61 protein-coding genes and 1 other RNA gene (1 of these 62 running past the window's edge) are annotated in these 54263 nt (G+C 62.2%); 33 read left to right on the top strand and 29 right to left on the bottom strand.

The window, feature by feature from the left end:
* The 3 genes in view from deoA to upp are tightly spaced (at most 23 nt apart) and all read left to right on the top strand, a layout consistent with a single transcriptional unit that may run on beyond the window.
* Positions 1–806, top strand: the 3' portion of a protein-coding gene (deoA, locus tag QZ564_RS06930; protein WP_297106834.1) for a thymidine phosphorylase. Its footprint begins 517 nt before the window's first position; the window shows 806 of its 1323 coding nt (coding positions 518–1323); its start codon lies beyond the left edge, outside the window; its stop codon occupies positions 804–806.
* A 4-nt stretch (positions 807–810) separates the two neighbouring features.
* Entirely contained in the window at positions 811–2028 is a 1218-nt protein-coding gene (locus tag QZ564_RS06925) for a phosphopentomutase (protein ID WP_297106831.1), read from the top strand.
* Between the two features lie 23 nt (positions 2029–2051).
* Positions 2052–2693: a uracil phosphoribosyltransferase gene (gene upp, locus QZ564_RS06920; protein ID WP_297106828.1), complete on the top strand. Its 642-nt coding sequence runs from the start codon at positions 2052–2054 to the stop codon at positions 2691–2693.
* A 62-nt stretch (positions 2694–2755) separates the two neighbouring features.
* On the opposite strand, the gene QZ564_RS06915 is transcribed toward upp, so the two are convergent.
* The 4 genes from QZ564_RS06915 to QZ564_RS06900 all read right to left on the bottom strand — a co-directional run bounded on the left by QZ564_RS06915 (position 2756) and on the right by QZ564_RS06900 (position 5155).
* Positions 2756–3376: an HAD family phosphatase gene (locus tag QZ564_RS06915; protein WP_297106826.1), complete on the bottom strand. Its 621-nt coding sequence runs from the start codon at positions 3374–3376 to the stop codon at positions 2756–2758.
* Positions 3377–3446: 70 nt separating this feature from the next.
* Positions 3447–4022, bottom strand: coding sequence for a TadE/TadG family type IV pilus assembly protein (locus tag QZ564_RS06910; protein ID WP_297106821.1), 576 nt, complete (start codon positions 4020–4022; stop codon positions 3447–3449).
* Positions 4019–4549 carry a TadE/TadG family type IV pilus assembly protein gene (locus QZ564_RS06905; RefSeq protein WP_297106818.1) on the bottom strand — a complete coding sequence of 177 codons (531 nt, stop codon included), beginning with the start codon at positions 4547–4549 and terminating at the stop codon, positions 4019–4021. Before QZ564_RS06905 ends, QZ564_RS06910 begins: the two co-directional genes overlap by 4 nt.
* Before the next feature lie 159 nt (positions 4550–4708).
* Complete coding sequence (locus QZ564_RS06900; protein WP_297106815.1) at positions 4709–5155, bottom strand: pilus assembly protein N-terminal domain-containing protein; 447 nt, start codon at positions 5153–5155, stop codon at positions 4709–4711.
* 381 nt (positions 5156–5536) lie between these two features.
* Between QZ564_RS06900 and QZ564_RS06895 the strand changes: the two genes are divergently transcribed.
* The 9 genes from QZ564_RS06895 to QZ564_RS06855 all read left to right on the top strand — a co-directional run bounded on the left by QZ564_RS06895 (position 5537) and on the right by QZ564_RS06855 (position 13885).
* The gene (locus QZ564_RS06895; protein ID WP_297106811.1) at positions 5537–5710 is read left to right on the top strand and encodes a Flp family type IVb pilin; all 174 of its coding nucleotides are present in this window, start codon (positions 5537–5539) and stop codon (positions 5708–5710) included.
* A 135-nt stretch (positions 5711–5845) separates the two neighbouring features.
* Complete coding sequence (locus QZ564_RS06890) at positions 5846–6346, top strand: prepilin peptidase (protein WP_297106808.1); 501 nt, start codon at positions 5846–5848, stop codon at positions 6344–6346.
* A 210-nt stretch (positions 6347–6556) separates the two neighbouring features.
* The gene (gene cpaB / locus QZ564_RS06885; RefSeq protein ID WP_297106805.1) at positions 6557–7459 is read left to right on the top strand and encodes a Flp pilus assembly protein CpaB; all 903 of its coding nucleotides are present in this window, start codon (positions 6557–6559) and stop codon (positions 7457–7459) included.
* 13 nt (positions 7460–7472) lie between these two features.
* The gene (locus tag QZ564_RS06880; protein WP_297106802.1) at positions 7473–8888 is read left to right on the top strand and encodes a type II and III secretion system protein family protein; all 1416 of its coding nucleotides are present in this window, start codon (positions 7473–7475) and stop codon (positions 8886–8888) included.
* Between the two features lie 22 nt (positions 8889–8910).
* On the top strand, positions 8911–10185 hold the full coding sequence (locus QZ564_RS06875; RefSeq protein ID WP_297106799.1) for an AAA family ATPase: 1275 nt from the start codon (positions 8911–8913) through the stop codon (positions 10183–10185).
* Between the two features lie 38 nt (positions 10186–10223).
* Complete coding sequence (locus QZ564_RS06870; RefSeq protein WP_297106796.1) at positions 10224–11720, top strand: CpaF family protein; 1497 nt, start codon at positions 10224–10226, stop codon at positions 11718–11720.
* Between the two features lie 2 nt (positions 11721–11722).
* Positions 11723–12697: a type II secretion system F family protein gene (locus tag QZ564_RS06865; RefSeq protein ID WP_297106794.1), complete on the top strand. Its 975-nt coding sequence runs from the start codon at positions 11723–11725 to the stop codon at positions 12695–12697.
* A gap of 12 nt (positions 12698–12709) precedes the next feature.
* Positions 12710–13720, top strand: coding sequence for a type II secretion system F family protein (locus QZ564_RS06860; RefSeq protein ID WP_297106791.1), 1011 nt, complete (start codon positions 12710–12712; stop codon positions 13718–13720).
* Between the two features lie 6 nt (positions 13721–13726).
* Positions 13727–13885 carry a hypothetical protein gene (locus QZ564_RS06855; protein WP_297106785.1) on the top strand — a complete coding sequence of 53 codons (159 nt, stop codon included), beginning with the start codon at positions 13727–13729 and terminating at the stop codon, positions 13883–13885.
* A 69-nt stretch (positions 13886–13954) separates the two neighbouring features.
* On the opposite strand, the gene QZ564_RS06850 is transcribed toward QZ564_RS06855, so the two are convergent.
* On the bottom strand, positions 13955–14725 hold the full coding sequence (locus QZ564_RS06850) for a tetratricopeptide repeat protein (RefSeq protein ID WP_297106783.1): 771 nt from the start codon (positions 14723–14725) through the stop codon (positions 13955–13957).
* 147 nt (positions 14726–14872) lie between these two features.
* On the opposite strand from QZ564_RS06850, the gene QZ564_RS06845 reads away from it, so the two are divergent.
* Positions 14873–16222, top strand: a complete 1350-nt coding sequence (locus QZ564_RS06845) for a leucyl aminopeptidase family protein (RefSeq protein WP_297106780.1) — start codon at positions 14873–14875, stop codon at positions 16220–16222.
* On the opposite strand, the gene QZ564_RS06840 is transcribed toward QZ564_RS06845, so the two are convergent.
* From QZ564_RS06840 to QZ564_RS06830, 3 genes are all read right to left on the bottom strand, one after another.
* The gene (locus QZ564_RS06840) at positions 16210–16905 is read right to left on the bottom strand and encodes a YqaA family protein (protein WP_297106777.1); all 696 of its coding nucleotides are present in this window, start codon (positions 16903–16905) and stop codon (positions 16210–16212) included. The genes QZ564_RS06845 and QZ564_RS06840 overlap by 13 nt on opposite strands.
* Before the next feature lie 107 nt (positions 16906–17012).
* Positions 17013–17951: a glyoxylate/hydroxypyruvate reductase A gene (locus QZ564_RS06835; RefSeq protein ID WP_297106774.1), complete on the bottom strand. Its 939-nt coding sequence runs from the start codon at positions 17949–17951 to the stop codon at positions 17013–17015.
* Positions 17952–18017: 66 nt separating this feature from the next.
* The gene (locus QZ564_RS06830; protein ID WP_297106770.1) at positions 18018–18806 is read right to left on the bottom strand and encodes a cytochrome c family protein; all 789 of its coding nucleotides are present in this window, start codon (positions 18804–18806) and stop codon (positions 18018–18020) included.
* Positions 18807–19122: 316 nt separating this feature from the next.
* On the opposite strand from QZ564_RS06830, the gene QZ564_RS06825 reads away from it, so the two are divergent.
* Positions 19123–19944 carry a prephenate dehydratase gene (locus QZ564_RS06825; protein ID WP_297106768.1) on the top strand — a complete coding sequence of 274 codons (822 nt, stop codon included), beginning with the start codon at positions 19123–19125 and terminating at the stop codon, positions 19942–19944.
* 25 nt (positions 19945–19969) lie between these two features.
* On the opposite strand, the gene QZ564_RS06820 is transcribed toward QZ564_RS06825, so the two are convergent.
* Both QZ564_RS06820 and QZ564_RS06815 read right to left on the bottom strand, forming a co-directional pair.
* Positions 19970–21949, bottom strand: a complete 1980-nt coding sequence (locus QZ564_RS06820) for an EAL domain-containing protein (RefSeq protein WP_297106765.1) — start codon at positions 21947–21949, stop codon at positions 19970–19972.
* Between the two features lie 20 nt (positions 21950–21969).
* Positions 21970–22458 carry a molybdopterin-dependent oxidoreductase gene (locus QZ564_RS06815; RefSeq protein WP_297106762.1) on the bottom strand — a complete coding sequence of 163 codons (489 nt, stop codon included), beginning with the start codon at positions 22456–22458 and terminating at the stop codon, positions 21970–21972.
* Between the two features lie 197 nt (positions 22459–22655).
* Between QZ564_RS06815 and dapD the strand changes: the two genes are divergently transcribed.
* The 5 genes from dapD to QZ564_RS06790 all read left to right on the top strand — a co-directional run bounded on the left by dapD (position 22656) and on the right by QZ564_RS06790 (position 26378).
* Positions 22656–23498 carry a 2,3,4,5-tetrahydropyridine-2,6-dicarboxylate N-succinyltransferase gene (gene dapD, locus QZ564_RS06810; RefSeq protein ID WP_297106759.1) on the top strand — a complete coding sequence of 281 codons (843 nt, stop codon included), beginning with the start codon at positions 22656–22658 and terminating at the stop codon, positions 23496–23498.
* A gap of 87 nt (positions 23499–23585) precedes the next feature.
* On the top strand, positions 23586–24062 hold the full coding sequence (locus QZ564_RS06805) for a DUF805 domain-containing protein (RefSeq protein ID WP_297106756.1): 477 nt from the start codon (positions 23586–23588) through the stop codon (positions 24060–24062).
* Positions 24063–24079: 17 nt separating this feature from the next.
* Complete coding sequence (dapE, locus tag QZ564_RS06800) at positions 24080–25237, top strand: succinyl-diaminopimelate desuccinylase (protein WP_297106753.1); 1158 nt, start codon at positions 24080–24082, stop codon at positions 25235–25237.
* Complete coding sequence (locus QZ564_RS06795; protein WP_297106749.1) at positions 25234–25773, top strand: hypothetical protein; 540 nt, start codon at positions 25234–25236, stop codon at positions 25771–25773. Before dapE ends, QZ564_RS06795 begins: the two co-directional genes overlap by 4 nt.
* A gap of 14 nt (positions 25774–25787) precedes the next feature.
* Positions 25788–26378, top strand: a complete 591-nt coding sequence (locus tag QZ564_RS06790) for a hypothetical protein (RefSeq protein ID WP_297106746.1) — start codon at positions 25788–25790, stop codon at positions 26376–26378.
* A 48-nt stretch (positions 26379–26426) separates the two neighbouring features.
* On the opposite strand, the gene truA is transcribed toward QZ564_RS06790, so the two are convergent.
* The 3 genes from truA to def form a co-directional block, all read right to left on the bottom strand.
* A complete protein-coding gene (truA, locus tag QZ564_RS06785; RefSeq protein ID WP_297106743.1) occupies positions 26427–27164 on the bottom strand; it encodes a tRNA pseudouridine(38-40) synthase TruA in 738 nt (245 codons plus the stop codon).
* Entirely contained in the window at positions 27164–28087 is a 924-nt protein-coding gene (fmt, locus tag QZ564_RS06780) for a methionyl-tRNA formyltransferase (RefSeq protein WP_297106879.1), read from the bottom strand. The genes truA and fmt overlap by 1 nt, the downstream gene beginning before the upstream one ends.
* A 133-nt stretch (positions 28088–28220) precedes the next feature.
* A complete protein-coding gene (gene def / locus QZ564_RS06775; RefSeq protein ID WP_297106740.1) occupies positions 28221–28736 on the bottom strand; it encodes a peptide deformylase in 516 nt (171 codons plus the stop codon).
* A gap of 131 nt (positions 28737–28867) precedes the next feature.
* Here def and rmuC point away from each other — a divergent pair, with 131 nt between their 5' ends.
* Positions 28868–30292 (top strand): DNA recombination protein RmuC, encoded by a 1425-nt coding sequence (rmuC, locus tag QZ564_RS06770; protein WP_297106737.1) that lies wholly within the window; start codon positions 28868–28870, stop codon positions 30290–30292.
* On the opposite strand, the gene QZ564_RS06765 is transcribed toward rmuC, so the two are convergent.
* Complete coding sequence (locus tag QZ564_RS06765) at positions 30289–30507, bottom strand: DUF2945 domain-containing protein (RefSeq protein ID WP_297106734.1); 219 nt, start codon at positions 30505–30507, stop codon at positions 30289–30291. The two genes, rmuC and QZ564_RS06765, sit on opposite strands and share 4 nt — an antisense overlap.
* Before the next feature lie 102 nt (positions 30508–30609).
* Between QZ564_RS06765 and QZ564_RS06760 the strand changes: the two genes are divergently transcribed.
* Complete coding sequence (locus tag QZ564_RS06760; protein ID WP_297106731.1) at positions 30610–31086, top strand: hypothetical protein; 477 nt, start codon at positions 30610–30612, stop codon at positions 31084–31086.
* Between the two features lie 149 nt (positions 31087–31235).
* Here QZ564_RS06760 and recR read toward each other — a convergent pair whose 3' ends face one another.
* From recR to QZ564_RS06730, 6 genes are all read right to left on the bottom strand, one after another.
* Complete coding sequence (gene recR, locus QZ564_RS06755; protein ID WP_297106728.1) at positions 31236–31832, bottom strand: recombination mediator RecR; 597 nt, start codon at positions 31830–31832, stop codon at positions 31236–31238.
* Positions 31833–31844: 12 nt separating this feature from the next.
* Positions 31845–32168 carry a YbaB/EbfC family nucleoid-associated protein gene (locus QZ564_RS06750; protein ID WP_220305861.1) on the bottom strand — a complete coding sequence of 108 codons (324 nt, stop codon included), beginning with the start codon at positions 32166–32168 and terminating at the stop codon, positions 31845–31847.
* Positions 32165–33919 carry a DNA polymerase III subunit gamma/tau gene (locus tag QZ564_RS06745; RefSeq protein ID WP_297106721.1) on the bottom strand — a complete coding sequence of 585 codons (1755 nt, stop codon included), beginning with the start codon at positions 33917–33919 and terminating at the stop codon, positions 32165–32167. The genes QZ564_RS06750 and QZ564_RS06745 overlap by 4 nt, the downstream gene beginning before the upstream one ends.
* 131 nt (positions 33920–34050) lie before the next feature.
* Positions 34051–34147: signal recognition particle sRNA small type (gene ffs, locus QZ564_RS06740), an RNA gene on the bottom strand.
* Positions 34148–34215: 68 nt separating this feature from the next.
* A complete protein-coding gene (locus QZ564_RS06735) occupies positions 34216–35247 on the bottom strand; it encodes an HD domain-containing phosphohydrolase (protein WP_297106718.1) in 1032 nt (343 codons plus the stop codon).
* A 94-nt stretch (positions 35248–35341) separates the two neighbouring features.
* Entirely contained in the window at positions 35342–36280 is a 939-nt protein-coding gene (locus QZ564_RS06730; protein WP_297106715.1) for a DUF817 domain-containing protein, read from the bottom strand.
* An 85-nt stretch (positions 36281–36365) separates the two neighbouring features.
* On the opposite strand from QZ564_RS06730, the gene QZ564_RS06725 reads away from it, so the two are divergent.
* Positions 36366–37232 carry an LOG family protein gene (locus QZ564_RS06725; protein WP_297106713.1) on the top strand — a complete coding sequence of 289 codons (867 nt, stop codon included), beginning with the start codon at positions 36366–36368 and terminating at the stop codon, positions 37230–37232.
* Positions 37233–37245: 13 nt separating this feature from the next.
* On the opposite strand, the gene QZ564_RS06720 is transcribed toward QZ564_RS06725, so the two are convergent.
* A complete protein-coding gene (locus QZ564_RS06720; protein WP_297106710.1) occupies positions 37246–38859 on the bottom strand; it encodes a PAS-domain containing protein in 1614 nt (537 codons plus the stop codon).
* A gap of 174 nt (positions 38860–39033) precedes the next feature.
* Here QZ564_RS06720 and mscL point away from each other — a divergent pair, with 174 nt between their 5' ends.
* Together mscL and QZ564_RS06710 are read left to right on the top strand one after the other, a co-directional pair.
* On the top strand, positions 39034–39477 hold the full coding sequence (mscL, locus tag QZ564_RS06715) for a large conductance mechanosensitive channel protein MscL (protein WP_297106705.1): 444 nt from the start codon (positions 39034–39036) through the stop codon (positions 39475–39477).
* 282 nt (positions 39478–39759) lie between these two features.
* Complete coding sequence (locus tag QZ564_RS06710) at positions 39760–40395, top strand: LuxR C-terminal-related transcriptional regulator (RefSeq protein ID WP_297106702.1); 636 nt, start codon at positions 39760–39762, stop codon at positions 40393–40395.
* A 10-nt stretch (positions 40396–40405) separates the two neighbouring features.
* Here the strand turns inward: QZ564_RS06710 and QZ564_RS06705 are convergent, their stop codons facing one another.
* From QZ564_RS06705 to hemA, 3 genes are all read right to left on the bottom strand, one after another.
* A complete protein-coding gene (locus QZ564_RS06705; protein ID WP_297106699.1) occupies positions 40406–40882 on the bottom strand; it encodes a flavodoxin domain-containing protein in 477 nt (158 codons plus the stop codon).
* Positions 40883–40976: 94 nt separating this feature from the next.
* Complete coding sequence (locus QZ564_RS06700) at positions 40977–41561, bottom strand: cytochrome b (RefSeq protein WP_297106696.1); 585 nt, start codon at positions 41559–41561, stop codon at positions 40977–40979.
* A gap of 197 nt (positions 41562–41758) precedes the next feature.
* Entirely contained in the window at positions 41759–43039 is a 1281-nt protein-coding gene (gene hemA, locus QZ564_RS06695) for a 5-aminolevulinate synthase (protein WP_297106693.1), read from the bottom strand.
* Between the two features lie 335 nt (positions 43040–43374).
* On the opposite strand from hemA, the gene QZ564_RS06690 reads away from it, so the two are divergent.
* Together QZ564_RS06690 and QZ564_RS06685 are read left to right on the top strand one after the other, a co-directional pair.
* Positions 43375–44700, top strand: a complete 1326-nt coding sequence (locus QZ564_RS06690; RefSeq protein ID WP_297106690.1) for a hypothetical protein — start codon at positions 43375–43377, stop codon at positions 44698–44700.
* Positions 44701–44833: 133 nt separating this feature from the next.
* Entirely contained in the window at positions 44834–45604 is a 771-nt protein-coding gene (locus QZ564_RS06685) for an SDR family oxidoreductase (protein WP_297106686.1), read from the top strand.
* On the opposite strand, the gene QZ564_RS06680 is transcribed toward QZ564_RS06685, so the two are convergent.
* The gene (locus QZ564_RS06680; RefSeq protein ID WP_297106683.1) at positions 45605–46294 is read right to left on the bottom strand and encodes a methyl-accepting chemotaxis protein; all 690 of its coding nucleotides are present in this window, start codon (positions 46292–46294) and stop codon (positions 45605–45607) included. It lies immediately after the preceding gene.
* Positions 46295–46512: 218 nt separating this feature from the next.
* On the opposite strand from QZ564_RS06680, the gene QZ564_RS06675 reads away from it, so the two are divergent.
* Entirely contained in the window at positions 46513–47178 is a 666-nt protein-coding gene (locus tag QZ564_RS06675) for an OmpA family protein (protein ID WP_297106681.1), read from the top strand.
* 44 nt (positions 47179–47222) lie between these two features.
* Here the strand turns inward: QZ564_RS06675 and QZ564_RS06670 are convergent, their stop codons facing one another.
* Both QZ564_RS06670 and QZ564_RS06665 read right to left on the bottom strand, forming a co-directional pair.
* The gene (locus QZ564_RS06670) at positions 47223–47516 is read right to left on the bottom strand and encodes a hypothetical protein (protein WP_297106676.1); all 294 of its coding nucleotides are present in this window, start codon (positions 47514–47516) and stop codon (positions 47223–47225) included.
* Positions 47516–47773, bottom strand: a complete 258-nt coding sequence (locus QZ564_RS06665; RefSeq protein ID WP_297106674.1) for a hypothetical protein — start codon at positions 47771–47773, stop codon at positions 47516–47518. The genes QZ564_RS06670 and QZ564_RS06665 overlap by 1 nt, the downstream gene beginning before the upstream one ends.
* A 150-nt stretch (positions 47774–47923) precedes the next feature.
* Between QZ564_RS06665 and QZ564_RS06660 the strand changes: the two genes are divergently transcribed.
* The 6 genes from QZ564_RS06660 to QZ564_RS06635 all read left to right on the top strand — a co-directional run bounded on the left by QZ564_RS06660 (position 47924) and on the right by QZ564_RS06635 (position 52647).
* Positions 47924–49537 carry an EAL domain-containing protein gene (locus QZ564_RS06660; RefSeq protein ID WP_297106671.1) on the top strand — a complete coding sequence of 538 codons (1614 nt, stop codon included), beginning with the start codon at positions 47924–47926 and terminating at the stop codon, positions 49535–49537.
* 75 nt (positions 49538–49612) lie between these two features.
* On the top strand, positions 49613–50002 hold the full coding sequence (locus QZ564_RS06655) for a PRC-barrel domain-containing protein (RefSeq protein WP_297106668.1): 390 nt from the start codon (positions 49613–49615) through the stop codon (positions 50000–50002).
* 161 nt (positions 50003–50163) lie between these two features.
* A complete protein-coding gene (locus tag QZ564_RS06650) occupies positions 50164–50472 on the top strand; it encodes a DUF2282 domain-containing protein (RefSeq protein WP_297106665.1) in 309 nt (102 codons plus the stop codon).
* Positions 50473–50531: 59 nt separating this feature from the next.
* On the top strand, positions 50532–51389 hold the full coding sequence (locus tag QZ564_RS06645; protein WP_297106662.1) for a DUF692 domain-containing protein: 858 nt from the start codon (positions 50532–50534) through the stop codon (positions 51387–51389).
* Positions 51386–52147, top strand: coding sequence for a DNA-binding domain-containing protein (locus QZ564_RS06640; RefSeq protein ID WP_297106657.1), 762 nt, complete (start codon positions 51386–51388; stop codon positions 52145–52147). The genes QZ564_RS06645 and QZ564_RS06640 overlap by 4 nt, the downstream gene beginning before the upstream one ends.
* Positions 52144–52647 (top strand): DoxX family protein, encoded by a 504-nt coding sequence (locus QZ564_RS06635; protein ID WP_297106654.1) that lies wholly within the window; start codon positions 52144–52146, stop codon positions 52645–52647. The genes QZ564_RS06640 and QZ564_RS06635 overlap by 4 nt, the downstream gene beginning before the upstream one ends.
* On the opposite strand, the gene QZ564_RS06630 is transcribed toward QZ564_RS06635, so the two are convergent.
* Positions 52619–53539: an SMP-30/gluconolactonase/LRE family protein gene (locus tag QZ564_RS06630; RefSeq protein WP_297106651.1), complete on the bottom strand. Its 921-nt coding sequence runs from the start codon at positions 53537–53539 to the stop codon at positions 52619–52621. The genes QZ564_RS06635 and QZ564_RS06630 overlap by 29 nt on opposite strands.
* Before the next feature lie 115 nt (positions 53540–53654).
* Positions 53655–54263 (bottom strand): acetyl-CoA C-acyltransferase (locus QZ564_RS06625; protein WP_297106647.1); only part of this gene is annotated, 609 nt, incomplete at its 5' end.

Raw genomic sequence — 54263 nt, 5'->3', positions numbered from 1 at the left:
CCGGTACGGTCGAATCCATCGCCCTGATCACCGCCTCCATCCTCTCCAAGAAGCTGGCGGCCGGCCTCGATGCGCTGATCCTCGACGTCAAGACCGGCTCGGGCGCCTTCATGCCGACACTGGAGAAGTCGCGCGACCTTGCCCAGAGCCTGGTCAGCGTTGCCAATGGTGCGGGCCTCAAGACCGGGGCGCTGATCACCGACATGAACGAGCCGCTTGCCAGTGCCGCCGGCAATGGGCTCGAGGTGCGCAACGCTGTTGATTTCCTCACCGGTGACCACCAGGATGCACGCCTGCGTGAGGTGACACTGGCCCTCTGCGCCGAGATTGCCCTGATGACTGGAAAGGCCAATTCACTGGCCGATGCGCAGGTGCAGGTCGAAACCGCCCTCGACAGCGGTGCGGCTGCCGACCATTTCGGCCGCATGGTTGCCGCCCTTGGCGGACCTGCCGACTTTGTCGAGCATATGGACCGGCACCTGGCACCCGCACCGATCACCCGCGATGTCTTCGCCGTGGGCCAGGGCACAGTCGCCACCATCGACACCCGTGGCGTCGGCATGGCCGTGGTGGCGTTGGGGGGTGGTCGTGCCACGCCGACCGATATCATCGACCATCGCGTCGGTTTCGATCGTCTGGCCGGGCTCGGCGCACAGGTGGGCCCCGGCGTTCCCATAGCCCGTATCCATGCCGCCGACGAGGCCAGTGCTGCCGATGCCGAAGCGCGTTTGATGCGGGCCTATCACTTGGGCGAGCCAGCTTCGGACAATCCGCTGATCGCCGGCCGCATCGAACCAACGGAGTAACGCCATGCCCCGCGCCATTGTGTGCCTCCTCGACAGCGTTGGTATTGGCGGCGCGCCCGACGCAGCCGCCTATGGAGACGAAGGATCGAACACGGTCGGTCACATTGCCGAATGGGCGGCCCAGGGCAGGGCGGATCGCGAAGGTCTGCGTTCCGGACCGCTTCATGTGCCGAACATGGACGCCATGGGTCTTGGGGCCGCGGCCAAGCTCTCCACCGGCACTCTGCCGCCCAATCTCTCGGACGCACCGAAAGGCGGCCGTTTTGGTGTCGGTCGCGAGGTCAGCAAGGGCAAGGATACCCCCTCTGGTCACTGGGAGATCGCCGGCGTGCCGGTGCCGTTCGAATGGGGCTATTTTCCGCAGACCGAACCGGCTTTCCCACCCGAGCTGATCGCCGAATTCTTGAAGCGCACTGGCCTGCCCGGCATCCTGGGCGACAAGCATGCCTCGGGCACGACCATCATCGCCGAGCTTGGTGAGGAGCATATCCGAACCGGCAAGCCGATCTGCTACACCTCGATCGACAGCGTCTTCCAGATCGCCGCGCACGAGACCCATTTCGGCCTCGACCGGCTCTACGAGATCTGCAGGGTGGCCTTCGAATTGACCGAGCCGCTCAAAATCGGCCGGGTTATCGCCAGGCCCTTTGTCGGGGAAACGCCTGAAACCTTCAAGCGCACCGGCAATCGCCGCGATTTCGCCATTGCCCCGCCCGAGCCGACATTGCTCGATCGCAATGCTGCGGCGGGCAATCCGGTCTTTGCCATTGGCAAGATTTCCGACATCTATGCCGGCTCGGGCGTTACCCACAAGATCAAGGGCACCGGCATTCCGCAACTGTTCGACCGCACCCTCGAAGCCATGGAAATGGCGGCGGACCGGGCCTTCATCATGACCAATTTCGTCGATTTCGACAGCGAATACGGCCATCGCCGGGACGTACCCGGCTATGCCGCTGCGCTCGAACTCTTCGATGCTCGCCTGCCCGAGATCATCGCGGCGATGCGCCATGACGATCTGCTGATCCTCACCGCCGACCATGGCAATGACCCGACCTGGCCGGGTACCGATCATACGCGCGAGCAGGTGCCGATCCTGGTCTTTTCCCCAGCCCTGCTTCCAGCGGAGATTGGCATTCGGCCCACCTTCGCTGATATAGGAGAAAGCATTGCCGCCTGGCTGGGCCTGCCCCCCGGGCGCCACGGCAAGTCGTTCCTGTGACGCAATCAACAAGAGGTGTTTCGATGAGCAAGGTCGTAGGCAATGTGACGGTCATCGATCACCCGTTGATCCAGCACAAGCTGACCATCATGCGCAACAAGGAGACCTCCATTGCCGGGTTCCGGCGGCTCCTGCGCGAGATCGCGCATCTGATGTGCTATGAAGTCACGCGCGACCTTGAACTGGAAATGATCGACATCGAAACGCCCATGGCGCCGATGAAATCCCCAGCCATCAAGGGCAAGAAGCTGGTCTTTGCCTCCATCCTGCGCGCCGGCAATGGCCTGCTCGATGGCATGCTTGATCTGGTGCCCGCCGCCCGCGTCGCCCATATCGGCATGTATCGCGACCACGAGACACTCGAGCCGGTCGAGTATTATTTCAAGGCGCCCTCGAGCCTGGAGGACCGGCTGATCATCGTGGTCGATCCCATGCTCGCCACGGCAAATTCGGCTACCGCCGCCATCGAAAAGCTCAAGGAACGCGGCGCCAACAACATCCGCTTCCTCTGCCTTCTGGCCGCGCCCGAGGGCGTCAAGCACTTCACCGAGGCCCATCCCGATGTGCCGGTCTATACGGCCGCCATCGATGATCACCTCAACGACAAGGGCTATATCGTTCCTGGCCTGGGTGACGCCGGCGACCGCATGTATGGGACGAAGTGAGAGAAGAACGCGAATAGTGAGTAGCCAATAGGGGTTGAAGGCCAGTCACTACTCGCTACTCGCTACCTTGCCTTGAGCGGCAGGCCCAGCGCGATCAGGTCGGCCCGCAAATGATCGGGATCCTTGAACCAGATGCCGTGCATGCCGAATTTGCGTGCCGCCACGATATTGGGCTCGCTGTCGTCGATGAAAACGCAGGACTCGGGCGCCAGCGCGTAGCGCTCACAGAAGACCCGGTAGAGCCGCGGATCGGGCTTGACCAGACCTTCCAGCCCCGAGACGACGACGCCGTCGAACTTTTCCAGGAATGGCCATTCGCCCAGGCAACTGACCCATTTCTCCCAGGAGAAATTGGTGATGGCGAAGGTGGGGATATCCTGCTCGATCAGCTCGTTGTGGATATCCAGCGTGCCCTGGATGAAGCCGCCAACGGTCTCCTTCCAGCGCGTGTCGAAGGCCTGGATTTCGCGCCAGTATTTGGGGAACCGGGTGATCAGCTTGGCCACGCCCTCGGCATAGATTTCGCCGGCATCAAACTCCAGGTTCCAGTCGCCGGTGCAGATATGCTGGTGGAACCAGAGCGCATCCTCCTCACTCTCGAACAGCTTGCGGAACAGATACATCGGGTCCCAGTCGACGAAGACGCCGCCCAGGTCGAATACGGGGATGATATGGTCGCTCATGGTCATGTCGCTTGCGTTCGGAGAAGGCTGGGCGGCTTGTGGCATGCCCAGGCAGCCCGGACAAGCTGGCTTACTGAATCCCCACCGGGGCCCCGAAGCGCGGCATGAAGAAGCTGGACCGGTAAAGGTGAACGGGCCTGTCGAAGATCACGCCCAGAAGCGGGGTGTAGGAGTAATGGGCTTCCGCCGCTATCACTGTCTGACCCAGGGCGATATTGATCATCTCCTCGGGCAGCGGCGCGAAAGCTGCCCCGACCGCATGCGGGGTGCTGCTTGAATAAACCCCGCCCTCATATTTGCGCGACCACAAGACGGTGGTGGAGCGGTCATTATTGACGCGCACCGCGGTCACCACCTGCTGCACAGCGCTGGACGAATAGGGGGTCATGATGCCGCTGGAGGCGCGAAAGAAATCCTGCATCTGGCTCGCCGTGACCGAACCATCGACGCGTGCCACGAGATCGCCCATGGCCCCGGCCACCGACTGAACCTTGCGGTCCATGGTGATCAGCGTGCTTGCCTCCAAGGTGCCCACATAGGTCAGCACCATGATCGGCAGGATCAGCGCGAACTCCACTGCCGCGACGCCCCTTTCGGTGCGGATCAGCCGTTGCAGCCAGCGCTTGAGTGTCCCGGCCGCGCTCATGTGAAGGGCTCGTTCTGGAATACGGTTGCGGAGCCCAGTAGCCGGCGACCATCGCCCAGGTTTGACATGCCAAGCGGCCCCAATTGGAGCAGCACCGGATACCGATAGTAGATCTGCACCAGCACCACCGCATTGCCGCCGCCGGGGGTCCAGGTCTGGGCCTGGGTCCAGTCGCAGGGGGCGCTGCAGTCCGAGTTGACGGGCGGCACCACGGTCGCCGACTGAAAATTGGTGACGGTGTTGACGCGGATATGCAGACCCGCACAATCGTCAAAGAGCCCGTAAAGTCGCCCGCAGACATCGGTGCGGAATTGATCCAGCGTCATGCTTGCCCCCTGCACCTGACCGGTGCGGATGGCGCGCGAGGCGTCATGGACGGCACTTTCCAGCACCTGCGAGGCGAGGAAGATCAACGAGGTCTGCAGGATGGCGCCGATAATGCCGAAGAAGGGGAAAGCCAGCAGTGCGAACTCAATGGCCGTCACCCCGCGCTCGTCGCGCGACAGCGAACGACCTTGCTGTTTCATTGTTCGCCAGCTCTTGCCGAACACGATCCTCTGGCTCCCGCGGATATGCATCGCGGTCACCCTATGGGGATACCCTCACCCAATGGTTAGGAATGCGCGTCGCACGCCACCGATCGTCGGCAGCGGTTAACAGTGTGTGAACGCTGTGAGGAACGCCGGCTAGTTTGCGGCCGACTGCACCAGCTGGGATGAGGCCATGGCCTGGCCGGAGAAGCCGGTATCGTCGCCCAGCATGATCACCGGCTGGCACACCGGGGCACAGGCCAGGCTTGTGCGGTTGAGCCCCTGATAGACCGTCATGACCCCGGCCGTCATCTGCACCACCTCGATCAGCGTATCGGCAACCGGCTCGCCGCGGCTGTCCAGCACGATCAGGTTGGTCTGGCCATAGCTCTTGCCCGTCAGGATGAGCGTCTGCGGATCCTGGATGGTCACATCGGCGATGCCGGGATTGCCGACGATCACCGTTGCGGCGGGGGCGCTGATGCGCAGGACCCGGGCCATGTTCACATTCACATCAATCGGCGCACCGTCCTGCGCGACGGCTGAAACGGGCGCCCCCAGGGTTGCGGCAAGCAACAAGGCAATGGCGGCAGAACGAAACATGGCGCAAATCCGGGTACTGATACTCTGGCCCCTACGATCCACCCGAATGGTAAATACTTGGCAAACAGGATTGGCGTAGCTGTCGAAACAACAATCCGCAGGGTCAAAGTGAACGTATGGGATTTATGCCAATTGCCTGCGGCAGCACGAAGTGTCCCTATATATACGTATGCGCGCAGAGGTCGTCCCTACAGTAATTAGAATTGAATCTATTTCGTTAAGTGGTTGTCTACCAAGAGAAATTTGTCGCCGCATTGTCGAGTGGGGCTCTCCGACATTAACGCTATTTCAACCTGTGGCCGGTAGCGTCGCGCCATGTTCGATGTGTGACGTTGGCCCGACGCTATCGTCACTCGAGGACGTGTAAAAAGGAGCCTGGGAATGAACATTTTCGCACGTTTCGCGCAGGACGAGTCGGGCGCGACCGCAATCGAGTACGGCCTGATCGCCGCGCTTATCTCCGTTGGTATTATTCTGGCGGCCACGACGCTGGGTGGTAACCTCGGCGACCTGTTCAACGATATCGCCAACACGCTGGACGTCACCGTCCCGTGATTTGGTGTCCGCTCCTCGGGGCGGGCCATGTTGAATATCGCGAAGGGAAGGCAATCTGCCTTCCCTTTGCTATTTGGCGTTTCTTAACGCGTTGGGCGCAGTCTGAAACGCATCAAATCTGACTTGGGTGCCGTGATGTCGATACTCGCCCTCCTGCTGTTTCCTGCGGTCATGGCCTTTGCGGCTTCGTCTGATCTTTTGACCATGCGCATCTCCAACAAGCTGGTGCTGCTCCTGGCCGCCGGTTTTGTCGTCATGGCACTCATCGTCGAACTGCCGCTGCAGCAATTTGCCATGCATGTGCTCTGTGCCTTCATCGTTCTGGTCGTGGCCTTTGCCATGTTCGCCATGCGCTGGATCGGAGGTGGCGACGCCAAGCTGGCCGCCGCGACCACGCTCTGGCTAGGCTTTGGCCTGACCTTGCCCTATCTGGCCTATACCGCCCTGCTGGGTGGTGTGCTTACGCTGCTCATTCTGGTGCTGCGGCGCGTGCCGCTCCCCGATGCCGTGCAGTCCGCCCAGTGGCTCAGCCGCCTGCGGGACCCCAAGCAGGGGGTGCCCTATGGTGTCGCCATGGCGGTCGCTGGCCTCATGACCTATTCCAACACGGCCATTTTCGAGCGCCTTACCGCCTGACACCCGACCCTCGTCAATTTTTCAAGGGCGCCTGCGCAATATCCGCGGGCGCTTTTTGCTGTCTTTTGTCCAGTAGAATTGCAAAACGCTAGTGTTCATAACTCGTTAACGACTTTTGCAAAGCCCTGATTAACTAAACCTTGACCCTTTGCTTCCATAGTTCAGCCGGTGGAAATGGGCACTCGTGCCCGCGTATTACCGGAGTAGGTCATGAGGCCGGCGCGTATTATCCTGTTGGTGGTAGCTTTGGTGGCGGGGTCGCTCGCGGCCTTTCTGGTGATGCGGAGCGGCAGGGCTCCCGCGCCAAACGCAGAGGTCGTTACCCAGGTCGTCGAGGAAGCCAAGACGCAGATACTGGTGGCCAGGGCACCGATCGGCGTCGGCGAGCGGCTCAGCATCGATCGGGTCGAATGGCAGGACTGGCCCGAAGGCGCCTTGCGGCCCGAATACGTCACCGTCTCGGCCATGCCCGACGCCCCCGAACAGCTGACCGGCGCGGTTGCCCGCTTCGAATTCTTCCCCGGTGAACCTATCCGTGAGGCCAAGCTAGTCCGCGCCGACCAGGGCTATCTCTCGGCCGTGCTGGCCCCGGGCAAGCGGGGTGTCTCAGTCACCGTGACCGCCGCCTCCAGTGCCGGCGGCTTCGTGGTGCCAAATGACCATGTCGACGTGCTGCTCACAACGTCCACCGAGATGGGTCAGCGCTCCGAGGTCATCCTTTCCGATGTGCGGGTACTGGCCATTGGCAAGCAGCTGGGCGAGATGGGTGTCAGCGGCGGCGACGAATCCGGCGCCGAGGCCAGCCCCACCCCGACCACTTTCGATGCCACGACAATCGCTACGCTGGAGCTCGATCCGCCCCAGGCTGAGACCCTGGTCAATGCTTCCACACGCGGTCAGTTGAGCCTGACCCTGCGTTCGGTCGCCGACTTCAATCGGGCTGAAACCCAAACGACGGCCACCAACCAGGCCGTTCGCCTGATCCGCTACGGCAAGGAACAGAGCATCCTGGCCGGCAGTTCCATGACCGCCGATGCGGCCGAGAACGCCAATATGTCACACCACACCCCGACCCAGACGGCGCCAGAAGCGCCCGTGGTCGTGCCGCAATAGGGGCGAGACGACAATGGAAACGCCAATTCACGCCACATTCCGCCGCCGTACGGCAACCGCCATTGCAGCGGCTCTGATGGCGGTCGTTGCGACGGCACTGCCGGTGCAGCCGGTCTACGCCCAGGCGCAGGCCCATGTCACCATCGCCAGCAATGCCTATGGCTCCGTGCGCAAGCTTGAGGTCGAACTCAACAAATCCATGATTGTGGACCTGCCGGCAGGCGTGGCCGAGGTGGTGGTGTCCCAGCCCAGCATTGCAGCTGCCATCATGCGCACCCGCACCCGAGCCATCGTGCAGGGCATGGCCGAGGGCGAAACCAACATCCTGTTCATGGACGATCATGGGCGCACCATGAGCGTCCTTGATCTGCGTATCGTCCAGCCGCCGCTCGCTGTGGGCCAGGCGCTCGAGGACACGCTGCGCCGCGTCATCCCCAATTCCAACATTCGCGTCGAGACGCTTTCCAATTCCACGCTCAACGACAAGCTCTACTTCCTGCTGACCGGTACAGTGCAGACCGCGGAAGACAAGGCTGTCGCCGAGTCGCTGGCGAGCCAGTTGTCCGAGTCGGACGAGCCTACCGGCAGCCTGATCCAGGTCATTGGCGGCCAGCAGGTCATGCTGCAGGTCACCGTTTCAGAAATCCGGCGCGATGTGGCCAAGCAGCTGGGCATCAATCTCTCGGGTACTGCCACTATCGGCAACACCACGCTGGGCTTCAACAACAGCCCCGCGTCTGCGGGTACCTTCAGCGGTACCGCGGGCTTCCCACTGGGCAATTTCCAGATCAACGCCTCCCTGCAGGCGCTGGAAAACCGTGGCGCAGCGCGGATGCTGGCGCAGCCCACGCTGACGGCCATGTCGGGTAGCCAGGCCGATTTCCTGGTCGGGGGCGAGGTCCAATATGTCACCGGCGTCGATCCGACCACCGGTCTGCCCATCTTTACCTTCCGCGAATACGGCATTGGGCTCAATTTCACCCCGACTGTCAAAAGCAATGGCTCGATCGGCCTGACGCTGGAAACCGAAGTATCCGAACCGATCACCAACGCCACCCTGGCGACCCGCAGGGCATCGACAACTGTCGAGCTGCCGCCGGGAACCACATTGGCCATCGGCGGCCTGCTCAGCGAGAGCGCCAACCGCGCCATCGACCAGTTGCCGGGCTTGGGCAGCATCCCGATCCTGGGTGCCCTGTTCCGCTCCAATGAGTACCGGAGCCAGCAGACCGAACTGGTGATCCTGGTGACGCCCTATATCGTCGCCCCGAGCCCCGCCAATGCCATTGCCGTGCCGACTGACAGCGTCGCCATAGCCAATGATGCCGAGGCCTTCTTCCTTGGCGCCATCGAAAAGCAATACGGCGTCGGTGCCACGGGCGAGTTCCGGGGCGGGTTCTCCGGCTCGGTCGGGTTTGTCCTGGATTGATATTGGATCAGGAGCAGCGTTCATGAGTTTTCTTACCCCTGACCAGCCGGCACAGAACGAAGAACCAGCCGCCGAGATCGCCTCGGGCGCCCGCCTGGTGCCACGCATCACCATCCAGGCCTTCTGCGAGCATTCCCAGACCGCCCAATTGGTCGAGAGCGCTCTGCACGACCGGCGCATGTCCAAGGTGGCGCTGACCACCCATAATGGCGGCATTGACGGCGCGGTGGAGACCTACAAGGCCAACCCCACGCCCAACCTGATTGTCGTCGAAACCACCTTGCCACCAGACGACATTCCCGAAGCGCTGGGACGACTGGCCGAGGTTTGCGACGCTTCGACTCGCGTCATCGTGCTGGGGCATGTCAACGACGTCCTGCTCTATCGCGAGCTGATCCGCTCGGGCATTTCCGAATATATCGTCCTGCCGGCGACCTCTGCCGAGATCGTTACCGCGATCACCGATCTCTACGCGGCCGAAGGCGCCGCACCCATCGGTCGTACTGTCGGCTTCATCTCCGCCAAGGGCGGCGCAGGCAGTTCCACCATCGCCCACAATGTCGCCTGGGCCATCGCGACCAATCTGCGCCAGGATTGCCTGATCGTGGACATGGACCTGCCCTTCGGTACGGCTGGCCTCAACTTCAACCAGGACCCGCCGCATGGCCTGGCCGATGCCGTTCTGGCCAACCAGAAGGTCGACCAGACCATGCTCGATCGCCTGATGAGCAAGGCGGCCAATCACATCAACCTGCTCACCGCTCCGGCCACGCTCGACCAGACCTGGGACTTCGAGGAGCGCCAGTTCGAGCAGGTCATCGAAATCTGCCAGAAAAGCGTGCCGGTCATCGTGCTCGACATCCCGCATGGCTGGACAGCCTGGACGCGCCAGACCCTGGCTTCCATCGACGATGTCGTCATCATCGCCGAGCCGGACCTGGCCAATCTGCGCAATGCCAAGAACATGGCCGACGCCATCAAGTCGATGCGGCCCACCGACAGCGCCCCCAAGCTGGTGCTGAACAAGCTTGGTATCCCGCGCCGCCCCGAGATCGGCGCCGGCGAATTCGCCTCCTCGGTGGAATGCGAGCTGATCGGGCAGATCGGGTTTGACGCAGCCGTCTTCGGCACGGCGGCCAATAATGGGCAGATGATCGCCGAGGTGGCCGCCAACAACAAGATCAACGAGGTTTATCGCGCTATCGGCATGCAGGTCACCGGCCGGCAGGTCAGCCATGGTGCGGCTAAGCCGGGAAGCCTGTTGAAACTCCCCGCCCTGTTCAAGAAACGCGCGTGACAGGACAGGACTAGGGGTCAGGAACTGTAGGGACTTTCATGTTTGGCAAGCGTACGACATTTGGTGGCAATACGCCCGGACTGAGCGAGGCACCGCGGCCGGTCGCGAGCCCGCCGCCGGCGCCATCCGCAGCCCCGCCGCAACAGCGCCGCGCCAGCGATGGTGACGGGATAGGCGCGCGCATGCGCACCACGGACGAAGTGCTCGATGTCCGCGCCCCCGCCGATGCGCAGCGCGCCAAGGAATATTTCCAGACCAAGTCCGCCATTTTCAACGCGCTGATCGACTCGATCGATCTGAGCCAGCTCGCCACGATGGAATCGGTGGCCGCTCGCGAGGAAATTCGCGACATTGTCGCCGAAATCATCGCGCTCAAATCCATCGTCATGTCCATCTCCGAGCAGGAAGACCTGCTCGAGGACATCTGTAACGACGTTCTGGGCTATGGTCCGCTCGAGCCGCTGCTGGCCCGTGACGACATCGCCGATATCATGGTGAACGGCTCGCAGAAATGCTACATCGAAGTGGGCGGCAAGGTACGTCTCACCAATGTGCGCTTCCGCGACGACGCGCATCTGATGAATGTCTGCCAGCGTATCGTGAGCCAGGTCGGCCGCCGCGTCGATGAAGGCTCGCCGATCTGCGACGCCCGCCTTCCCGACGGCTCGCGCGTCAACGTCATCGCTCCGCCGCTGGCCATTGATGGTGCCGCGCTCACCATTCGTAAGTTCAAGAAGGACAAGCTGACCCTTCAGCAGCTGGTCAAGTACAACTCGATCTCGCCGGAAGGCGCCGAGGTGCTGCGCATCCTGGGCCGTGTCCGTGCCAATGTGCTGATCTCGGGCGGTACCGGTTCGGGCAAGACCACGCTGCTCAACTGTTTGACCGCCTTCATCGAGAAGGACGAGCGCGTTATCACTTGCGAGGACTCGGCCGAACTTCAGCTCCAGCAGCCCCATGTGGTGCGTCTGGAAACCCGCCCGCCCAATCTCGAGGGCGAGGGCGAGATCACCATGCGCGATCTCATCAAGAACTGCCTGCGTATGCGTCCCGAACGGATCATCGTGGGCGAAGTGCGCGGCCCGGAGGCCTTCGACCTGCTCCAGGCCATGAACACCGGCCATGACGGATCCATGGGCACGCTGCACGCCAATAGCCCCCGCGAGGCCCTCAGCCGTCTTGAATCCATGATCACCATGGGCGGCTATGCCCTGCCCAGCCGCACCATTCGCGAGATGATCGTCTCGTCCATCGACGTGATCGTCCAGGCCGCGCGTCTCCGCGACGGTTCGCGCCGCATCACCCACATTTCCGAGGTGCTGGGCATGGAAGGCGACGTCATCGTCACCCAGGATGTCTTCCTCTACGACATCATGGGCGAGGATGCGAACGGCATGCTGATCGGCAAGCACCGCTCGACCGGCATCACCAAGCCGCAATTCACCGAACGCGCGCGCTATTTCAACGAAGAGGCCAATCTCGTCGAGGCACTCGAGAAGGCCAATGTCGAGCAGCACGAGATTTTGGGCCGCTGACCATGACCATGCTGTTGCTCGTTGCGCTGTTCGTCATCACCATCGGGGCCGCAGGCTTCGCTCTGGTGCCCTCGGCACTCGGGAACAAGCGTGCCCAGCAGCGCATGAAGGCCTTTCAGGGTGACATCCGGGCCAATCGCCGCGAGGCCGATGCCAGCCGCACCCGGGAAGACCGGCGCAAAACCGTCCAGCAGGCGCTGAAGTCGCAGACCGATGCGCTCAACGCCAAAAAACGCCTGAGCCTGCCCGACCTGATTTTCCAGGCAGGCATGACCATCAAGCCGGCTACGTTCATCCGCAACAGCGTCATTTTCGGCGCTGCGCTCTTCGTTATCCTGGTGCTGGCACAGGTACCGATCTACTTCGCCGTCGTGTTCGCAGTGGCGGGCGGCTATCTGCTGCCGCGCATGTATGTCTCGCGCCGCCGCAAGAAATACCAGGATCGGTTTCTCGACGAACTGCCCAACGCCATCGAAGCCATCGTGCGCGGCGTCAAGACCGGCTTGCCGCTCAACGATTCCATGCGCGTGGTGGCCAAGGACACCAAGGAACCGGTCAAATCCGAATTCGGCCGGGTCCTCGACCAGCAGAGCTTCGGCATGTCCATGACCGAGGCCGTTCAGGTGTTGCTTGACCGCGTCCCGCTGCCCGAGGTCAATTTCTTCGTGGTGGTGATTTCCGTGCAGCAACAGGCTGGCGGCAATCTCAGCGAGGCGCTGGGTAATCTGGCGCGCGTGCTCCGCAACCGCAAGAAGATGAAGCAGAAGGTCAAGGCCATGTCCTCGGAGGCCAAGGCCTCGGCGGGCATCATCGGCTCCTTGCCGGTCGTGGTTTCCATTCTGGTTTCCATCGTCTCGCCGACTTACCTGATGCCCCTGTTTGTCACCCCGGTCGGCAATCTGTGCCTGGGGATCGGCGTGTTGATGCTGGCCACCGGTATCTTCGTGATGAACCGCATGGTCCAGTTCGAGGTCTAGGGGAGCTGTTGCATGAACATCGTTGAGCTGCTTACCCAGCGGGACTTCCTCATAGCCGTCCTCGCCGCCGTTTCAGCGGCGGCGGTCGTGTTCACCTTCGGCTCGTCGCTCCTGGTTCGCCAGGACATGAAGAAGCGCATCAAGCGCGTGGCGGTGGAACGCGACAAGATGCGGGCCGAGGAAATGGCGCGTCTGCGTGGCGGCGCCAATGCCGATGGGCGTGGCTCCATCCGGCGCGGCAAGGAAGCCAAGACCTATATGAAGCGGGCGGTCGAGCGCTTCGACCTCAAAAAGGCCTTCCAGGACGACACCACCGTGGACAAGCTGGCCATGGCCGGCCTGCGCGGGCAGGCGGAATTGACCAAGTTCCTGTTCCAGCGTTTCAGCTATCCCATCGCCATCTTTGCGGTCGCTGCTGTCTATCTGCTCGTCCTGTCCCCGGGCGACCGGCCGGTCTATCTCAACCTGCTTTACGCTATCGCCGCGGGCCTGGTCGGCGCCTATCTGCCGCTTTTGATGCTCAAGAACCGTACCCAGAAGCGTCAGGCCTCCATCCGCCGCTCCTGGCCCGACTGTCTTGATCTGCTGCTGCTTTGCGTCGAGGCCGGCATGTCCATGGAGCACGCATTCAAGCGCGTGGCCAAGGAGATCGGTGCGCAGTCCGCGGAACTGGCCGAAGAGCTCACCCTGACGACCGCCGAGCTTTCCTTTCTCGAAGACCGCACCCGCGCCTATGACAATCTTGGCCGGCGCACCGGGCTTGATGGCGTCAAGTCGGTCATGACCGCCCTCATCCAGGCGGACCGCTACGGCACCTCGGTGGGCCAGGCGCTGCGCGTCATGGCCGAGGAAGGCCGCGAATCGCGCATGATGGACGCCGAGAAAAAGGCTGCGGCCCTGCCGCCCAAGCTCACCGTGCCGCTTATCCTGTTCTTCCTGCCGGTGCTCTTTATCGTCATTCTCTCCCCGGCCATGATCAAGGTCTTCTCCGGCTCGGTCGCCTCGACGGTGGGCGGCGGCTAGACCTGAATGAAGCCATGGCTAGTCAAGGCAGCATTGGTCGTGCTGGCCCTGCTGTGTTTCTGGGCTGCGGCGATCATTATCTGGTTCATGCTGCTGCCCGGTGTGGGGTTCCTGATTTGGGCGCTGCTAGCGACGGCATTCCTCATCATCCTGCATCCAGGCTGAACACGCCTGAGCCGCCTGTCGGGCTTGCAGGAGGCAGGTCTTCAGGACGGGAATGGGCCGGGGGCCAGATCAACCCTTGTCGATCAGATCCCAGCGGTTCTGCTGAGTCAGCAGGGCGCGCACATAGGCCATATTGGCCTCGACCTGTTCGGGGGGCAGTTCGGCAGCGTAAATGGCGCGGCATTCATCAAACCGACCCTGCAGGCCCACGACCAAGGCCAGGTTCTGCCGCGTCTGGGTATTGGCACCGCGCATCTGCACGGCGCGCCGCAAGTGCTTTTCGGCCGCGACCAGATCGTTGGTCATGGCATAGGACAGGCCCAGATTGGTTTCGATCGAAGCCTCGCCCGGTGCGATGATTGCCGCCTGCCCATAGACTTGCCGCGCCTCGTCATGGCGTCCGGTCTGGTCCAGCGTGGCGCCCAGCACCAGAAGCGCATTCCAATCCGGTGCATCGGGGCGGATGACATTGCGCAAGACCTGAATGGATTGGTCGAACCGGCCTGCGGCCGTCAACGCCTTGGCATAGGCGACCGACAGGGTCACATCGCCAGGGTAGTGGATGATGGCCTGTTCCAGCGCCGCTGCCGATTGCTGCGGCTGTCCGGCGGCCCGGAGCGCCGCTGCATATTGAATGACCGTGGCGCGGTCCTTGGGATTGGCGCGATAGCGTGCCGTCAGCGCACCCAGATTGGCGTGGCTCTCTGCCGCGCTCATGCCCGCATAATCCGTCGCCGCCATTTGCCCGCGGTTGGATGCGCAGGCCGAAAGCGCCAACGCCGCCACTCCGGCCAGAAGCAGGGGACGGATTGTTCCGATGATCCGCGCTCGATCGAACACTTCTTACTCCCGGCCGTGTCCGGCCGCATGAACCTGTCTCCGAGCAATAGATCATTAACCCTAACGCTGCGTTAAACGGCCCTGGGTGCCGTTGCCGGTGCTGCCTGGCTTCTCTAGAAGTGAGCGGAGAGCCCAGGAGTCCCCGCTATGTCCAAATCGTCGATCACCCCGGTTCACTTCATTTCGGAGGGGGGCGTGGCGGCCAGCGGGATATCGGAGGGGCATCAGGCCTGGGCGACTGCCAATGGCTTCACCGGCCAGCGCGGAACGCTTCTGGCCCTTCCGGACGCTGATGGCGGCATTGCCGCCTATATGCTGGGCATCGGCCCTGCCGAGAACCGGCCTGTTTTCGTCGCCGGTCACGCCGGTGCCAGCCTGCCTGAAGGCCGCTATCGCCTGGAGGGCGACTATGGTGACCCCACCATGGGGGCCATTGCCTTCCGGCTGGGTGCCTACCGCTTCACCCAGTATCGCGGCTCCAACAAGAGCCCCGAGCTGGTCATACCTGGCCGTGCCGACGCCGATGAAGTGGAACGTCAGGTCGAGGCAGCGTCTCTTGCTCGTGACCTGATCAACACCCCGGCCAATGATCTGGGGCCCGACGCGCTGGAAAAGAAAGCGCGCGAACTGGCGCACCGGCACAAGATGAAGGTCAAGGTCATTGCCGGCGACGAGCTGCTGGCGGCCAATTTCCCGATGATCCATGCCGTGGGGCGCGCCAGCGCGCAGGCGCCGCGGCTGATTGATCTACACTGGGGCAAGACCACTCACCCCAAGGTAACTCTGGTGGGCAAGGGCGTCACATTCGACACCGGCGGGCTCGACATCAAGTCCGCCGCCGGCATGCTGATCATGAAAAAGGATATGGGCGGCGCCGCCAATGTCCTGGGCCTGGCGCACGCCATCATGGATGCGCGGCTGCCGGTGCGGCTGCGCGTCCTGTTGCCCGTCGTGGAGAACGCTATTGCCGGCAATGCCTTCCGCCCTGGCGACGTGCTGCGGTCACGCGCCGGGCTCAGCGTCGAAATCGGCAACACCGATGCGGAGGGCAGGCTGATCCTGGCCGATGCCTTGGCCCTGGCCGACGAGGAGGCGCCCGATCTGATTGTGGATATGGCTACCCTGACGGGAGCCGCGCGCGTCGCGCTGGGTCCTGAGCTGCCGGCGCTCTACGCGACCGACGATACCGTCGCGGCAGGTCTGGTCGCCGCCGGATTGTCGGCCGAAGACCCGCTCTGGCCCATGCCCCTCTGGTCGGCTTATGACAGCCTTTTGGCTTCGCGCATCGCCGATGTGAACAACGCTGCCAGCGGCGGCCATTCCGGATCGATCATCGCCGCGCTGTTCCTCCGGCGCTTCGTGCGCAATGCAAAGGCCTGGGCGCATCTGGACATCTTCGGCTGGGCACCCGAAGCCCGGCCCGGCCGCCCGGCCGGCGGCACCGATCAGGGCATAAGGGCGATCTATGGCCTTTTGCGCCAGCGTTACTCGGCCTGATCGGCAGGCGGCGTTCCCGGGATCACGTCGGTCCCGGTGGTCCGCTCGATCACCCGGTCCGTCACCTCGGCCCCATGCTTGGGAAACAGCAGCGGTGCGGCCGCGAAGCCGCCGATAATGGCGGCCAGCATGACCCAGCCGGCCCATTTCTTGTGCTTTTCGATGAACTCGCTGGCGACCGGTCCGAAGAAATAGAACAGGCCGCAAGGGAAGAAGAACCGCAGGCCCCGGCCGATCAGCCCGTACAGGATGAAGGTCCAGATATCGATTCCGGCGACGCCACTGGTGATGGTGATGATCTTGTAGGGAATGGGCGTGACCGCGCCCACCATGATCATGAAGGGGCCATTGGCCACGAAGCTCTCGCGCAATTGTTCGAAGCCGGCACCGGCACCGTAGAACTCGACGATTCCCTTGCCGATGGTGTCGAACAGATAATAGCCGATAGCATAGCCGAAGATGCCGCCGACCACGGAAAACACGGTGCAGATCGTTGCCAGGCGCCAGGCGCGGCGCCGATCGGCCAGGATCATGGGCGCCAGCATCACCTCGGGAAACACCGGCACAATCATGGCTTCGAGAAAGCAGATCAGGGCCAGGATCGGTTCGGCCAGCGGATGGCCTGTCGCGGCCTTGAGCCGTTCGTAGAGCCCCGGCTTTGCCGTCTGTGTGGTGTCAGTCATGCCCCCAACCTGGCTCCCTTTTTCCAGTGCACCCTGCTTGAACGACAGCTTGCCGCCTGACCAGTGAATTTTGCGTGTCAGACACGACCGATTTCGCCGGAATTACCTCAGTAGCCCCGCTGCCGGTCCACCACATTGGGCAATGGTTTGCCCGCCTCATGATCGATCAGGATGCGGCTGAAATAGCGCACCCCGCTCTGCTCATCGGAAATGGCTGCGATATGGGGCGTGATGTAGCAGTTCTCGATATCCCACAAGGGGCTGTCGGAGGGCAGGGGCTCGACTTCGAAGACGTCCAGGCTTGCCGCGCCCAACGTCCCGTCGGCGAGGGCCGCAACAATATCGGCTTCCTTCTGATGGCCACCCCGTGCAGCGTTGATGATCACCGGTCCACCCGCCAGCCGGTCGCGCCTGAGCCGCGCAAAAGTGTCGCGATTGAGAATGCCCGTGGTTTCCGGGGTCAATGGCAGGAGGTTCACCAGAATATCGGTGCCCGCCAGAAATGCCTCGAACTGGGCGTCGCCGGCAAAGCCCTCGACCCCGTCCATCTGCTTGGGTGTTCGGCTCCAGCTCCTGAGGTCAAAGCCCAAAGGCCTCAATCGGCTCACCGCATCCTGTCCGAGCACGCCCATGCCCATGATCCCCACCGTCGTTTCGCCTGCGGCGGGTGGGTAATACTGGCTCCAGCGATGCGCCTTCTGGTCGGCCTGAAAGCGGGTGAACTGGCGATGGTGCATGGTGACTTGGGCCACCACATAATCGCTCATGCGCTGGCTGAGATCGGCGTCCACGAAGCGGACGATGGGTGCGTCCGGCAGCCGGGGATGCTTGAGCAGGGCATCAACCCCGGCACCCAAAGACAGCACGGCCTTGAGGTTGTCGAGCCCATCAAAGGCGTCGGCCTTGGGCTTCCAGACAAAGATATAGCGGATATCGCCCGGGTCGAACGTATCGGTCTGCCGCACCACCGGGTAGGGGGCCAGGGCCTCGGCAAAGGCCTTTGCCCAGCTGGCCTCATCGACATCGGAAAGGTGCAGCAGCAGCATGGGTCATCCTCAAGAAAAGAGCCGCGCAGGGGGCGCGGCTCGATCATATGTCGGCGGTGATCCGGTTTACTGGCCGGCCGCCGGTTCCGGAGCGGCGGCACCGCCCGATTCGGGCGCTGCCGGCGTGGTTTCCTGAACGGGGGTGCCGACAACCGGCGACGCATCGCGGGTTTCCGTGGCTGTTTCCGCGGCAGCCTCGGGGGCAGTTACCACGGTCTCCTCGCTGCCACCCTCGGCCGGGGTCAACAGCTCTTCGGGGATGGTGTCATCCGACCCGGCGGCATCCTCACCTTCAGCCGGCACGGCTTCAGGCGCGGGGAAGGGCACGGGATTGGCAGACAGCGTCTGGAGATAGGCCAGGATGTCGGCACGTTCTTCCGGCGAGCGCACACCGGCAAAGCTCATCTTGGTGCCCGGCGCGTAACCCTTGGGATTGGTCAGGAAGGCGTCGAGGTTCTCGTAAGACCAGACCAGCCCTTCATTGTGGTGCTGCATCAGGATGTCCGAATAGGCGAAGTCTTCGACATGAGCCTGCACGGCGCCCACAACGTCATAAAGCAGCGGCCCCTGCTTGTTGGCTTCGCCTTCACCGAAATTGTGGCAGCTCTGGCACTTGCGCACAGCCGCCGCGCCACGCTCGGCGCTGGCACTGGCCAACAGCACGCTCAGCGGAACCGCCGGCTCTTCTTCCACGGGAGCGCCACCTTCGGCCACTTCCGGCTCGGGCAGGGCATAGCCGGGGCCGCGGTTCTCGATCGGGTGGTAGATGGCTTCGGCCAGAAAGCCCACACCCATGACGAACAACAGGGTGCCGAGCACGGCGCCGATGATCTTGTTTAGCTCAAACGAATCCATTTGGTCTCTCTGCCGGTCCATCCCCGTGGACATTTATCCGAACCGGCCCAACTTTGGATCCCCCATAGGGCAATCCGCCTCAACCGGCCGGTGCGACGCGCGCGGAAGATAGTATCAAGCCCTTTGTGGCGCAACCGTCCAAAGCCGGCCACGCACCGTCAAATCGTCGCGGTTTGCCGGCCGGTTAGGGTTGCGCCGCGCCGGCACCCTGTCGACCCGGACAATTTCGGGCGTTTTTGCCAGCCCTCTTCATCCACATTGACTCCCATCCCGGCCCGCGCCACAACCCGCCTGCCTTAATGTCCAGGAATGACCCATGACCAAGAAAATTGCCTTCCAGGGTGAACCCGGCGCGTTCAGCCATGCTGCATCGGCCAATTTCTTCCCCGGCGAGGATTTTCTGGGCTGTGTTACTTTTGAAGAAACCCTGAACGCGGTTCAAACCGGCAAGGCCGATTATGCCGTGGTTCCGGTCGAAAATTCGCTCTACGGCCGCATTACCGATATTCATCACCTGCTGCCCGAAAGTGGCCTGCACATCATTGGCGAAACCTATCTGCGGGTGGAGATGACGCTGCTGGGCGTTCCCGGTGCAGTGCTGGACGACATAAAGGCCGTGCAGTCGCTCTCGGTGGCCCTGGGCCAGTGCCGCAAGTTCATTTCCGGTCGTGGCCTGCGCACCATCAATGCTGTCGACACTGCTGGCTCTGCCCGCGAGGTTGCCGAAAAGGCGGACAAGTCAGTCGCCGCCATTGCCTCGCGCCTTGCAGGGGAAATCTATGGCCTCAACGTCCTGGCCGAAAACATCGAGGATGCCGACCATAACACCACCCGGTTCCTGGTGTTGTCGCCCACCGAAAAGCGCGCGCCCAATCAGGGCAAGGTAAAGACCACCTTCGTGTTCCGCGTCCGCAACGTACCGGCCGCCCTCTACAAGGCCATGGGTGGCTTTGCCACCAATGGCATCAACATGACCAAGCTGGAAAGCTACATGGTCGGTGGCGCCTTCACCGCCACCCAGTTCTACGCCGATATTGAAGGGCATCCTGACGACATCGGCGTTCAGCACGCGTTCGAGGAACTGGGGTTCTTCACCGATTACTTCCGCATCCTGGGGGTCTATCCGGCCGCGGACTAGAAGAGAAATGCGCTGCGACGTTCTCTCATCTTGATGATCTGTCGTGCCGGTTCTTCTGGGCCATGTGATGCAATCGGGCGGGCCGGGACGGATTGATCTCCCTGATCTGGGCGCACACCAGGTCAATCGGAGCTGGCTTGCCCAGGAAGTATCCCTGGCCGATGTCGCAGCCTGTGCCGCGCAGCAGTTCCATCTGTTCCTGCGTTTCCACGCCCTCTACGACGACCTTTGCGCCCGTCTTCCTGGCCAGCACCAGCACGGCCTCGATGACCGAGAGGCCAACCGAGTCTGTGTCGAGATTTTGCAGGAAAGCGCGGTCGATCTTGATTTCGTCCCAGTGGAACTTTGTCAGATATGACAGGGACGAGTACCCGGTGCCAAAGTCATCGAGCGCGAGTGACACGCCCAGATACCGGAGTTCGGAAAGCACGGCGATCGGCTGCTTGGCATCAGCCATCATCACCGACTCCGTGACCTCGAGCTTCAGCCGTTCGGGTGGCAATCCCGCCGCCATGAGCGCGTCCGCCGTCGCTTCCATGACTTCCCCCTGCATGATCTGGATGACAGACAGGTTCACCGCCACCTGAACGTCAGGGGGCAGCCGCAAGGCATCTCTACAGGCGCAGGCGATCATGTATTTGCCGATGTCGACAATCTGCCCGGATGCCTCTGCAATGGGAATGAATTCGGCGGGGGAGATCGGGCCCAATTGCGGATGGTGCCAGCGGGCCAGGGCTTCAACGCCCACCACCGCTCCCGTTCCGATATCGACCTGAATTTGGTAATGCGGCGTGATTTCGTCCCTGCCGACAGCACAGCGCAGATCGTTTTCAAGCTTCAGGCGGCGTTCCACCGTCTCGCGGAGCGCCTCATCATAAATGGCAACAGACCCTTTCCGGTGGGCCTTTGCTTCGCTTTGTGCCAAGTCGGCGTCTGCCAGCAGCTCACGTGCGTTTTGAATCGCATTTGCGGTCGTGGCGATGCCGGCAGTCGCGCTGATGGTCACAGAACTGCCCTCGATATCGAATGGCCGCTTTAGGGCTTCGAGCATCCTTTGCGCCATGGTTTCGGCCTTGGATTGGTCGCGCACATGCAGGAGCGCCGCGAATTCGTCTCCGCCCAATCGGGCGACAACGTGCCCCGATCCGGTCGAGACTACGTCTTCGAGCCTGCGAGCGGCGGCGATGAGCAGCTTGTCGCCAAACATGTGCCCCCAGGTGTCATTGATCAGCTTGAAGCCGTCCAGATCGATCACCACCACGGCCGTCAGTCGCTCATCCCTGGTCGCCGGCTGATCAGCGTCGGGAAAAGCCGTCCGGTTTGGCAGCCCGGTCAATGGATCATGATGCGCCAGATAGGCAAACGTGTCGGCGGCACGTCTGACCTCGGCATGCGCCCGTCGCAGATTCCGGTTCTGGAACGCCGACACGATAAGCATGATACCCGCAGACAAAAGCGCGGCCACCACCAGGTAGTGCTGTATCGCCTGCTTTTCGGTGAGCGTCTGCCTTATCGCTGCCGCCTTGGTGACGGCCGAGATCGTCGCCTCCGCACCGATCTTCTCAATCATTGCCCCAACCGGTTCCAATGTGTCGAGTACCGTTGAAATCGAGGAGGCCTGTTGCAGGTCCGTCATTGCCGGTTCGATTGACACCAGGAGACGCTGCAGCTCTTCATAGGCCTGCTGGCTCTCCGGGCTGGATTCCAGGAATTCCTTGTATCCGCCAACATTCCAGCTATCGAGCCGGCCAAGCAGGATCTGGTAGAACAGTTCGGCGCGGTCGGCGTCGGCCTGCCGGCCCATCGCGGCGTAGCGGGCGAGATAGGCTTCCAGCTGGGCCGCTTCGATGCGGCCATGCGCCCCGATCCAGGAAACATCGAAGCGCATGGAATCGCGCACGGCATCAGCCGTGTCCTGCACCACCCGAGCATGCAACACGGTGGCTATACCCAAGACCACGATGACGACGATCGCGAACTGCGGAAACCAGGCATGCCGCTTCATGGCCCACCATGCCTTCTGGGCTATTTGATTGTGATGCTGCGGACCTGCCATGCCGATCGGGCATGGTAGAGATCGGTCTGCAGCTCATCGAAATCATCGAATGGATAGATGATGAAGAGCGGCCCCTTGTTGCGCACCGACATGTATTCACCGTCCTGTTTCAGTGCCAGCAGCACCGGATAGGCCGAAAAGTCCTCAAGCGGGATTGTGGTGCGATAATTGTTGAGGGCCAGGACATCGGCCTCTTCTCCGTCGGCGCCAACATGGGCGAGCAGCATTGCCATTGGGACACCCTCAAATACGGGCGTTCCGTCATGCCAGGGCGTGGCAGTGGCGATCTGGGCCGAACCGATTGCTTCGAGCTGAGATGCCGTGAAGTCGAGCGGGACGCCGCCATCGATCTTCCCGTCAATTGTCAGGATGACAGCATCTGATTGCGCCAGCGCCACGGATGGGATAGAAGCGGTGGTAAGCAGAACAATCGAGAGCTGAAGGACAAGGTTCTTCATTTTAGTGCTCCGGGTTACCAAACTTCCATTCTGCACCAGTCCAAAAAATTTCAAGTAAACGTATCCGAGCGCTTTCTCTCGAATTTATTTATGCCGCGTTTTGCATAATTTGTGCGGTGTGGCGCATCGTGAGGCCCGTTGACACGCGGGCCGCCCCCGCTATGGTCCGCGCGAATGTCAAACCGCCAGGACACGCCATGTCGCACGAGCAACTTGCCCAGACCATCGACACCGCCTTCGAGAACCGCGCCGAGGTCAATTTCAACACCACGGGCGAGATCCGCGATGCCGTCAACGAGGCGCTGAACCTGCTCGACACCGGAAAGGCCCGCGTGGCGGAAAAGGTGAACGGCGCCTGGCAGGTCAATCAGTGGCTCAAGCGCGCCGTGCTGCTCTCCTTCCGCCTCAATGACAACGAGCCCATGACTGGCGCGCCACAGGGCTCCACCTGGTGGGACAAGGTCCCGACCAAGTTCGAGGGCTGGAGCGACAATACCTGGCGTGAGGCCGGCTTCCGTGCCGTGCCCGGCGCCATCGTCCGCCGCTCGGCCTATATCGGCAAGGGCGCGATCCTCATGCCCAGCTTCGTCAACTTGGGCGCCTATGTCGATGACGGCACCATGGTCGACACCTGGGTCACGGTCGGCTCCTGCGCCCAGATCGGCAAAAATGTGCACCTGTCCGGTGGCGTCGGTATTGGCGGCGTGCTCGAACCACTGCAGGCCGGTCCGACCATCATCGAGGACAATTGCTTCATCGGTGCCCGCTCGGAAATCGTCGAGGGCGTGGTCGTGGGCGAGGGCTCGGTCATTTCCATGGGCGTCTTCATCGGCGCCTCCACCAAGGTGGTGAACCGCGCGACCGGCGAAATCCACATGGGCTATGTGCCGCCCTATTCGGTGGTCGTTTCCGGCTCGCTCCCCGGCAAGCCTTTCCCCGACGGCACCCCCGGCCCGAACCTTTATTGCGCCGTCATCGTCAAGACTGTCGACGCCCAGACCCGCTCAAAGACCGGCATCAACGACCTGCTGCGCGATTGATCGAGAGTGCCGGTGCTGGCCCCGGCCAGACCGGCGTCCTACTCTGGGCCTGACCGGAGCTGATTCCGGTCTATTGAGGGGACAAGAATGGACAATATCAAAGCGCTTTTGACCACCACCGAGGGCCGTATCGGCCGTCAGCAATGGTGGATCGGCATCGTTGTACTCATCATCGTCTCGATCGTCGCCAGCATCATTGTCAGCATCATCAGCCTGGGCAATGCGACCGTGATTGCCTGGCTCGGCGTGCTGATCAATCTGGTGCTGATCTGGCCAAGCTACTGCATCGGCATCAAGCGCCGGCACGATCGCGACAATGATGGCACTGACCTCAAGATACTGATTGCCGGCTCGGTCATACTCAACCTGCTGCAGGCCTCGGGCATCGGCGCCTCCATGGTCGATGTCGGTGGCGTCAGCTATCCCATGCCACCGATCTGGCTCACTATCCTGAGCGTCATCTACGGCATTTTCGCCATCTACATGCTCGTCCAGCTTGGCTTCCTCAAGGGCACGACCGGATCCAACAGCTATGGTCCCGACCCACTGGACGCCGCCGCCTGAACCCGACTGGAGCCGTCGTGACCATCGACCCTGCTGACCTGCTTGCCCGCCTCATTGCCTGTCCCTCGGTCACCCCTGAGGAAGCGGGCGCGCTCGACCTCTTGCAGGCCGAACTAGAGGCTATCGGTTTTGCGGTCACGCGGCTGCGCTTCGATGGCGACGGCTCCTATCCGGTTGATAATCTCTTCGCCACGCGGGGGCAGGGTGGCCGCCGCCTGCTCTTTGCCGGCCACACCGATGTGGTGCCGCCCGGAGATGCTGCGCACTGGACCTCAGAACCTTTTACGCCCCGCGTTGAAGGTGGAAAAATCTACGGCCGAGGCGCGGCCGACATGAAATCCGGCATCGCGGCATTCGTTGCGGCCTGTGGTGCGATCCCGCCCGATGCCGGCATCATTCAGCTCGCCATTACCAATGACGAGGAGGCCGATGCCATCAACGGTACGGAGAAGCTGATCAAATGGATGGGGGACAATGGCCACAATTTCGATTTCGCCATTGTCGGTGAGCCGAGCTCCACAGAGACGCTGGGCGACAGCATCAAGATCGGGCGGCGCGGTTCCTTCTCGGGCAAGGTGACGGTCACCGGCACGCAAGGGCACGTTGCCTATCCGCACAAGGCCAACAATCCCCTGCCGGTGCTGGCTGCCATCGCCACGGCGCTCTCAAACGAAAAGCTCGATGCCGGCACCGAACATTTCCCGGCCAGCAATCTGGAGCTGACCACCATCGATGTTGGAAACCCGGTCAGCAATGTTATCCCGATGAGCGGGACCCTGCGTTTTAACATCCGATACAATGACGTTTGGACACCCGAAACACTGGCCGACTGGGTCCGCACCCGTATCGGATCGGTCGATGCCAGGGGCACCCGGGTCGATTTCGAGTTGGCCGGCGCGCCCTCGCGGGCCTTCCTCTCGCCTTTGGGCGCCGATATCGAGACCCTGTCGGCAGTGATCGCTGGCCGCAGCGGCAAGCCCCCTGAATATTCCACAGGCGGGGGCACCTCGGACGCCCGCTTCATCGCCCAATACGGCCCGGTGGTCGAATGCGGGCTGGTGGGCCCCTCCATGCACAAGGCTGACGAGCATATTGCCCTGTCCGATCTCGCCGGGCTGACGGACATCTACGCCGCCTTCATGCGCCGGTTTTTTGCGGAGGCGACGACGGCATGAAGATCATCAGCGCCCTGCGCCAGTCGGTCTACGGCTGGATCATGATCCTCAGGAACGAGGCAGGCTGGCAGGAACGCTTTCGTTTGACCATGCCTGGCCTGACGACTGGTCTGGTGCTGTTCTACCTGTTCGCCTTTCTGGCGGTCGTATTGGGGTCGTTCAATTTTGGTGTCCCGACCCTGGGCGAGTTTGTCGCGACCCTGGTGTTTCAGTCTCTCTTTCTGATTGCCCCGCTGATTGGCATTTACGGTACCCGCTACGCATTGCGGGATCGCGGAGCGGTATTGCCGCTGCTAGTGCCGGCCATTTATGCGCTGACCTACTATATTGGTCTGGGCGCCCTGCTGTCCTTGACCATCCCTTTCCTGCTGCCTTTGGTCTGGTTGGGCCTGCTCTACATGTTCTTTCGCCTGGGGCGTTTGGCGAGCGGTTGGAGCATAGGCGTTTCGGCCGCCTTTGCAGTATTGACGGTGGTGCTTCTTGCCGGAACGCCCATCGCGCTCTACATCATGCCAGCGCCTGTTCCTCCCGCGTGATACGAGTTTATTCCTTGCCACAGTCTTCCCCGACCTTTGTTGAAGAAGCCATGGACGCTGCCCGCGGCGTCTGGGCGCTTGTGCTTGGTCGGCGGGATGCGGCGCAATATTTCGATTTCTCGCCGCGCGGACTGATCGGAAGCTTCATCGCGCTGGTGCTGGGTATCGCCATTCAGGCTTTTGGGCCGCACCCCATAGATGCGGCGGCCCCACCCGTTTCGGCCCTGAGCGTCGTCATCGTCAGCGCCCTGGTCCTAGCGGGGCAATACGGCATCATCCTGTTGGTGCTGCGCCAACTGGGCCGTACCGATAGCTATGTGCCGTTTCTCGTCGCGCAGAACTGGGCAACGCTGTTTCAGTCCGTCATCACCATCGCAATTATTGCCCTGCTCGGTCCCCCGATGACGGTGGACAGCCAAGGCTACGCGCAATTGACCAATGGCAGTTTTTTCTATGTCGGGCTGAGCATCGCAATGCTGGTCGTGTGGTTCAATCTGTCCCGGCACATCATGACGCTGCGGCCGCTGCACATTGCGGTCTTCCTGGCAACGTTGCTCGGAACGGCGCTGGTGCTGCCGGTTTTTCTGGGTGCAATATTGCCCTGACGCGTCCCAGCTAGGGGTGTCACCACCTCAATCCAGCCGCGGCCTGGACTAGTAGTCCACCCCGGTCAGGTACAGCCCGCTCGCCGGCGCCATGGCCCCGCAGCGCTTGCGGTCGGCCGCATCCAGCGCCGCACGGAAATCGGCCGGGCTCCATTTGCCTTCCCCGACCAGCTTGAGCGACCCCACCATGGAGCGCACCTGGTGATGCAAAAAACTGCGGGCGCTGGCGGTGAGGGCGATCACCTCGCTGTCTCCGGTGACCGCGAAGGTGTCCAGGGTGCGGATAGGCGAATTGGCCTGGCATTCGGAGGAGCGGAAGGTCGAAAAGTCGTGCTTGCCCAGGATAAGCTGGGCGGCCTCATGCATCCTCTCGGCATCGAGTGGCACCGGGACATGCCACACCTGGTTGCGTTCGATGGCCGCTGGGGCGCGGCGATTGAGAATGCGGTATTCATAGTGCCGGGCCAAGGCTGAAAACCGGGCCTCGAAACTGTCCGGCACGGCCTCGGCCTCAATGATCACCACCGGTTGGGGCTTGAGGTGGTAGTTGAGCGCTTCGCGGATTCGGAACGGGTCCCAGCTCTTGCCAAGATCGAAATGGGCCACCTGACCCAGCGCATGCACACCCGCATCCGTGCGCCCGGCCGCTTGCGTCGTCACGGTTTCCCCGGAAAATCTGGAGATGGCCTCTTCCAGCGCCTGCTGCACACTCATCCGGTCCTTCTGCCGCTGCCAGCCGCAGAACGGGGTTCCGTCATATTCGATGGTGAGCTTGTAGCGCGGCATCAGGCAACTTTGCCGGGCAGGGTCCCTGCGCCGCGCAGGAAGGTCGCTGCGTCCATCACGCCCTTGCCCTCGCGCTGAACCTGGGTCAGGCGCACTGCTCCTGAACCGCAGGCAATGGTGAGGCCATCGCCAATCAGCGTCCCGGGGGTGCCGCCGCCTTCGGCGAGGCTGGCCCGCAGCGCCTTGATCCGCACCGGCTTGCCGCCCAGTTCCAGTTCGAACCAGGCGCCCGGGAAGGGCGAGAGGCCGCGGATCAGGTTGTGCACATGCTCTGCGGGCTGGGCAAAGTCGATCCGGGCTTCGGCCTTGTCGATCTTGGTCGCGTAGGTTTCCCCGCTCGCCGGCTGCGGTGTGAACTCCAGGCTGCCGCGCTCCAGCGCAGCTAGCGCCCGCCCCATCAGGTCGGCTCCCAGGCGCATCATCTGGTCATGCAGTTCGCCTGCCGTCATATCCGGGGCAATCGGGATGATCTCGGTCGGCCCCATCGCGCCGGTATCCAGGCCTTCATCCATCTGCATCACCACAATGCCGGTCTGCTTGTCCCCGGCCATGATGGCGCGCTGGATCGGCGCCGCGCCCCGCCAGCGCGGCAGCAACGAGCCATGAAGGTTCAGACACCCATATTCTGGCGCTTCGAGAATGGGCTTGGGTAGCAAGAGGCCATAGGCCACGACCACGGCCACATCGGCCCCGAGTGAAGCAAACTGCGCCTGCTCGGCCTCGCCCCTGAGCGAACGGGGCGTGAAGACGGGGATGCCGAAAGCTTCCGCCGTTTCATGTACCGGCGTCTTGCGCTCGGCCTGGCCTCGTCCGGCAGGCTTGGGTGCGCGTGTATAGACCGCCACAACCTCATGCCCGGCCGAGACGATCTCGGTCAGCGTTGGTACGGAAAATTCGGGCGTACCCATGAAGACGACGCGCATGCCCGGAACCCTTTGAACGATCTGGATGCTTGTTTCATCGTCATTGCCCGGCTTGACCGGACAATCCATCTGGGGGTGCATGGATCACCGGGTCAAGCCCGGTGATGACGCTCTCGCAGGGGCAGGCGCCCCATCAACCCGCCGCGCGTTTGGCGGCCTTGTCGAATTTCTTGATCACGCGGTCGCGCTTCAACCGGCTGAGATAGTCGATATAGAGTACGCCATCGAGATGATCGAGCTCGTGCTGGATGCAGACGGCCAGCTTGCCCGAGGCCTCCTTGATCACGTCCTTGCCCTCGAGATCGGTGTATTTCACCGTCACGTCATTGGGCCGCTCGACCTCGTAATAGAGCTCGGGAATGGAGAGGCACCCTTCCTCGGTCACCTGCATCTGGTCGCCGAAATGGGTGATCTCGGGATTGATCATCACCAGCGGGGCGGGAGGCTCGTCTTCGCCGGCCAGGTCCATCACCACGATGCGCTTCATCACCCCGATCTGGGGCGCGGCCAGGCCGATGCCCGGCGCGTCATACATGGTGTCCAGCATGTCCTTGGCCAGGGCCTTGATCTCGTCGTCGACCTCGATAATGGAGTCGGCAACGGCGCGCAGACGCGCATCGGGAATGATCAGGATGGGGCGAACGGCCATGGTAAAAAAGTCCGGCGAAGAGTGGATTGCCTCCGATATGGCGATTTCCGGCCCCGGGGTCAACTCCGGGGTGCTGCAAAGCGCGGTAGCAGAACATTTTGCGAACAGAAGAATCGCACTAGAGTGCCGCCATGCGCGACCTTGATACTGTACTGTTCACCCTGGGCGAGTTTTCCGTCACTGCTGCCATGGCGCTGCTTGGCGTCAGCATAGTCTTGCTTGTCGCGCTGGCCGGCTGGCTGGTGGTTTCGGCCCGTTCCAATGCCACCCGAGCCGAGCAGGCGGCGCGAGAGGCCAGCGACGGCCTTAAGGCCAGCTTTCTCGACCAGATCGCCACGCGCGACACCCGGATTCGTGAACTCGAGGGCCAGATTGAGCGAGAACGGGAGCGTGCCACAGATCTGCTGGATGCTGAGCGCGAGAAATCCAGCGGACTGCAATCCGAACTGGCCGCCATGCGCACGCGGCTGGACGAGCAGGCCCGGCAAAATGAGGCCAATCTGAAGCGCTTCGAGGAAGTGCGCCAGCAGATGACCGTCGAGTTCAAGTCCATCGCCGGCGAGGTGCTACAGACCCATAGCGAGACCTTCACCAAGCAGAACCGCGAACAGGTCGATACGCTGCTCAAACCGCTGCAGGACAAGATCACCGAGTTCCACAAAAACCTGGTCGAAGATCGCTCGGCCATGGGCGAGCGCATCCGCGCCCTGGCTGAAAGCAATCTGCAGATCACCACCGAGGCGCAGAACCTGACCCGCGCACTCAAGGGCAATTCGCAAACCCAGGGCGCCTGGGGCGAGATGATCCTCTCCACCATTCTCGAACAATCGGGTTTGCGCGAGGGCGAGCAGTATTTCACCCAGCAGAGCCACACCGGCGAGGACGGCCAGCGCGTCCGCACCGATGTCGAAATCCTCATGCCCAATGGCGACCGGCTGGTCATCGACTCCAAGGTGTCGCTGACTGCCTTCGAGGCCTTCGTGAACAGCCCCGAGGATGACCGCGACCAGCATTTGCGGGCGCATATCACCTCGGTACGCGGCCATATCACCACTTTGGGCGACAAGACCTATCACCGTGCCGCCAAGTCCAGTCTCGACTATGTGATGATGTTCGTGCCCATTGAATCCGCCCTCGCCACGGCTATCCAGCACGATGCCAAGCTGGTCGAGTTCGGTATGGGCAAGGGCGTCATGCTGACGACCCCCACCACGCTGATGACCGTGCTGCGCACCGTGCGCAATGTCTGGGACATCGAAAAGCGCCATCAGAACGCCGAGGAGATCGCCGAACGCGCCGGCCAGCTGTACGACAAGGTGGCCGGATTTCTCTCCACCATGGACAAGCTGGACGGGCATCTCGACAAGGCACGATCGAGCTTCGATGAAGCGCGTAACCAGCTCTCCAACGGGCGCGGCAATGTGGTGCGCCAGGTTGAAATGCTCCGGGAGCTGGGGGCCAAGTCATCCAAGGCCATTCCGCCCAAATGGGATGGCGGTAGCGATGAGGCGCCCACCCTGCGGCTGGTTCGGGATGAGCCGGGCGATCTCAACTAAGTGCGGCTGCGGGTTACTTCGCTGCGGCTCTTGAGCACTTGGTCTCCGTCGTCCTGCTCAATCAGATAGGCCGGCTCGGCGCGGCTGGCGTTGCGCGTGACCTCGGTGCCCTTGATGGTACGGGCGACCGGCCGAGTGAACCGCTCCACAATCTTTCCTGAGGTGGCGTGCGCGCCCCATCGCCAACTGACCCTGGTTCCGTTTCGCAATCCCATTTCCGTCCCATCCGCTTCGTCTTTTTTGTCCGATCTGGTCGAACTCTCTGCCCTCCATCGCGTTCCTTCATTGTCGTGGCCAAGCGAAATGGGAGACGCATCATGGTCCAGAACCATCATCATCCGGGGAGCCTGGTGCCCCAGGAAACCAATTTCGACAACGCAGACACGCCCGGCATCTCTCAGCCTTATAGCCAGAGCGAGATCGATGACCTGCTCTACGGCGACGATCGCCCCGCGCAGGAACGTCTGGAGCGGCTGTGGGAGATGCGCAACGAAACCGCGGCGCGTGAAAGCGGCGACTTTGGCGAGCAGGACCCGGTCTATGTGCTCGAGGAACTGGATCGCGCCATTGCCGAGCTTCAGCGCGACCTGGACAATGCCGAAGAGACCGGCGCAGTGGATGCGCCCATGTCCGTCGACCCTTCCGACCACCTCGACGCCCTTTCCCCCGACGACAGCGACGCGCGGGAGGCGTTGATCGGCGAAGAAGTTTTCTACGAGGACGATGAGGACGGCCCGGTCGACGATGACCACGTCTGGCATGGCAGCGAGGAATTCGATCCGCACATGCACTAGTGTTGCAGCGCTCTTATAAAGCCGGCTGTCACCCCACCCTAATTTCCCTCCCCCTTGTGGGGAGGGCAGCGTGGTGAGGCCCGCCGGGGCGCGGCAGAGCTAGGGTGGGGTGTGGGGCAGGAACGAAACCGCTAGCGCCGTCAGAGCGCCTAAATCTCGGTCCTCGCCTTGAGCGCCTGGCTCAGTGTGCCCTCGTCGAGATAGTCCAGCTCCCCGCCCACCGGCACGCCATGGGCAAGGCGGGTCACCTTGATGTTCGTACCCGCCAGCCGGTCGGTGATGTAATGGGCCGTGGTCTGGCCTTCCACGGTGGCGTTCATCGCCAGCACGATTTCCGAATAATCATGCGCTCGCGCGATCAGCCCTTCGAGGTTGAGGTCGTCCGGCCCCACCCCGTCAAGCGGCGACAGCACCCCGCCCAGCACATGATAGCGCACCTGACCCACCCCGGCGCGCTCCAGCGCCCAGAGGTCGGCCACGTCTTCCACCACGATCAGGATGCCGCTTTCCCCGCGCCGCGGGTCAGCGCAGATCGAGCAGGGAATAGTCGTATCCACATTGCCGCAGACTTCGCAGCTTTTCACGGCCACGACCGCGCGGTCCAGCGCCGCTGACAGGGGCAGCATCAGCTGCTCCTTCTTCTTGATCAGGTGCAGCACCGCCCGCCGCGCCGAGCGCGGGCCAAGCCCCGGCAGGCGCGCCAGGAGCTGGATCAGCTGTTCGATTTCAGGTCCGCCGGTGGCCAATCTGGCACCAGCCTAGAACGGCAGCTTCATGCCCGGCGGAATGGGCAGGCCCGCGGTCACTTCGGCCATCTTGCGCTGCGCTTCGGCCTCGCTCTTGCCCTTGGCGTCGTTATAGGCGGCCACGATCAGGTCCTCGACCACTTCGGCATCCTCGGGCTTGAGCAGCGACGGATCGATCTTGAGCCCGCGCATGTCGCCCTTGCCGCTCAGCGACACGCTCACCATGCCGCCGCCCGAACGGCCCTCGACCACCAGCTCGGCCAGCTCGGCCTGCATGGCCTCCATCTTGGCCTTCATCTCGCCGGCGGCCTTCATCATGCCCATGATGTCTTTCATTCGTCGTCCTCTTCAAGTGGGGGTGGCGCCAGTTCGGCTGGTGCGGCTTCCTCGTCGCGCACCGACACGTTCACCAGCTTGGCCCCGGGAAATGTCTCCAATATGGCCTTGACCAGCGGATCGTCATGCGCGGCGGCGGTGGCCGCCTCCTTGCGCTGTTCCTTCTCCTGCCGGATGGTCAGACCCTCCGGCGCCTTGGTCGAGACCATCACCAGCCAGCGCTGCCCGGTCCAGGTCTGCAGCCGGGCCGATAGCGTGGCGATGATACCCGGATCGGCACCATCGCTCAGCGCCACCTCGATGCGGCCCTGCTCGAAGCTGACCGGCCGCATCTGGCTTTCCAGCGCCAGCTTCACCAGCACGTCGCGCTTCGCCGCGGCCAGCGCGATCAGGTCCTTGTAGCTGGCCACACTTGCCAGGGCCGGCTGGGCAACCGCTTGTGGCCGCGTCGCCGGAACTGCGGGCGCGGGCGGTGCGACAGCGACCGGCGCAGGCGCCGATTGCACGGCTTCCATGCGCATGGCCGAAGCGCCGCCCGACGGGCCGCGTGGCGGCAGTTGCGGGGCGCTCGATCCGCTGGGCAGGTTGCCCTGCTGGGTCAGCTTCGAGATGACCTCGTCCGGGCTGGGCAGGTCCGCGGCATAGGCCAGCCGGATCAGCGTCATTTCAGCCGCCTGCAGCGCATTGCCGGCCCGCGCCGTTTCCTCATTGCCCTTGAACAGGATTTGCCAGGCGCGGGTCAGCGCCCGCATGGGCAGGCGCTGCGCGAGGTCCGCACCGCGTGTCCGCTCATCGGGCGTCAAGGACGCATCGTCGGCCGCGGCCGGCACCACCTTGATGCGGGTCACCAGATGGGTGAATTCGGCCAGGTCCGCCAGCAGGGTCTGTGGGTCGGCGCCCAGATCATAGAGTTCCTTGAGCGCACCCAGGGCCTCGGCAATCCGACCACTCATCAGGTCTTCGAAAAGGTCGATGATCCGCGCGCGGTCTCCCAGGCCCAGCATGGCCTTGACTGTCGCAGTGCTCACCGCGCCATTGCCATGCGCGATGGCCTGGTCCAGCAGCGAAAGCGAGTCCCGGGCCGAGCCCTCGCCGGCGCGCACGATCATGGCCAGCGCATCGGGCTCAAAACCGATACCTTCCTGGCCAAGAATTTTTTCGAGATAGGCCTTCATCACCTCGGCCGGAATGCGCCGTAGGTCAAATCGCTGGCAGCGCGACAGGATTGTGACCGGCACCTTGCGGATCTCGGTCGTGGCGAAGATGAACTTCACATAGGGCGGCGGTTCCTCGAGCGTCTTCAAGAGCCCGTTGAAAGCCGCCGTCGAGAGCATGTGCACCTCGTCGATCACATAGACCTTATAGGGCGCCGAAACAGGGCCATATTTGACCGAGTCGATGATCTCGCGAATGTCGTTGATGCCGGTATTGGACGCGGCGTCCATTTCCACCACGTCGACATGTCGGCCCTCGATGATGGCGCGGCAATGGGTGCCTTCGGTTTCCAGTTCCAGCGTCGGATGGCGGCCGGTCTCGTCCTCATAGTTGAAAGCGCGGGCCAGAATGCGGGCCGTGGTCGTCTTGCCCACGCCGCGCACGCCGGTGAGGATAAAGGCATGGTGGATGCGGTTCTGGGCAAAAGCATTGCCCAGCGTCTGCACCATGGCGTCCTGCCCGACCAGGGTCGAGAAGTCGCGCGGGCGGTATTTGCGGGCAAGCACCAGATAGGGCGTGGTCTGGGTTTCAGCCATGCCGTCCGTCCGTTCTGCGCTCAACAGGGAATCTGCCTTTGTTCATGCCCGGACCATAGGGCAAGCCGCGCCCGACCGCAAAAGCCAAGAGGCCAATGGCGAGGTCGATATGCCCAGTTGTGAACAGATTGAGTAGGAGGCTGGCAAACGACCCGTGAGGATCTCGTTGGGGCTGCTTCCTTCCGGACCTGACCCGGTTGGCGAGGAACACGTCCGCGCCAACCTCCCGAAGCGCTATATGCGAATTTATGCGGCGCGATGCAAGGGGGCGGGCCGATAGATGGCCAGCGTCTTCTTCACGCTGCCTTAAAACAAGGCTCGAAGGCTCTCACCAGAGCCGGGTCAAAGTAGCCCCGGTTCTCCTTGAGATAATCGAAGGCCGCTTCAGAAGGCATCGGTTCCTTATAGGCACGGCGCTCCACCAATGCGGAAAACACATCGCAAATGGTGATCATCTTGACCAGATCTGGAAGAGCCGGACCGGTTAGGCCCGCAGGATAGCCCGAACCATCCAGCATCTCATGATGCGACCTGACGCAGCCCAGGACATCGGTGTTGCGCACGCCATGCTCCTTGAGAATGGCATAGCCGATCATCGGGTGGCGTCGGATATTCGCCAGTTCGGCCGCATCGAGGGCGGTTTCCTTATTGAGGATTTCTATTGGCACGAAGGCCTTGCCGACATCATGAACCAATCCGGCCGTGGTCAGCAGGATCTTGTCTCCGCGTGAAAAGCCCAGCGACGACCCGAAGGCCGCAGACATACCGGCCACCAGCAAACAGTGCTGATAGGTGCGGTCGTCATATGACCAGACCTCGTCCATCCAGTGGTGAATGCCCTTGGCCTCCACGGCATCCAGCACGGCCTGGGCACCCGTGTCGATCATGTCGTTATAGTCGCCCGGCTTGTTCCAGATGCGGGGATCCAGCAGGCCTTCGACCGCCATTTTCGCCTCTGCCGGCACGCAGCTCTGATGCGTGTTGAGGAACGGATATTTCGCCAGCAGATGCATTAGCGCACTATCCAGGCCCTCAACTCCATCGATTGTGTCGCTGGCGCCCAGCGCGCGAGCCTGGGACTCGCTGTGATGATTGCGGTCCCGCAACAGAAATACCAGCGGGTTGTCCGGTGAGCGATGAACGGCAAGAGCCAGGCGCAGCATGTGGGCGCTGGCGAAATTCTCCAAATCCACGTCACACAGGATCAGGGCGTTGTCGACCTTGATGGAGGGGGCCGAATGGATCGGGAACAACCGGCACACCCCTCGCATGATTAGCCGGTTGAGCTCGCCTTCAGGCTCCAGGTGACGGTCGGTAAACAGCAACAATTCTGCGCCCTCCTGCAGGCAGCAGATCATGTGTTTGTTGAGGAGTGGTGAATACTCGGACTGTCTGGGCGCGGAGAATTATTGATGTGATCGTTTATTTCGAATTATTGCGAGCCCAGCTTCCGGGATCGGGCCGTCGGTGTGACCATTCCATACCTGCGGTGTCCGGCTGCGCCTGCGTTGCGCCATCATGCTGGCGAGGTCGATGCACCAGCGTCACCAGCACCACCGAAATCAGCATCAGCAGGTACCACGAGCCCAGCTTGTCCCAGCTCACCAGGGTCCAGCCATTCTCCTGGCCCGGATAGATCCAGGCGCGCGACCAGGTGCCGATATTCTCCGCGATCCAGATGAACAGCGCCACTAATAGGAATGCCAGCAGCATCGGCATGCGGTGGGTGAAGCGGAAGACGCGATAGTGCATCCAGCTGCGGCCGTAGAGCAGGGCCGTGGCCGCGAACAGCACCCAGCGAAAATCGAAAAAATAGTGGTGGGCGAAAAAGTTGATATAGACCGCCGCAGCCAGCACGGCGGTCATCAAGATGGGCGGATAGCGGGTGAAACTGATGTCGAAGATGCGCTGGATGCGCGCCATGTAGCTGCCCACACAGGCGTACATGAAGCCGGAGAACAGCGGCACACCCCCTATGCGCAAGAGTGCAGGCTCGGGATAGATCCATGACCCCATGGCGGTCTTGAAGAGTTCCATGATGGTTCCGACCAGATGGAAAATTAGGATCACCCGAGCCTCTTCCAGCGTTTCCAGCCTCAACAGGATCATGCCCAACTGCATGCCCAATGCGGCCAGGAACCAGAAATCGTAGCGATGAATGCCGATTTCCGGCCACCATAGGCGGGTCAGCAGAATCATCCCCAGCATGAGTCCACCGAACAGGCATGCCCAGGCCTGCTTGAGGCCAAAGACCAGGAACTCGATCAGCCCGTCGGCGAGCCGGCCGCGCGGCATGCGGGCCAGAATTCCGTGAGCGGCCCGGTCGATCACCGCTTCCACACTCGTGAACCGATTGGTCATGCCCCACCCTTGCCCGAACCATCCGGGCTGGTTATGCCCTTTGGATCGGCACCGAAATGTGGCGCCGGCAATCAGGGAGCCTGCCTTGGCAAATCGCCGCCACCCAACCTCATTGCGAACCTCCAGCGAGGACATTGCGGTCTCGCGCAAGGCGCCAGATACGCCCCAGACGCGTAGCGCCGCCTATCGCCTCGCCTTTGCTGACGACGAGTTCATGACCTCGGAAGACACCCGTGGCGTGCGCTTCCAACTCGAATATCTCAAGCCCGAGTTCCGCCTGCGGGAGCACGGCATCAATTCCACCGTGGTGCTGTTCGGCGGCGCACGCATTCCCGAGCCGGGCAAGCCAGCCTGGGCGGCCAAGAATGAGACCCAGCGGCGCAATCTCGAGGCCGCCTCGCGCTATTATGAGGAGGCGCGCAAGTTCGCTCAACTGGCTTCCCAGACGGCCGCGTCGCTCGATTTCAAGGAATTCGTAGTGACCACCGGCGGCGGTCCCGGGGTGATGGAAGCGGGCAATCGCGGCGCCGCCGATATGGGCGCGCCCACCATCGGCCTCAACATCGTGCTGCCACATGAGCAGGCGCCCAATCTCTATGTCACGCCCGACCTCAGCTTCAACTTCCACTACTTCGCCACGCGCAAGATTCATTTCCTCATGCGCGCAAAGACGGTCGCCGTCTTCCCGGGTGGATTCGGCACGCTGGATGAGTTCTTCGAGAGCCTGACCCTCATCCAGACCGGGCGCATGGATCGCATCCCCATCCTGCTCTTTGGCAAGGAATTCTGGACCAAGGTGATCAATCTCGAGGCCCTGGCCGAGGCCGGCACGATCTCGCCGGACGACCCGGACCTGTTCACCGTGGTCGATACCGCCAAGGAGGGGTGGGACGTGGTGCGCCAGTTCTACAACCTGCCCGAAATGGGCGAGCCCGTCTGGCGGGGTGGCTAAGCAGTCCTGTGACTTACGGGCGTTTGCCGCCGCTCTGATTGGCCAATCCGCTGATGGCGGCGCGCAGCGCCGCGGGCTTGACCGGCTTGGTGACCACGGCAATGCCGCGATCTTCAGCCAGCGTGCGCACCGCCGGGCTGCGATCTGCCGTCACCAGCGCGGCCGGCAGATGTCCGCCCACATTGTGCCGCAGCCATTCTATGGCATCCAGGCCCGAGGTCTGGTCCAGATGATAGTCCATCAGCACCAGGTCGGGATACCAGCCTTCCAAGAGGCGCTCGCGGTCGATTTGCTTGAGCGACAAGGCGGTGCGCACCTCGCATCCCCAATGGGTCAGCAGGCCTTCCATCGCTTCCAGGATCGCCCGCTCATTGTCCACACACAACACCTTGAGGTTGAGCGTGCCATAGCTGGGTTCGGGCGCCGCAGCCTCCTGGCTATTGGCCGGCCGCGCGTTGCGTACCGCGGGCAGATAAAGCGAGAAGCGCGATCCGTGCCCCTCGCGGCTGTCCAGCTCCAGTGTCAGGCCGAGCGCGGTGACGAGGCGCTGAACGATCGACAAGCCCAGCCCCAGGCCCTGCGCCATGCGCGCGCCGCGCTCCAGCCGCGAGAATTCGGCGAAGACCAGTCGGTGCTGGTCCTTGTTGAAGCCTATGCCGGTGTCGATGACATCAAGCCGCCAGCGATTGCCACGCTTGCGCACACCCACCAGGACCTTGCCGCCGACGGGCGTATATTTGATGGCGTTGGATACCAGGTTCTGGACGATACGACCGACCAGGGAGCGGTCTGCCAGCAGTGTGGCCTTTGTTGGCACGATTCTGAGGGCAATGGAGCGCTCGCGCGCCATGGGCGCAAACTCGACCTCAGTCTTTTTAAGAAGGTCCTGCGCCTGGATGGGCGCTGGCGCCGGTTTGAGAGCGCCGCTGTCGATCCGTGAAATGTCGAGCAGCGCCGACATGATGTCTTCCACCGCTGTCAGGGACGCCTCAATCGAATTGGCCAGTTCGGCAAAGCCGGTGGACTTGGCACGCTCGATCAGCGTCGAGGTGTAGAGCCGCGCTGCATTCAGCGGCTGCAGCAGGTCATGGCTGGCAGCCGCCAGAAAGCGGGTTTTGTCGTGATTGGACGCGTCGGCCTTGGCCCGCGCCGCTTCCAGCTCTGTATTCACCTGCTTGAGTGCCGCCGTGCGTTCTTCCACCCGACGCTCCAGCGTCTGGTTGATTTGCTCGAGCTGGTGTTCGGCGTGGACCCTTGCGGTCACGTCCGAAAAGCTGATGACGAGGCCGCCATTGGGTAGCCGGCTGGAGTGGAATTCAAGGGTCTGTCCGGCCTGGCCAACGCGCTGGGTTACCGTGGTTGGAGCGGCCGTCAGTACCTTGATGCGTTCGATCGCCAATTGTGCAGCGTCGCCAGGCCCCAGATCGCCGCGCTCCCCCATGAACAGGGCAATGTCGAACAGGGCCGAACCAGGGCGGGTCAGGTCCTGGGGCAGTTCGAGCAGGGTGTTGTAGCGCTGGTTGGAGGCAACCAGGCGCAGCCCGGCGTCAAACACGGCAACGCCTTGCGGAATATGGTCGATGGCCAGGGCAATGGCGCTCGTCGGATCGTTGTCGAACAGGCTCATCTGATTGGTGCAATATGCGACAGGGTCTGCTGACCTTATCGACCTCACGTCCTCGCAGCGCAAGCACGCCCTTGGGCCCATTGCATTTGGGCAAAATCCCGGTCAATCGTTAACCGTGGTTAATCAGGGCGAACGCCGGAGTGGGGCGATGCCTGCAGCAAGAGAGGGTACAAAATGAGCGTCTTCAAGGAGTTCCGGGATTTTGCCGTCAAGGGCAATATGATCGACCTGGCCATTGGCGTGATCATCGGCGCTGCCTTTGGTGCCATCGTGTCGTCCATCGTCGATGACATCTTCATGCCCTTGATTGGGTTGGTCATCGGCGGCATCGACTTCTCGAACCTGTTTATTGTCCTCTCCAATCCCAATGATGTCCCGGTGCCCTCCGTTGCCGCCGCCAATGAAGCGGGCGTCGCTACGCTCAATATCGGCCTGTTCATCAACGCCGTGGTCAAGTTCACCATTATCGCCTTTGTGCTCTTCATGGTGGTCAAGGGCATCAACTCCATGAAGCGCGAGGCGGCTAAGGAGCCCATTGAAGAAACGCCTGCTCCATCTCGAGAGGAAGTGCTGCTCACCGAGATCCGGGACGCCCTTCGCGCCAACGGCAAGGCCTGATCCGTTATGTCTTCGCAAGGCCGGCCGCGTTGCCGGCCTTTTCCTCTTTCAGGAAATAGGAATAAGTTCATTGACTAATCGTACAATGAATTTATACCTAATCGCTAGGTAGTCCATCCTACGGCTTCTCCGTATCGGACGGCGCCACCACTTAGAGCAAACTACACTTGCTGGACACCTGGGCAGAGGTGCAGCGGGGCGGGAGCATGCTGTTTCCGCCAAGCGAAAGCTTGCGCCCTGGCGTCCGGCCAGAACGGGAACTTGCCGGAAAGGGGCTATGGCATGAACACGCATTCCTACTACCACGCATTTCTCAATCGGGACCGATTGGTTCACATCGTGGATCCGGACGCAGGGACCTGCGAAGCACTCAGCGTGTTGTTTCGGCTTGAGGGGTTCCAGACGATCTTTTCGCTCGAACCAGCGCATTTCGTCGCCGGACTGGAACGCCGACGGCCCGATGTGGCGGTGATCAACATCTTTCAGGGCGAGGAGAGCGGCCTCACGCTATTGCGGCGGATCAAGGACCTCCGCACCGGGGCGCCGGTGGTGATGCTGGCCAACGAGCCACACCTGGAGGCGGCAGTTACAGCAATGAAGCTGGGTGCTACCGACGTATTGAGCAAGCCGATCGATAGCGAGTTGTTGCTGACCGTGGTGCGGGATGCCCTGCGCAAGGATGTTCATCTTGGGGCGATGCAGGCCGGGGGACGCCCGGTCGAGGTGCGCGGATTTTCCCAACTCACGCCCCGGGAGCGAGAGGTGCTGCAATTGATCACCAATGGACAATCCAACAAGGAGGCTGGCCGGGAGCTGGGGATTTCGCCCCGCACCATCGAAGTGCACCGGGCTCGCGTGATGGAAAAGCTGGGCGCACGGAACACGGCCGACCTGATGCGGATCGTCTTAACCAGTTGAAGCTGGCGGGTCAGGATGTCGGGGGCGCCGCCACGAGATCGCGTGCCCAGGCGGCGGCGCGTTCGGCTTCTCCATCCTTGAGCGGCCCCTCCTGACCCAGAACGACGAACCCCGCCGGTTCGCCAACGAGGGTACACCCCTGATCCCGCAACTCGCCGGAGAGTCTTTCGGCGGCATAACCCCCTGCGCTGACCACCCAGCGCAGGGGTGCCGGATGAATGGTATCAAGGTCGATCCGCGTATCAAACGCCGCCGCCCGCCCGGACAGATCGGGCCGCGACGCGAATTCCTGGATCTCCGGTGTCGGACGAAAGCCGCGGGTCGGCGACCCCACGATCAGCAGGTCAACGCCGGACAGGTCGATATCGCGCGCTTCCTGGACTGAAGCCAGTTTCACCTCATGGGAGCTGGTCAAGGCGTCAGCCATCGCCCGCGCGATCTGGGCTGTATTGCCGAAAATGCTGTCATACACGATGAGGATGGACATGGCACACACTCCCCGTTGCAGAGGGAGTATGGGCCGCCAACTGCGGCCAGGTTTTGACGTCGATCAAAGCCGGACCGGCATTCGCATCGCGCCTCTAGTCAGCCGCAGCGCCGGGCAGGCTGGTGGCGGACCGCCTCAGGCGCGGGATCATTCGTGTCATGACGCTATCTCTGGCTGCATAATGATGCCAGAGGGCCGCTGCGGCGTGGCCACCCACCAGCGCCATCATCATCCAGGCGACAAGACCGTGAACGCTTTCGAGCCGGCTGCTCAACTCTCGCGAGGCCGCAAACGGGCTCGGCAGGTCGACTAGTCCGAACAGCGAAATCGGGCTGCCCCCGAGCCATTCAATTCCAAAGCCTAGGCCTATCTGAATCAGCAGCAGACCATAAAGGGCCATATGTACAATGCGTGCCGCCACATGAGCGAGCGGTGTGCTTGGCACAGAGTGGAGGCGGCGCCCTGCGGTCAGGCGCCAGGTCAGCCGGGCAATGACAGCGAAAGTGAGCGCCACGCCCAGCGATACATGTATGCCCGTCAGCCAACGCAGGCCCATTTCGCGCGGCAGATAGGTCCACGCCATGGCCGACCCGAATAGCGCAAGCACCAGGATGGCACTTAACCAGTGCAAGCCGATGGTTACACCGTCATATCGCTCACTTGCGGCGCTCTCGGTCATGCTGATGCTCCTGATGTCAGTGCCCCAGAAGGTGCATGAGCATCAGGCCGCAACCAACTTATCTTGCTGTAACCTGCATGAATTATTGGAAAGCTTCGCCATCCTGGCGATAGCACGGCCCCAGCCTGAGTGATACCGGAAGGCTATGCCGCCAACGCCGGGTTCGGCCCATCGCGCTGCTGACCGAATATTGGCGCCTAGCCGCCCAGATTGGGCAGGGTGAGGTCGCCGCTGGTCAACTTGCTGGCGGTAATTGCAGCGTCGGCTCTTTCGCGCGGCAGTTCCAGGCTCGTCCAGACGCTCACCAGTGCATGGCGCAGCTCAAAGATCATCTCGTCGCTATGGAGCGGCGTCGGGGTGATCCGGAGCCGTTCTGTGCCCTTGGGCACGGTCGGGTAGTTGATTGGCTGGATGTAGATATTGTGCTTGTCCAGCAGCATGTCGCTGGCGGCCTTGACGGCGCGGGCGTCGCCCACGATCAGCGGCACGATATGGGTGTCGGTCTCCATCACAGGCAGGCCGGCATCAGCCAGGATCGCCTTAGTCAGGCGCGCCTGGCGCTGATGCATCTGCCGCTCCTCGCCATTGCCCTTCAGATGCTCGATCGAGGCACGCGCCGCAGCGCAGAGGGCCGGGGGCAGGGCAGTGGTGAAGATGAACTCGGGCGCGTAGGAGCGCACGGCGTCAATAATGGAGCGGTTGGCGGCGATATAGCCACCCATGACACCGAAGCCCTTGGCCAGGGTCCCCTCGATCACGTCGATCCGGTCCATCAGCCCTTCCCGTTCGGCGATGCCGCCGCCGCGGGGGCCATACATGCCCACGGCATGGACTTCATCGATATAGGTCAGGGCGCCGAATTCTTCGGCGAGATCGCAGATTTCCTTGATCGGCGCCACATCGCCATCCATCGAATAGACCGACTCGAAGGCGATCAGCTTGGGACGCTTGCGATCTACCTGGCTCAGCAGTTCGCGCAAGTGCGCCACGTCATTGTGCCGGAAAATCTTCTTTTCCATGCCGCTCTGGCGGACGCCCTGGATCATGGAGGCATGGTTGAGCTGGTCGGAGAATATGATGCAGTCCGGCAGCAGCCGGGCGATTGTGGAGATCGCCGCCTCGTTGGACACGAAGCCGGAGGTGAATACCAGCGCGGCTTCCTTGCGGTGGAGGTCGGCGAGCGAACGCTCCAGCTCGACCAACGGCCGGTTGGTGCCCGAAATATTGCGGGTTCCGCCAGCGCCCACACCCATGGTCGCGGCGGTCTCCTGCATGGCCTTTACGACCTTGTCGTGCTGGCCCATGCCCAGATAGTCGTTGGAGCACCAGATGGTGATCTCACGGGCATTGTCCGCATCGTCGCGGTAGACCGCTTTGGGGAACCGGCCAGCGATCCGCTCGAGGTCCGCAAAGACACGATAGCGCTTCTCCGCCCGCAGCGTGTCCACTGCTTCCTCGAAAATTCCGCGATAGTCCATGGGGCCGATCCTTTGTGAGCATGGGAGCGGCAAGCCAGCCGATCCGGGCTCTTTCATGCTCTACCTATTCTCCGCGCAGCCACATTGACATAGGTCAATTCGACGCGCTGATGGGCCTAAACCCTTGCCGGCATTGAGCCCACCGGCAAACTTGAGAGCCATTCTAAAATAAGCCGCGGCTTCTGCCAACCACCCGGGCCAGCCAGCGGCAGACCCAGCACGCCCATTCGAAAGGTCCGCAGCCAAGTTAACCGGACCTTGGTGAACTTGTTGATACATTGTTTAGACTGCGCTTAGATCAAATTCCTCGGGGGAGGGAATGAGGGGGTGTTGCAGTGAAGAGCTTTTCGTCTTCCAGTTTTGCCGGTGAGCACACCGACGCCATGGTCCTGGCGCGTGCCGCTGTGGAACGCAATCCGCAGGCGCTGTTCACTGATTTCCAATGGTTCTTGTACAAGGGGCGGGACACGGTCTTCTTCACGGCCTTTTCCACCCAGAGTTACGACAAGGACCGCCTCGGCAACATGGTTGCAGAAATGGTCGCCCTGGCGCCACAACTGACCCATGGCTTTGTCGGCGCCCAACCGGGTCAACCTTTTCCGAAGCACCTTCTGGACGCCATCACTTCAGTGGAAATGGTCGATGAGTTCGACGGCTATCCTGACAAATGGCTGAGCAAGTCGTCCGACATTTTCGAGCGTGAAGACTTGCCGCTGTTCCGTGTCATGGCCGCGGTTCGCCGCGATGGTCCGGACAGCCAGGGGCGGGCGGCCATCCTGCAGGTGCGGTCCAGCCACGCTTTGCTGGAAGGGTCCGACTCGGCCCTTCTGACCCGCTCCGCCGCTGCGGGTCATGGCGTGCAATCGGACAAGTCCAACAAGCTTCCCTGGTCCGACCGGATACGAAGCGCGCTGCGCGGCGGCCTGACCACGCTGATCTATCTGGTTCTCGCCAACATCCTGGCGCCTCAGGAAAAGCCTTGGGGCTTCAGGACACTTGCCATTGAGCGTCATCGCCTGCGCCAGCTCGCCAACAAGCTCGGCGTCCGTCAGCGGTCGCTGATGTTTGCCCTCGTCACCCACGCCCTCAATGGTGAAGGCGAGGAAAAAACGATGAGCAAGAAGGTGATCGGCGCCAACTACACCATGCTCGACACCAAGCGGAACAATACCGATGACGACTTCTTCCGCGTCCGCGCGCTGGAAGCCAAGTTCACCGTCATGGAGGATTTTGTCGACTACGTGCGCGCGGTCGACAACACCGTGGCCGGCATCGAGCAGAAGGACATCACTTCCTTCCAGGCCGTTATCAACTCGATGTTCAAGGCGATGCGCGCGGTCAATCGCGTCTTCCCCTTTCTGCCCAACAAGCGCTTCTGGCGATTCAATGGAGGCAATCACATTGTCCTCACGCTGGTGCCACCACACCGCACCTATGGGCCCATGACCCATGGCATGGTCGAACCGCTCTATTGTGGCGCCTGGCATTCGGAGGTGAACATCTGCACCTTCTGCCCCAGCCGCGACTATGTGACTTTCAACTTCTCCATGGAACAGCGGCATCTGGCCAATGTGGACAAGATCATGCACCTGCTCGAAAACGTCGAGCGTCGCGAGGTCAGTCCGCACAGCATGGCTCCTTCGGTCGAGCGCTTGCGCTAGCAAGATAGCGGTCGCTCTCCAATGAGGTCGCGTCGTGGCTCAGATTTGACGTACGTACGTCAGAAATTGGTTGCGAACTGCGTCGCGGGTCGGTCTATATAGCCGCCATGCCTGACTTGCCTCGGAACCAGACATGACTGATTTTGCGACTTACCCAAGCCTGAAGGATTGCCCGGTTGTCATTTCCGGCGGCGCATCGGGGATTGGCGAAGCCATGGTTCGTGCCTTTGCGGCACAGGGTGCCAGAGTGGGTTTTGTCGACATCGCCAAAGAGGCCGGCGAGAACCTGGCGGCAGAACTCGTAGCCGCCGGGCAGGCCGCCCGATTCATCGCATGCGACGTTACCGACATCGCCGCCTACCAGGCTGCCATTGCGCGCTTTGCCGAACAGCATGGCGACGCCCTGGTTCTGGTCAACAATGCGGCCCACGATCAACGGCACCAGTGGAATGAGGTCACGCCGGACGAGTGGGACCAGCGGATGGCGGTCAACCTCAAGCATGCCTTCTTCGCGATTCAGGCGGTGGCACCCGGAATGGCCAAGGCCGGACGTGGCTCGGTGATCAACTATGGGTCGATCAGCTGGATGATCATGACCCCGAGCCTGCCGATCTATGAAACCGCCAAGGCAGCCGCCCACGGATTGACCCGCTCCATGGCGCGCGAACTGGGGCGCGCGGCCATTCGCGTCAATTCACTTGTGCCGGGCGCGGTGATCACCCAGCGCCAGCTCGATCTCTGGATCAAGCCGGGTGGACTGCAGCAGATCGAGGCGCAGCAGGCGCTATCCGGCCACGTGACGCCTGACGATTGTGCGCGCATGGCCCTGTTCCTGGCCTCGGACGACAGCAAGATGATCACCGGCCAGCAATTTCTGGTCGATGCCGGTTGGGCGAATGCCTGATCAGGCGGTGCGTTCCATCTGGTCACGGAGACCTTGAGCGGAACGGGCGGCGTCCTCACTCAATGTCCGGATTTCTGCCGCAATAACGCCGAAGCTCTTCCCATAGGGGCCGGCACGTGCCGCTTCGATGGTTGCGTTGAGCGAGATGAGCTTGACCTTCATGCTCACATCACTGATCGACCCGACCGCCCGCAGCATGGCCACGCGCGTTTGTTCGGACTGCGCCTGGCGCGACCCCATGCGCGCCTTGAGACAGGCACTGACGGCGGCCGTGAGCCGGTTGAGCGCACTGAGCAGATCACCGGCCACAAGGTCGACGAGCTTTTCCACCTCGGCGCCGGAAGCATTTCCCGTTTCCAGATTGGTCCGCAGCGTCGTCGTCTGGCCCAGAAAGGTCTGGATCGGGATGCGAATGGCATCGTCTATGGCGCCCTGGGCCGCCAATTCCTCCACAGCCCGCGCAGGAATTCCGAGAGCGTCGTGTCCGCGGCAAATCGCCTGAAAGATGTCGCTGAACTCGCGCGTCGCCTCGTCATAGGACGCGAGATAGGCTTGCCCCGCAGTGCCTTTGGTGGAAATCAGCATGGCGAACAGGGCCGCGCGATGGGACAACATGCGCATCTTGCCTGAGAGGTTGATCAGGCTGCCCAGGGCGGCGTCAATGTCGACAGAGTCCAGAGCAGTTGTCATCCGAGGCTCCCATATCGGGCTTATTTGATCTGGTAGTGGATAAACAACTCTTAATATAGATGCTTTTTTGAACAAAAGTGGTGGTTGCACAATTGTTGTGCAATCAGAGCGTGGCAGTTGGCATTCATCTCCCATTCATCCCCTTTCCCTCATCACGCTCCTGCCTTATTCAGGGGCAACACAAGGCCACCAACCGCGAATCCTTTTGGGGGAAGCATATGAAGTCGAAGGTTCTCGTCGCCCTTGCCGCGACCCTGGCGCTTAGCGCCTGCACCACCACCAATCCCTATACCGGGCAGTCCCAGCTTTCCAACACGGCTGGCGGCACGCTCCTGGGTGCAGGCGGCGGTGCCGTGGCAGGCGCCATCGTTGGCGCCGCCGTTGGCGGTGATCCGCGCGTTGGCGCACTGATCGGCGCGGGCGTCGGCGGTCTGACCGGCGCTGCCATCGGTAATTACATGGATCAGCAGGAAGCCGAACTGCGTGCGCAGCTTCAGGGCACTGGCGTGTCCGTAACCCGCGTGGGCGACCAGATCATTCTCAACATGCCCTCCAACATCACCTTCGCCACCGACCAGTCCACCGTTCAGCCGCAGTTCAACCAGACCCTGGTATCCGTTGCGCTGGTGCTCAAGAAATTCGACAAGACTATCGTCGACGTCTACGGCCACACCGACAGCCAGGGCGATGATGCCTACAACCTGGCGCTCAGCCAGCGTCGCGCGGTTTCGGTGGCCACTATCCTGGCCAATCAGGGCATCGACCAGCGCCGCTTCTACATCGAGGGCAAGGGCGAGACGTCCCCGATCGCGTCGAACGCCACCGAAGCCGGGCGCGCGCAGAACCGCCGCGTTGAAATTCAGCTCTCGCCCATCCGCGGCTGATCCCGACAATCAATCTCCTGAAACGCGGCTCACGGGCCGCGTTTCTATTCGATTACGGGCTCGACTACGGGCTCTGATGTCGGCGAATTGGGGCGCATGTCGGTGCCGGGTGCCCCAGAGAACACCTGTAGGATGAGCAGGATGGCGACGATGATCGCCAAGGCACCCAGCCCATAGAGCCACCAATTGGTGGGCCCGGTCGACCCCACGGTCTTGTCGTGCTCATTGGCGACCTTGAGGCCGGAGCCATCCGGCACGTCCAGCCGGGCAGAGTTCTCATCAACCAGATAGTCGACCTCGGCGACCTTGGGCGCGCGCTTGTCCTTTGGCTCGGCCATCAGTAATCCCCCTTGAGCACGGTATCGGTGCCGACGGCATTCTGCACACCCTCTCGAACCTCGGCGATTGCGCGGTCGATTTCTTCAGGCTCGTAGGCGACGCGCGGTCCTTCCGCTTCGGCTCCAGTCGCCTCCGCCTTGAGCTGGTTGAGCAGTGCGAGCTTGTCGCGCGCGGTGAACAGGGGGTGGTGGGCGATCTGCATGGGGTTCAGATTGTCCTTGCCGCCCATGCGCTCTTTCAGAGTGTCGAAGACCATCATCCTCTCCTTGGGTGGTGTGGAGACTGTTTCATCTGTGACCTCAATGCCGCAGCCACCGGGCAAGTTCCGCTTTCCGGGGCCAGCGCAGGCCCTTAACCCGCTCTTGAGAAGTTCTCACCCATAAGGGAAAGTGCGGAGGGAGCACGGATGGGCCGTCTGATCGGCATCTTGGTATCCGGAACCCACCAGCGTGGCCTTCAGGCTGTGCTGTGGGTCGTGGCTTTTGTCGGCCTGCTTGGCGTTGCAAGCTGGATCGTGGCCGAGCAGGTTTCTCTCAACATGCGAGCGGAAACACAGCGCAGCCTTGAAGGCTACGAGCGGTTGCGGACCAATGTCCTCGCAACCTTCGACGAGATGGACCGCCGCCTGACGCAGCCGCCGTGCTCAGCGGCTTTCCTTGAAGAGTTGCGCCGGATCGCCTTTTTGCCCGATGGCATCAACGAACTGCTTTATGCGCCAGATGGAGTGGTACAATGCTCCGTCAATTCGGGCCGGCTCCAACGTCCAGAGGTGCTGGGCGAACCGGACGTTTACCCCGACAACGCTTTCGCCATGACCTTCTGGGTTGACCGCGACCTCGGCTTTCTCGGACTTGAGGGGATGACGGGCACTCTGGCCCAACGCGGGCCCCTGGCAATGGTCGTGCCGCTTCAGACCCTGCCTGCTATCGGTCCCCGCTGGATGGAACAGGAACTGGTCTTTCGATTCAGCGATGAGCTTTGGAGTCATCGCGACGGGACCGCCGGGATTTACGCCAATGCTGTCAGTTCTGACGGGCCCGCCTTTGGCGCATTGCTCTCGGGCGTATTCCACGAGTTGTCCTGCGACGCCGGTGGCATTCACTGTGTTGCCAGCCGGAGCTACCTCACCCAGTTGTTCGGTCTCGGCTGGGCAACGGTCGGGGTCATTCTGCTGGTGGCCGCAGTCCTTGCTGCCTGGGTCGCACAGCAGGTCCATCGCCTCATCCAGCGGTATTGGTCCTTTGAAGCGCGCTTTCTGCGCCGGCTCGACAAGGGATCGGTGATCTGCGCCTATCAGCCTCTGCTCAATCTGCGAACCGGCATCGTCGATGGCTGTGAAGTCTTGGCGCGTTGGCGCGACGTGGACGGCACGATTGTCCCACCCGACCGCTTTCTGCCAATCATCGAAAAGCAAGGTCTTACCGAGCGTTTTACAGGCATGGTGGTAGCGCAGGCGCTGGCCGACCTGAAATCGCGTTTGCCCCAGGGTGTGAACCTTCAGGTCAACTTCAATATCTTTCCCCAGGATCTGGATGCCAGGCGCCTGCTTCCGATCTTTGCTCCCTTCCTGACCGAGGCTTCCCCCTTTGATGTCGTCGTTGAACTAGTCGAGACCGCCGAAATTCGCCCCGAAACCGCGCAGGTGGAAATAGAGCGACTGCAGGCGGCCGGGCTCAAGGTCTATATTGACGATTTCGGCGCCGGCTACTCATCGATGCACAATCTGGCGGCGCTCTCCGTCGATGGCGTCAAACTCGATCGCTCATTCGCCATGGCGCCAGATCATTCGGTCATGTCAAACATGCTGGCGCATGCCATCGACCTGGTTCAGGCGTCCGGCCGCTCGCTGGTTGTGGAGGGCGTGGAAACCCAAGAGCGCCTTGACGCGCTCAAGAAGACCGGGATGGTGGACTTTGCGCAGGGCTATGGGATTTCCCGACCACTGCTGATCGAGGCCCTCATCTCCTACCTCGCCGAGCATGGCCCCCGGCCGCGAACTCGGCCCCGGCTTGTCGCCTGATCACATTTGGACTTCGTTCGAAACCAGTCCCTGGGCCCTGCGTTCTGCCTGCACACCCCAAGCAAGGAGGACAATATGGCCTATGATGACAAGCGCGTCGCCACGGCTGACGTCAAAGAGACCCATGACCTGATCGCCTCTGACAAGGTCGAGGGGACCAAGGTTTTCGATCCCAATGGCGAGCATATCGGCTCGATCGAACGTATTCTGGTCGAAAAGCGCGGTGGCAAGGTTTCCTATGCCGTTCTGAGTTTTGGCGGCTTCATGGGGATCGGCCACGATCACTATCCGCTGCCGTGGTCAAAGCTGGACTACGATGAAAACCTGGGTGGCTACCGGGTCGACGTCACCAAGGATCAACTCGAGGGCGCCCCACGCTACGAGACCGAGGACGACAACTTCTGGACAGCCGAGAATGGACGCCGCGTCTATGACTACTATGGCGTGACCCCATACTGGATCTGATCCGGCCCCGTTCTTTCATAACCAAATGATTGCAAGCCGGCGCCATTTCCTGGCGTCGGTGTTTTGTTGTTCACGAGCGCGTGAACACGTAACCTCCCTGGGCATTGAGCGAATGACCTCGTGTTGGAACCGCAAGGGTTCCTCAACAGAGGAGAGTCTCAATGAACCGCCTGTCCACCTTCGCACTCGCCGCTTCCCTGACCGCCGCCCTCAGCGGCCCGGCCCTGGCCCAGGATGCCATGGGCGGCGATGCCATGGCTGCCACCGAAAAATGTTATGGCGTGGCCCTCGCCGGTGCCAATGACTGTGCTGCCGGTCCCGGTACCACCTGCGCCGGCACTTCCACTATCGATTATCAGGGCAATGCCTGGAAGGCCGTGCCCGCCGGCACCTGCGAAACCATGATGATCGAGGGCGATCGCATGGGCTCGCTCGAGCCGCTCGATCGCGACCTGCCCATGGCCAGCTAACAGCAGCAAGCACCACGGGGGGCTTGCGAGCCTCCCGCCTTTCACCCGAGGAGGCCCCCATGTCGTTCGATCGTCTGCCCGCCCGTCCCGGACTTGGTCTCAAGCCGCAGCACTACGCCCAGATCATCGCCGACAAACCGGAACTGGGCTTCTTCGAGGTTCATGCCGAAAACTACATGGGTGAGGGCGGTCCCCCGCACCGCTATCTCGGCGCCATCTGCGAACACTATCCGCTTTCCCTGCATGGTGTCGGCCTGTCAATTGGCGGACAGAATGCTCTCGATCAGGAGCACTTGCAGCGCTTGCGCCGGTTGGTTGACCAATATCGGCCCGAATCCTTCTCCGAGCACCTGGCATGGTCCAGTCATGACGAAGGCTATTTCAACGACCTGTTGCCGGTTCCCTATACTTCCGAGACGCTTCATCGCGTCGCCAATCACGTCGATCAGGTCCAGCAGGTGCTTGGGCGACGCATGCTGCTCGAAAATCCGTCGACGTATGTATTGTTTGCCGAAAGCACGATTGACGAAGTGGACTTCCTCGACGCCATCGTCCGCCGCACCGGCTGCGGCCTGTTGCTGGACGTCAATAATGTCATGGTTTCCGCGGTCAATCATCGGCTTGACCCCCACGCCTATATTGACCGTTTCCCGATCGAACATGTGGGCGAAATCCACCTGGCTGGATATGACGAAACCACCGACGAGGCCGGCGAGCGCCTGCTGATCGACGCCCATGGGAGCCGCGTGCGTCCCGATGTTTTCGCGCTCTATCGCCACACGATCGCGCGCACTGGTGCACTGCCGACGCTGATCGAGTGGGATAACAATGTCCCCGGCTTCGATGTGCTGATGGACGAGGTTCGGCTGGTCGATGATGTGCTTGCCGGAACGGCTGAACAGAGGCTGGCATCGTGACCAGTCAGCGCCAGTTCACCACTGCGCTGATCGACCCCGGCCGTCCTGTGCCGCAGGGGCTTGTGTCGCCGCGCGGGACGCCTGATGCCAAGCGCTTCGCGGTCTATCGCAACAATGTGCATGTCAGTCTCGTAGAGGCCGTCGCCGCGCGCTTTCCGGTGACCCGGCAACTGGTCGGCGAAGAGTTCTTCACCGGAATGGCGCGGGTCTATGTTGGCGAGAACAAGCCGCAAAGCCCGGTCATGCTGCATTACGGGGATAGCTTCCCGGACTTTGTGGCGGGATTTCCGCCAGCCTCCACTGTCCCTTATCTGGCCGACGTGGCGCGACTGGAAGCGGCCTGGAGCGACGCCTACAACGCGGCCGATCATGCTACGCTGCAGGTCGCCGAACTTGGGGCGGTCCCCCCGCAGCTGCTCGCCGAAGTGATATTGCAGCTGGCGCCGCCGACACGTTTCCTTCGCTCGCGCTTCCCTGTCGGCACCATATGGTCGGCGCACCAGGCCAGACCAGTAGTGATCCCCGCGGTGAAGGGAGGCGAATGCGTCTTGCTTACCCGTCCGGCAGCGGATGTTCGCGTGACCGTTATTCCGTCCGCAGACTTAGCGTTCCTTGAGTTCGTCCAGCAGGGGAAGTCCTTGAGTGAGGCCGCGGAAGCCGTCTTGACAAGCTTCCCCGATTTCGATCCCGGCGCGGCATTGGTCGGTCTGGCGGGGCTGGGCGCCTTTGCCGTTTCGCAAGCAGGAGCTTCAAAATGATCTTCGACGGTTTGTATCGGCTCTGGCAACGGCTCGACAACGGCCTTGGCGCGGTCCCGGCCGCCGTGCCGCTTCTGGCATTGCGCATTGCTCTCGCCATCCCGTTTTGGCGGTCCGGGATGACCAAATGGGATGGGTTTCTCAACCTGTCGACAGGTGCGCGCTATCTCTTCGAACAGGAATTCCGGCTGCACCTGTTCGGCCAGGCCATTGCCTATCCGGCACCGCTAACCATGGCCTTTCTGGCTGGACTGGGTGAAATCATCCTGCCGGTTCTATTGGTCCTGGGGCTGGGCACGCGTTTCGCCGCCCTGGGAATTCTGGGCATGACGATCGTCATCCAGCTGACCGTGCCCGATGGACTGGTGAACTTCCACCTGCCTTGGTTCGCCATGGCGCTCGCCTTACTCGTCTATGGTGGAGGCACCCTGTCGGCCGATCGCTTGCTGGGCACAGTGGTCGACAGCCGCCTCAGGGGGTCTGCACGCCCTGCGCCGTGACGTAGAGGGCATAGACGGAAGTGGTCGCGGTGATGAACAGCCGGTTCCGACGCGGCCCGCCAAAGGTGAGGTTGGAGACCACCTGTGGAACGCGAATCTTGCCGCAGAGCTTGCCGGTGTCATCAAAGACATGCACGCCATCTGCCGCTGAACACCAGATCCAGCCGTCCGTGTCCACGCGAAAGCCGTCCGGAATGCCGTTGTCAATGACGGCGAACGGCCCCCGGTCGACCACCGCCAGGCCGTCCTGCTCCAGGTGGAAGGCGCGGATATGGCGGGGCACATCTGGGTCGTGACTGGCGCCGGAATCGGCGACGTAAAGGCGCCTTTCGTCCGGTGAGAAGGCCAGCCCGTTGGGCTGCGCAAAATCGCCAATCATCAGCCGGATCTCGCCGGTCTGGCCGTCGATGCGGTAGACGCCGCGCACCGGTTGCTCGGGCTCGGACATGTAACCCTCATAGTCCGAACGAATGCCATAGGTGGGGTCGGTGAACCAGATCGACCCGTCGGACTTGACCACCACGTCATTGGGTGAGTTGAGCCGCTTGCCACCGAAGCTGTCGGCGAGCACGGTGAGCGTCCCGTCGAGTTCAGTGCGGGTCACACGACGCGGCCCATGTTCGCAGGAAATCAGCCTGCCCTGCCGGTCTCGTGTGTGGCCGTTGGCGTAGTTGGAGGGTTCTGAAAAGACACTGACCGAATTATCCCGCGGCAGATAGCGGTGCACCCGCTGGTTCGGTATGTCCGAAAAATAGAGGGCATCATGGTCGGAGAACCACACCGGGCCCTCGGTCCAGCGATGGCCGGTGCTGATCTCGTCCAGACGCGCATTACCGACGATCTTGTGCGCAAACCGGCCGTCGATGACTTCGTAGAGCTCTGATGCAGCCATAATCCCCTCCTTGCCCGCCAAGGCTTAGCCATATCGGCGCCGGGCGACAAGATGAGAGGCGCAATGTCCGCGGCGTCCGGCCTATCCGTGCCGGAGCGCCACCCTTCGAGAGATGCTACCGCTCCACGCAGAGCGCCACACCCATGCCACCGCCGATGCATAGGGTTGCCAGGCCCTTGCTAAGGCCATGGCGCTTCAGCTCATGCAGCAGCGTAACCAGGATGCGTGCGCCCGACGCTCCGATAGGATGACCCAGCGCGATGGCGCCGCCGCTGACATTGACGATCTCGGGGTTCCAACCCATGCCGGCATTGACCGCACAGGCCTGTGCCGCAAACGCTTCATTGGCTTCCACCCGGTCCAGATCGTCAATCGTCCAGCCAGCTTTCGCCAATGCCCTTTGCGAGGCCGGAATCGGACCCGTGCCCATGATGGACGGGTCGACACCGGCCGTCGCCCAACTGGCAATGCGGGCAAGGGGGGTGAGGCCGCGCCGCGTGGCATCCTCTTCGCGCATCAACACCAAAGCCGCTGCACCATCATTCAGGCCCGAGGCATTGCCGGCCGTGACCGTGCCGTCCTTGTCGAATGCGGGGCGAAGCTTTGCGAGGGTCTCGGCATTGGTGTCGGGACGCAAGTGATCATCGGTATCGACGACGACCGCGCCTTTGCGGGTTTCGATGCTGACTGGTGCGATCTCATCCTGGAAGTCCCCGGCGGCCTG

The sequence above is a fragment of the uncultured Devosia sp. genome, from assembly GCF_913055165.1.
Lineage (GTDB): Bacteria > Pseudomonadota > Alphaproteobacteria > Rhizobiales > Devosiaceae > Devosia.
Note: the sequence above shows the minus strand (reverse complement) of the source record. Positions and strands in the feature narration are given on the sequence as shown.

Coding starts and splice junctions, on each gene's coding strand:
- QZ564_RS06925 (WP_297106831.1), top strand. CDS start 811: ATGCCCCGCGCCATTGTGTGCCTCCTCGACAGCGTTGGTATTGGCGGC.
- upp (WP_297106828.1), top strand. CDS start 2,052: ATGAGCAAGGTCGTAGGCAATGTGACGGTCATCGATCACCCGTTGATC.
- QZ564_RS06915 (WP_297106826.1), bottom strand. CDS start 3,376: ATGAGCGACCATATCATCCCCGTATTCGACCTGGGCGGCGTCTTCGTC.
- QZ564_RS06910 (WP_297106821.1), bottom strand. CDS start 4,022: ATGAGCGCGGCCGGGACACTCAAGCGCTGGCTGCAACGGCTGATCCGC.
- QZ564_RS06905 (WP_297106818.1), bottom strand. CDS start 4,549: ATGAAACAGCAAGGTCGTTCGCTGTCGCGCGACGAGCGCGGGGTGACG.
- QZ564_RS06900 (WP_297106815.1), bottom strand. CDS start 5,155: ATGTTTCGTTCTGCCGCCATTGCCTTGTTGCTTGCCGCAACCCTGGGG.
- QZ564_RS06895 (WP_297106811.1), top strand. CDS start 5,537: ATGAACATTTTCGCACGTTTCGCGCAGGACGAGTCGGGCGCGACCGCA.
- QZ564_RS06890 (WP_297106808.1), top strand. CDS start 5,846: ATGTCGATACTCGCCCTCCTGCTGTTTCCTGCGGTCATGGCCTTTGCG.
- cpaB (WP_297106805.1), top strand. CDS start 6,557: ATGAGGCCGGCGCGTATTATCCTGTTGGTGGTAGCTTTGGTGGCGGGG.
- QZ564_RS06880 (WP_297106802.1), top strand. CDS start 7,473: ATGGAAACGCCAATTCACGCCACATTCCGCCGCCGTACGGCAACCGCC.
- QZ564_RS06875 (WP_297106799.1), top strand. CDS start 8,911: ATGAGTTTTCTTACCCCTGACCAGCCGGCACAGAACGAAGAACCAGCC.
- QZ564_RS06870 (WP_297106796.1), top strand. CDS start 10,224: ATGTTTGGCAAGCGTACGACATTTGGTGGCAATACGCCCGGACTGAGC.
- QZ564_RS06865 (WP_297106794.1), top strand. CDS start 11,723: ATGACCATGCTGTTGCTCGTTGCGCTGTTCGTCATCACCATCGGGGCC.
- QZ564_RS06860 (WP_297106791.1), top strand. CDS start 12,710: ATGAACATCGTTGAGCTGCTTACCCAGCGGGACTTCCTCATAGCCGTC.
- QZ564_RS06855 (WP_297106785.1), top strand. CDS start 13,727: ATGAAGCCATGGCTAGTCAAGGCAGCATTGGTCGTGCTGGCCCTGCTG.
- QZ564_RS06845 (WP_297106780.1), top strand. CDS start 14,873: ATGTCCAAATCGTCGATCACCCCGGTTCACTTCATTTCGGAGGGGGGC.
- QZ564_RS06840 (WP_297106777.1), bottom strand. CDS start 16,905: ATGACTGACACCACACAGACGGCAAAGCCGGGGCTCTACGAACGGCTC.
- QZ564_RS06835 (WP_297106774.1), bottom strand. CDS start 17,951: ATGCTGCTGCTGCACCTTTCCGATGTCGATGAGGCCAGCTGGGCAAAG.
- QZ564_RS06830 (WP_297106770.1), bottom strand. CDS start 18,806: ATGGATTCGTTTGAGCTAAACAAGATCATCGGCGCCGTGCTCGGCACC.
- QZ564_RS06825 (WP_297106768.1), top strand. CDS start 19,123: ATGACCAAGAAAATTGCCTTCCAGGGTGAACCCGGCGCGTTCAGCCAT.
- QZ564_RS06820 (WP_297106765.1), bottom strand. CDS start 21,949: ATGAAGCGGCATGCCTGGTTTCCGCAGTTCGCGATCGTCGTCATCGTG.
- QZ564_RS06815 (WP_297106762.1), bottom strand. CDS start 22,458: ATGAAGAACCTTGTCCTTCAGCTCTCGATTGTTCTGCTTACCACCGCT.
- dapD (WP_297106759.1), top strand. CDS start 22,656: ATGTCGCACGAGCAACTTGCCCAGACCATCGACACCGCCTTCGAGAAC.
- QZ564_RS06805 (WP_297106756.1), top strand. CDS start 23,586: ATGGACAATATCAAAGCGCTTTTGACCACCACCGAGGGCCGTATCGGC.
- QZ564_RS06795 (WP_297106749.1), top strand. CDS start 25,234: ATGAAGATCATCAGCGCCCTGCGCCAGTCGGTCTACGGCTGGATCATG.
- truA (WP_297106743.1), bottom strand. CDS start 27,164: ATGCCGCGCTACAAGCTCACCATCGAATATGACGGAACCCCGTTCTGC.
- fmt (WP_297106879.1), bottom strand. CDS start 28,087: ATGCGCGTCGTCTTCATGGGTACGCCCGAATTTTCCGTACCAACGCTG.
- def (WP_297106740.1), bottom strand. CDS start 28,736: ATGGCCGTTCGCCCCATCCTGATCATTCCCGATGCGCGTCTGCGCGCC.
- rmuC (WP_297106737.1), top strand. CDS start 28,868: ATGCGCGACCTTGATACTGTACTGTTCACCCTGGGCGAGTTTTCCGTC.
- QZ564_RS06765 (WP_297106734.1), bottom strand. CDS start 30,507: ATGGGATTGCGAAACGGAACCAGGGTCAGTTGGCGATGGGGCGCGCAC.
- QZ564_RS06760 (WP_297106731.1), top strand. CDS start 30,610: ATGGTCCAGAACCATCATCATCCGGGGAGCCTGGTGCCCCAGGAAACC.
- QZ564_RS06750 (WP_220305861.1), bottom strand. CDS start 32,168: ATGAAAGACATCATGGGCATGATGAAGGCCGCCGGCGAGATGAAGGCC.
- QZ564_RS06745 (WP_297106721.1), bottom strand. CDS start 33,919: ATGGCTGAAACCCAGACCACGCCCTATCTGGTGCTTGCCCGCAAATAC.
- QZ564_RS06730 (WP_297106715.1), bottom strand. CDS start 36,280: ATGACCAATCGGTTCACGAGTGTGGAAGCGGTGATCGACCGGGCCGCT.
- QZ564_RS06720 (WP_297106710.1), bottom strand. CDS start 38,859: ATGAGCCTGTTCGACAACGATCCGACGAGCGCCATTGCCCTGGCCATC.
- mscL (WP_297106705.1), top strand. CDS start 39,034: ATGAGCGTCTTCAAGGAGTTCCGGGATTTTGCCGTCAAGGGCAATATG.
- QZ564_RS06710 (WP_297106702.1), top strand. CDS start 39,760: ATGAACACGCATTCCTACTACCACGCATTTCTCAATCGGGACCGATTG.
- QZ564_RS06705 (WP_297106699.1), bottom strand. CDS start 40,882: ATGTCCATCCTCATCGTGTATGACAGCATTTTCGGCAATACAGCCCAG.
- QZ564_RS06700 (WP_297106696.1), bottom strand. CDS start 41,561: ATGACCGAGAGCGCCGCAAGTGAGCGATATGACGGTGTAACCATCGGC.
- hemA (WP_297106693.1), bottom strand. CDS start 43,039: ATGGACTATCGCGGAATTTTCGAGGAAGCAGTGGACACGCTGCGGGCG.
- QZ564_RS06685 (WP_297106686.1), top strand. CDS start 44,834: ATGACTGATTTTGCGACTTACCCAAGCCTGAAGGATTGCCCGGTTGTC.
- QZ564_RS06680 (WP_297106683.1), bottom strand. CDS start 46,294: ATGACAACTGCTCTGGACTCTGTCGACATTGACGCCGCCCTGGGCAGC.
- QZ564_RS06675 (WP_297106681.1), top strand. CDS start 46,513: ATGAAGTCGAAGGTTCTCGTCGCCCTTGCCGCGACCCTGGCGCTTAGC.
- QZ564_RS06670 (WP_297106676.1), bottom strand. CDS start 47,516: ATGGCCGAGCCAAAGGACAAGCGCGCGCCCAAGGTCGCCGAGGTCGAC.
- QZ564_RS06665 (WP_297106674.1), bottom strand. CDS start 47,773: ATGGTCTTCGACACTCTGAAAGAGCGCATGGGCGGCAAGGACAATCTG.
- QZ564_RS06660 (WP_297106671.1), top strand. CDS start 47,924: ATGGGCCGTCTGATCGGCATCTTGGTATCCGGAACCCACCAGCGTGGC.
- QZ564_RS06655 (WP_297106668.1), top strand. CDS start 49,613: ATGGCCTATGATGACAAGCGCGTCGCCACGGCTGACGTCAAAGAGACC.
- QZ564_RS06650 (WP_297106665.1), top strand. CDS start 50,164: ATGAACCGCCTGTCCACCTTCGCACTCGCCGCTTCCCTGACCGCCGCC.
- QZ564_RS06645 (WP_297106662.1), top strand. CDS start 50,532: ATGTCGTTCGATCGTCTGCCCGCCCGTCCCGGACTTGGTCTCAAGCCG.
- QZ564_RS06635 (WP_297106654.1), top strand. CDS start 52,144: ATGATCTTCGACGGTTTGTATCGGCTCTGGCAACGGCTCGACAACGGC.
- QZ564_RS06630 (WP_297106651.1), bottom strand. CDS start 53,539: ATGGCTGCATCAGAGCTCTACGAAGTCATCGACGGCCGGTTTGCGCAC.